Source organism: Terriglobia bacterium (assembly GCA_035712365.1).
Classification (GTDB): Bacteria; Acidobacteriota; Terriglobia; order UBA7540; family UBA7540; genus SCRD01.
Genome location: DASTAW010000048.1, coordinates 1 through 57,671 on the forward strand (window position 1 = coordinate 1; position 57,671 = coordinate 57,671).

Here is a 57,671-nt window from a genome sequence, read left to right on the forward strand (position 1 = left end):
GAAGGAAATTCACGGGCGGGTGGTGGCGCTGTGCGCGCAATCGCTCGAGTCGGTGCGAATTCTTTTCAATTCGGCCAACCGCCAATACCCCAATGGCCTGGCCAACTCCAGCAGCGTACTCGGCCATTACCTGATGGACCATCTATGGGTGACGGCCGGCGCCTCCGCCGAGTTTCCCGAGCTCGGCGACAAGCCCAGCCTGGATGGCCCGCACAGGCCTGACGGGATTTATGTGGTCCGTTTCCGAAACACGCAAAACGGTCCGCGCTCAAAGAAATTTCTGCGAGGGTACGGATATCAGGGACGAGGCGGAGCGGATTTCAACTTACAAGCGCCGGGCTTTGGAAAATCTTTCAAGAAGGCCGTGTCTGACCCGAGCATCACGGTGCACATCGACAGCTTTGGTGAATGCCTCGCACGCTGGGACAACTATGTCGAAATCGATCCGGGCGTAGTGGACACGTATGGAATTCCAGTATTACGAATTCATATGAGCTTTGGCGACAATGAACGCGCTATGATTCCCGATATGGCGGAAGCGGCCGTCGAGATGATGGAAGCCGCCGGAGGCCACAATATTCAGCCGTTCACGGTTCCTGACCGCCAGCCCGGTTACGGCATTCACGAGGTAGGAGTCGCGCGAATGGGGCACGATGCCAGGAAATCCGTCCTCAACCAGTTCCAGCAATGCCACGACATCCCGAACCTGCTGGTGCTGGACGGGGGCGCATTCGCGTCCAGCGCCTGCCAGAATCCCACCCTGACGATCATGGCGCTGTGCGTGCGTTCCTGCGACCATCTGATGCAGGAAATGAAAAGAGGAAACGTGTAACTTTTGGCGGCCGAGTCTCCGGGTTGGACGTATGGAGCCATGACCAGAGCCAAAATCACGCGTCTGGTCAGATCTCCGCAGCAGGCGGTTACCGCCGCAAAGCGGGAAGCGGCATCACGGGCCGGATAGTTTGTGCTCCTGAATCGCCCATCTGATACCCCGTGACGTGCTTGCTGGTGTTCTGATTGGTCATTTTGCCGCTCGTCTCCAGGTACGTAGTTGTGCAGCCCGCGGCGAAAAGGCCGGTCAGCAGCAGGGCCGCACCCATCAACAGGCAGTATTTTGTCTTCGCAAGATTCCGTATCATTCTTGTCTCCTCGTTTGTTATATGATGACGTATCATATTTCTGAAAAATCTATGGGCGGCGGAACTGCGCCCGCGCGCTTTGCAGCAACCTTTTATATTAGCCCGAACATCTCCATCGGCGCTAACGCCATGAACATATCCACGCGCGAAATCAGCCCCATCATAATCCCGGGCAGCGCCTCACAATCCACAGCAACCGGCACAGGAAGGCACATCCATGAAACAAGCTGTGATTCCAAGCACTGTTATCTTTCTTCTGTTATTGATCGGTATAGTCATGGTCCCACGCGGTGAAAGCCGAGCAGCGCCGGGAACATCCGGCTGGATTGACATTATGCCGGGGCCTTCCTTTAGTGATTGGACGCGCGTGGCGATTCCACCCGACCGAATGCTGGCGCAGTATTCCCAGTGGAGCGTGGACGCCGCAAACCACACGCTCGTTTGCGCGGGTGACGGCGGGCATGAGTGGCTCCGCTACGGGCGTGAACTGGGCGACTTTCTGTTCCACGTGGAGTGGCGGCTCACACGGCACGAAGGCGGCAAAGGTTACAACAGCGGAGTTTTTGTCCGCAACAACGACAACGGAGGCATCTGGTACCAGGCACAAGTGGGCACCGCCGGTAGCGGGTACTGGTTCGGTTACGATAACCCTGCTGAAAAGGGACCGATCGGCTTCAACCTGAAACCCGAGATGAAAGTGAACGCGGTGAAGCCCGCCGGGGAGTGGAACACGTTTGACATTCGCTGCCAGGGCGCAAGGCTGGTGCTGAAAGTGAATGGGACCGCCACCAGCGAATTCGACGCGTGCAGAAACCTGAAAGGCTATCTTGGCCTTGAGGCAGAAGGTTCCCGCATCGAGTTTCGCAAGATGAGAATCAAACTTCTGAAGTGACGGGAAGGCGCCGGGGCCGCCGAACGGGGTTCGTAGTTGCGCGCGTGGCACCAATGTGGCGTCCACGTAATTGTTCACGTCGTCATACGAGGGCCGGTGCTCTTCCGGCACGAGAAATCTGCTTCTCGGCCAGCCAAAAGCAGATTCCTCTCCCGCTTTGCGGTAACGGAATGACGGGCAGGCGCGGCGGGTTGTAAAAAGTTAGTGGGACACGACGCCAGCCATCACACCTTGCTGGCTTTCAACAGGAGGTGCTGGCGGAACTGTGCTTTCAGCCTGGGATTTGCGGCGTTGACGGTCCCCAGATCTTTTTCGTTCTCGTAATCGGTAACGCGGTACTGGCCGGGATCAAGGCCCCGCAATTCCAGTTCGCCTTCCCAGGCCGGCTGCGGACCAGGCGCATAAAAGGCATAGTAGATGTTCCCATCTTTGGCGATGGCATAGGCTTCGGGAGAGTCGTACCCGTAATTATAAAGATCGAGGAAAGTGCCTTCGGAAAGCATCTCGCGATTGTAAATGGCCGTCCACTTTTTCCAGATTTTCTCCTTTGCGGGCGTGAGGTAAACATTACCGAAATGCGCCCCAGGATCAGGCCACACAAACTTCGTTCCTACCACGCCGCCCGGCCCGACCGTTGAGGCGAAGTCTTCGCCCACGTCGAGTTCGTGTTCTGAATTGGCATGCCGGACCCTGGTGAGTTCAACGTGGTCTCCATAAACGGCAGCTTTCGGCCCCATCAGCGCCTTGTACATCTTGATGCGGCGCCGGACCTGGATGGAGCCTACGGGGTCTGCCGTCACGGCCTGGTTCATAAAAGGCAGCCAGGCAAAGTTGGGCGGCGCTCCGCACGGGCAGATTTGCGTAACGCTGTAAGACTTGAGGGCGCGCGAGGTTTCAAAAATCGCCTGGATAACCTTGGGCATGGCCATGACGGAATCCTGCGGCGATTTGTGATGGTGCGCCGGATTGTAGCAGGGGGGCGCGCTGAACACGCTGTCCATTTTGCTGCCATCATATCCCCAGTCCCGGATGAAGCGTTGCACCAGCCTGACAAAATACTGCCGCACCTCCGGCACCGCCGGGCAGAGCGAGGCCACATCACACACAGGGCTGATCAGCCGCGCATGCTTGCCTTCTTTGTCGAGGACCAGCCAATCCGGATGTTCCTGCGATACTTTGGAAGTGACGGCGTGCTTCCAGTCGAGGTGCTTACCCTGGCCGTCATCCACAGCCAGCGGCTGCCACCAGAGCTGGATGTAAAATCCCTGCTTGTGGAATTCATCGGCCAGTTGCTTGATGGTGTCACCGGGGAAGGTATCTTCACGCGGGTCCCAGTCGCCGAAATCATTGAACCAGCGATAATCAAGCGTGGCCCACTTGATGCCAAATTCCTTCAGCTTCGGGATGGTTCCGAGCATCTGCGCGCGAGTAACATCCTGCTCATAACCCCAGCCACACCAGTTGATGTCGTACGCGTCCTTGCCCGGGCTCGGAATGTTCCAGCCCTCGCGCTGCAGCACTCGCGAATAGGTCCGCAAGGGCTTGTAAAAGTCGCCCTCGTAAACCGAGATGAAACTCTGCGGCAGTGAATAAACCTCGCCGGGTTTGAGCGTGACTCGAGGCTCCATCTCCATGGCGGCTTCAACGCGGTTGTCCGTGGCCACTTCCACCGGAAGCGAAAGGACCAGCGGCAACAGTTCCAGATGGCCAATGCCGATTCCCACTTTGTCCGTCCAGAAGGCAACCACCGGGATGCCGCCACCCAGGCCTTGTGGCGTGGGGCCGCCCATCAGGTTAAGCTGCGAAAATTTTGCCGGAATTTCCTCAATGATGTTTTCGCCCCACTTGTAACTGGAGCCCTGGAACGACCACATTTTGTACGGCGGCGCCTTGTGATCGATCAGGTATGCGTTCAGCCGATGCCGGTTTGCGACCACGCGGTCAATCGCGAGATCCTTCCCGGTCATGTTCTTGTAGCTTTCCGTCACAACAGCCAGGCCGGGAAAGTCATCATACACTTCCACCGTGAGCGTCTTTTCGATCCCTTCCGGGCTGCTCGCTGGAATTTCAACGCGCTTGCCTACCGGCCCGATCTTTCCTTTGGCTTCTGCAATGATCGACTGGCCGAAGTCAAACTTGAAGCCGGAAATCTGCTTGCCGCCGCTCACAAGATAGCTGCCAGCGCCAGGACCGGACGCAGGCTCTTCAAGCGTCAGGCTGCCACTCTGCGTGCGGAGAAAAGCTTGAATATTTCCGGAAGGAAGAACGTGGAATTCGGCGGCGGATGTCTGGAGAATAATCGGGCCGTCCCGGTTGACGCCTACATCGACCGAGGAAACTTTGCCCGCTGGTTTGTCAGGTGAACCTCCGCTCCTGCAGGCCGCCATTCCGGCAACCAGCGCAATACCGGCCTTTTCCAGCCACTGCCGCCTGTTCATCATGTCCCCCTTCTTCACCTGCTGAAAAGCGAAGGAACATTATACTGCCACAAGTCTCAAATGGGGCGAACGCAAGGCTTCCGTTGTGTGACCAAAAGAGCGATCGCACGAGACCTTTAAAGGAAGGCCTCCGCAGTGTATACTCGGAACCAATCGGAGTCTGAAGCACCCAGACTGAGAGATCATCGGAGGTGGGCTATGAAGCCGGCTTTCGGGCTCCTCGCGTTGCTTGTTCTTCCGTGTCTTGCTTTCGGCCAGGACCTGCAGTTGCGGCAGCAAGCCGTCAGTCTGCTGGAAAGGGCAAACGCGGTAAGCGTCTCACCAAATTTCCCAAGTCTTGAGCGGGCCGTCAGCTTCCGCGTGCTGGACTCGGCAACGGGGCCGCAACAGGGCACGTTCACGCGCATGGTCATTCGGGGAGGCGGACGCCGTGACGAAATAACCTTCGGCAGTTTTCATATGCTCAACATCTACGCGCAAGGACAACTTGCCACCGTCCGTACGTCTGAGCTGCTACCGCCGGCACCCGCGGACGCTCTACGCCTCACCCCCATCAACCTGGTGCGTTTCGATGACGAAGACATAATCTACGCCATTAACGACAGCGTATCCGGCGGGCACCCGGCTCGCTGCATCGAGTTCAATACCATCGTGGGAGAAACCAACGAGAACAATGAGTTGTGCGTGGATTCCAATAATGGAACACTGGTTCGCGAAAAGATCGGGGACCAGATCATTGAGAACAGTGACTTCTTTTCTTTCGCCGGCGCGTTAATTCCAGGAAAAATAGAGTACTCGTTTGGAGGTGTTCCGAAAATCGAAATCACTCAGACGATGACCGCACTCGACCATCCCGCGCCGGATGTTCTGGTTGTACCACCGAACGCCGAAATCCGCCCGATATGCAAGACCTCGCGACGCGCGTTTGGACAGAACATGCCGCAACCTAAGCCAACCGGCGGTGGAGCAGCCGACATCCTTCTGCGCGGAATTATCGGGAAGGACGGAAGAGTTCGCGACCCGATGGTCCAGCGATCCGAACGTCCTGACCTCAACGCCCAGGCGCTGAGCATCGTCCAGCAATGGACCTTTTCCCCAGCCATGTGCGACGGAGAGCCAAACGAAACCACGGGAACGTTTGTGCTCCATTTCCGCTGAAGGGCAGTCGGATAATCTGGCTGCGAACCAGCCTATCGTTAACCAACCCCCTCCGAAGCACCAGCAACCTCAGGCGATGACAGCGGTTATTCGGCATGTAAAGTGTGCTACGCTATGCGGACATCCGGGTGCGGATGCGCGTGTTTTCCGGGTTCCGAAGCCAAAATGCCGCCGGGACGGCGGCGCTACGGGTGCGGGTGCAGACATTTTCCGGATCCCGCAAGTCTTCAGGAGCGACGATGGCAGAACAAGTTGGCATTCTGGTTCGGGTGGAATCGGGATTGGGTGTGCTGCACCAGTTGACAGGGGTGATTGCCGCCCAGCAGGGGGATATCTCGACGGTAGCAATTGTTGAGAGCAGCCCGCATGAAGCCCGCATCTATTTTGAAATCGAGCTTCCCGGGGCCGTCGAAAATTTGCTGGAAGGGCTACGGTTGCTGCCCATCGTGAAGGAAACGGAACCCGTTGGCACCCTGGACAAAATTTATGGCAAGCGCATCATCGTGATGGGAGGCGGCGCGCAGGTGGGACAGGTGGCCATCGGCGCCATATCTGAAGCCGACCGGCATAACATCCGGGGCGAACATATCTCCGTGGATACCATTCCGCTGGTGGGCGAGCAGCCGCTGGCGGAGGCCGTTCGCGCCGTAGGACGCCTGCCGCGCGCGCGCGTTCTGGTGCTGGCTGGATCGCTGATGGGCGGCGACATTGAGCGCGCCGTCCGCGAGGTGCGCGCACAAGGCCTGCTGGTCATCAGCCTCAACATGGCAGGGAGCGTTCCCGAGGTGGCCGACCTGGTGGTCACCGACCCGGTGCAGGCCGGCGTGATGGCCGTGATGGCCATTGCCGATACCGCCAAGTTCAGCATTGACCGGCTGAAGAAACGGGCGTTCTAGCGCGCGACCGCCTCCTTACCAGCAGAAGACCACCACTTATCAGAGTTTATCGTCTTCCAAGGGGTGGCGGTGCGTCATCCGGTAGAGTGTATTGCGGCTGATTCCCAGGATGTCAGCGGCCTGCGACTTGTTGTTGCCCGTCATTTTCAACACATAATTCAAGTAGCGCCGACCGAGTTCTTCAAGCGACGGCAGCTCCGCAAACAGCAGGTCTACGGCCCTGGCGTGCTCGCTGCCGGGGCACAGCTTGGCGGGAAGGTCCTGAAGAGTGATCACGCCGGAGCGGTTGAGCGCGGCCACAGATTCCAGCGTGTTCAACAGTTCTCTCACGTTGCCTGGCCAGGCATATACAACGAGGGCGGAGTGCGCTTCGGGAGATAGTGTGAGTGTTCGGCCGGATTCAGCGCTTAGCTTCTGAAGGAAGTGCGCCACCAGCAGCGGAATATCTTCCGCGCGCTGCCGAAGGGGCGGAAGATCGATCTCTATAACGCGAAGCCGGTAATAGAGGTCTTCACGGAAACTCCCTTCCGCCACCAGATCAGCCAAATGCTGGTTTGAAGCGGCAATCATGCGGACATCAACCCGAATCGACTGGTTCGACCCCACAGGCCGGACCTCCTGCGCTTCCAGCGTGCGCAGCAATTTGACCTGAAGGGCGGGACTCATCTCTGAGACTTCATCAAGGAAGACGGTGCCACCATTGGCATCCTCAAAGATTCCGACCTTGTTCACGCTGGCGCCTGTAAATGAACCCCGGACGTGGCCGAACAGTTCGGATTCCAGCAGTGACTCAGTAAAGGCCCCGCAGTTTACGGCCAGAAAGCGTTGCTGCGCCCGCGGTCCGTTGGTGTGGATGGCGCGCGCCACAAGCTCCTTGCCGGTGCCGCTCTCTCCGGTGATCAGGACCGTGGCCCGTGAATCGGCGACCATCCCGATCTTCTTGTAAACTTCCAGCATCGAGGAGCTCCGGCCCACCAGCGAGGACACCGGCGCCGAAGCAGCGGGTGGAGGCGCCTGCCTACGTGTTTCGCGGACGAGCTTGCGGCTTTCAAGGGCCCGCCGAACACGGTTCAAAACGTCGTCGATCTTAAAAGGTTTGGAAAGATAATCGAAGGCGCCCGCCTTCACCGCTTCAATGGCCGTTTCCATTGAACCGAAGGCTGTGATCAGGATGACTTCTGAATCGGGCTGAATCGACTTGAAGGCGCGCAGCACGTCCAGACCACTCAACTCCGGGCCCAGGCGAATGTCACTGAGAATCACCTCGAAGGGCGCTTGCTTGCCCGCCTCCAGGGCCTCCTCTGCTCCAGAGGCTGCGACTACCCGATAACCCTCCCCCTCCAAGACTTCGGAGAGCAGATGCCGCGTGTCGGCATCGTCGTCCACCACAAGGATTGTTGCGTTTCGGTTGACCATAAAATCCTGAGTTGTTAAAAGGGCGCCGGGTCCCTGCTATACGGGAGATTCGATTTTGGAACCACGAGGCGTGTCCGTCCTTACCTCAATCAGCTCGCGGCAATCCACCGGCAAGACGATAGTAAACCTGGTGCCACGACCGAGTTCACTGTCAGCCTGGATGCTTCCCTTATGCTGACGAATAATTTGCTCCGAGATGGCAAGACCCAGGCCGGCCCCCGTTCCCAGCCTTTTGGTTGTGAACATCGGTTCAAAGATGCGTTGTAAGGTGTCGTGTGCAATGCCGACACCCGTGTCTTCCACCTCGATAACCACGGCCTTGTCTTGATCCGAAGGAGAAAGACGAGTGCGGGTGGTCAAAGTTCCGCCAGAGGGCATCGCGTCCATGCTGTTGTTAATCAGATTCAGAAACACCTGCTGGAGGTAACCCGGGTCGGCGTAAACCGGCGGGACCTTCCGGGCCCAATCCATTACGACACGAATGTGCCGGTGTTCAAGAGCGGGAGAAGAAAGGGTCAAGGAGTCTTCCAGCAATCGGGCGACGTCAACCTGTTCCAGCCGAAGATCAAACTGGCGGGTCCAGGAAAGCAGTTGTTTAACGCTGCGCACGATGCTGTCAATCTGGCGCTCGATAATTTCAAGGCGCCGCGCGCCGGCCGCGCCTCCCACTCCCTGCCGTGCCAGCAGCTGCACATGGCCGGAAATTGAGTTGAGGGGTGTGCCGATCTCATGCGCGAGCCCGGCAGCCAGTTGGCCCGCAACCGCCAGCCGCTCAGATCGTGCCAGGGTCTTCTGGGTTTCGAACAATTCCTCGTTAATCCGCCTCAGGTCCTCATTGCGGCTGGCAAGTTCCGCCGTGGCATCCTGGATCTTTTGCCCAAGCTCCGCATTGAAGCTTTCGATCCGGGCCAGCATGCGATTCAATCGTTCGGCCAGTTGCCCAATTTCATCATGGCTCCTCACGCGAGCGCGCGCCTGCAATGATTTCCCTTCCGCCGAATCGATCACCCGAAGCATCTCCTTGACCGGTTTGCGGATGCTTCGGAGGAAAAACATGTGTATTACCAGGATCAGGAATGCCAGCCCGGCCAGAGTCACCAGGAGGTTGCGCAGCACCAGGCGCTCCGTAATCACGCTCAGGTGCAGTTTGGAAACCTTGAGGTTCAGACACGCGATGGGCTGATCGTCCTGGCGGATGGTGGTCCCCATGATCCAGTAATTCCCGTCCGGCGTATCAATGGTGATCTGGTCAGGTTCTGCCCGCTGGTAGTCGTTGTAGTTCTCAATGTCGCGGATGTAATCAAGTTCAAGGACCTGCCCGTCGGGATCCGTCGTGGCAATCAGTTCGTGCCGGGGCACATGGATGAAAACGTCGGCCTGGGTGATGCTGGGGAAGTCGTGCTCAAGCTGTCGAAGAGCGCGGACGAGAATGGAAGGATTTTCGATGGCATGCTCGTCTACCAACTGTTGCGCGATCGAACGGGCCTGAGCCAGCGCCTTGCGATAAGTATCCTCCTCCACCAACTGGCGGGTGAGGAGCATGGCGATGTAGGTTGAAACAGCAACGACGGAGATAACCGCCACCGCGATGATAAGGACGATCTTGCCCTGAAGCCCAAGCCGACGAAACATCATGTCTTTACGCTTGCCGATTCTAACACCGACCAGCCCCGCAAGGAAACATCCGCCATCAAGAACTGGTAACATAATGCAAGAGGACGAGTTACTGAGAACCCCCTGTGGGCGAAGCCAAACCCGAAACCTACGTGCAAAGCCCGCGGAGGGGTGTGCCCGGATTGTTCAGCAATAACGAGGCCGCAATGGAAAACCGCGAAATCGCTGCTGTTTTTGAAGAGATCTCGAATCTCATGAAAATCCTTCAGGAGGACCCTAAATGGTCCTTCAAAGCTGCAGCCTACGACCGCGCCTGTCGTTCGCTAGAAAGCTTTCACGAACGCGTCCAGGACGTGGCCAGCGATCCGGATCGAAAGCTCACTGAAATTCCAGGAATCGGGGAAGACCTTGCAGGGAAAATCAAGGAATTGCTGGAAACCGGCAAGTGCCAATATCACCAGGAGCTGCTGAAGAAAGTTCCGCGAAGCCTGTTGCGTCTTCTTGAATTGCAGGGAGTGGGCCCGCAGAAAGTCCGCTTGTTTCACAAGGAACTGGGCGTCAATACCATCGAAGACCTTGAACGGGCCGTGAAGGCCGGACGCCTGCATGGACTGCCGGGGATGAGCGCCAAGACGGAAGAGAATATTTTGAAGGCGATCGAGACGTTCCAGCGTTCTGCTGGAAGGTTCCGGCTGGACACTGCCTATGAGACGGCTGAAGAGTTGGTCGAATACCTAAAAAGGAAAAAAGAAGTGGAAGAGGTTACGCCGGCAGGTTCGCTGCGGCGTGGACGCGAAACAGTCGGTGATCTCGATTTGCTGGTCACAGGGACCAATCACGCAAAGATTGCCGACCACATCTCGCAATATCCCGGCATCGACCAGATTCTTGGCAAGGGCGAAGACAAAGTCAGCGTCCGGCTGAAAAACGGTATGCAAGTTGACGTCCGATTGCTGGAAAGCGATCAGTTCGGCGCGGCGCTGATGTACTTCACCGGATCGAAAGAGCACAATATCGCGCTGCGCGAGCGCGCCAGAAAGCGAGGCTGGAAACTGAGCGAATACGGACTGTTTGAAGACGACAAAGTCCTGGCCAGCCGGACGGAAGAGGAAATCTACAAGAAATTTGGTTTGCAGTGGATTCCGCCGGAATTGCGCGAAGATCATGGAGAAATCGAAGCGGCGGAAGAAGGCAAACTGCCGAAACTCGTCGAGTTGGAGGACATCAAAGGTGACCTTCAAATGCATACCACCGCCTCCGACGGCAAAGCCAGCGTGGAAGAGATGGCTGAAGCCGCCAGGAAGCTTGGCTATGAGTACATCCTGATCACCGACCACTCAAAAGCCGTGACCATCGCCAACGGCCTGGATGAGAAACGTGCCGTTGAAAACATCAAGCTCATTCAGGCTGCCCGCAAGAAGGTGAGAGGAATTGAGATCTGGGCGGGTGCAGAGGTGGACATCATGGGCGATGGCCGGCTCGACTATCCGGATGAATTGCTGAAGCAGTTTGATATTGTCCTGGCTAGTGTCCACTCGCGCATGACCATGCCCGCCGATGAGATGACCCCGCGCCTGCTGAAGGCCCTTGAAAATCCCTATGTGCGAATCCTGGGCCACCCGACCGGCCGGCAGATTCTGCGGCGTGACCCGTTTCAGTTTGACGTGGAGAAGGTCTTTGCCGCCGCGAAGAAGCACGGGGTCATCCTGGAACTGAACGCCAGCCCGGAGCGTCTCGATCTGTCCGACCGGCACGTGAAGCTGGCCAAGGAGCGTGGAATGAAGGTCATCATCTCTACCGACGCCCACCGTCCCGAGCATTTCAAATTGATGCGCTATGGCGTGATTACAGCGCGGCGTGGCTGGCTGGAAAAGAACGACGTTCTCAACACACTGCCAGCCGGACGGTTCATGGACTCGCTGCGGAAGCTTCCGACCTACTGAGGATTACAAAATATGATGACAAGATCGTTTGTAGCGCCGCCGTCCCGGCGGCAATTTTCAGGGGCTGGTCCCGCTTGGCGGGATCGTCGCTACGGAAGTCCGTCACTCTATTATGCAATCTTCATTAATTTTAGCGTGGGCTCTGGATATTGAGCGTCCTGGCAAGACCTAACCATTCGGTGGCACGAGCCCCCGTTCGGTGGTAAATTCCTCTTATCGGATTCAAAATCCTGCACGAAAGGGGGCAGCCATGAGCAGCAACGTGAGAGCCATTCCGGAGGGCTACCATTCGGTGACGCCTTACCTGATTGTGAAGGGCGCAGCGAAGGCTATCGAGTTCTACAAGCAGGCGTTTGGAGCAGTAGAAACCCTGCGCATGCCGCAGCCCGATGGAAGGATTGGTCATGCGGAATTGAAGATCGGCAATTCCACCATCATGCTGGCTGACGAATTTCCGGAAAGAAATATCCGCGGGCCGGAATCGCTGGGCGGCACACCCGTAATGATGCACCTTTATATCGAGGATGTGGACACGGTGGCGCAACGCGCTGTTGCCGCCGGCGCGAAAGAGATGCGGCCCGTTCAGAACCAGTTTTACGGCGACCGCTCCGGCATGTTTGCCGATCCCTTCGGCCACCAGTGGAACATCTCAACCCACGTGGAAGATTTATCACCAGAGGAAATCGGGAAACGCGCCGCAGCCGCCGCTCATTGAAGTTGACCAGGCAATCCCGGGCCGGTCTCCCGCACCCGAGGACGCGCCCGGCGCCATGCTATAATCACCGTATGGCTGGTGACATTGAATCCCGGATGCAGTTTATCATCGAGCAGCAGACGCAGTTCACGACTGATATCCAAGCGCTTAAGGAGCGACAGGAAGCTGGACAGCAGCAGATCGAGGAAAACCGAGAGAGAATCCGCCAACTCCTGGACGCGACTCTGTCGCTGGTGAGGCACGGCGAGGAGACGGACCGGCGCTTACGCGAACTGGGACAAGAGACTGATCGGCGCATTCAGGAGCTGCCCGAGTCCGGAGCCCACACAGACCGCCGCCTGGATGCGCTGATAGACGTAGCAGGCAAACTGACGCGGCGGAACGGCGGAGCCAATTAAGGACGGGCCCAGACAGCGCCTCACTTCCCGCGGAAGGCATCAGTGAAACCCCCATTGGTTTCGGTGATAACTCCCACCACCTGGATCTTTTTCCGTTCCTTCGTCATAACTATTAGGACCATTGATCAGTAACGGAGGCGAATGCACAAGCGCACAAAACTGCCCGCCGCAGTCATTTTTGACATGGATGGAGTTTTGGTGAACAGCAATCCTTACCATCTGGCGAAATGGATTGACTTCCTCAACCATCACCAGATCAGCTACAAGGAAGAGGAGCTCCCGGAACTGATTCTTGGCAAGCGAAATGACACAGCTTTCAGGCATTTTCTGGGCCCGGACCTGCCCCCCCAGGAGAGCAAGCGGCTGAGCGAAGAGATTGAGGAAACCTTTCGCAGGGTCTTTAAGCCGCACGCCAGGCCCTTGCCGGGTCTGGATAAGCTGATCAAGGAATGCCACACAGCAGGCATTCCCATGGCCGTGGCCTCCTCAGCGGTAAGGACGAATATCGAATTTGTGGTGGACGCATTAGGCTACCGCCCCTACTTCCGCACGATGGTCAGCGGTGACGAAGTGACGCATGCCAAGCCCGATCCAGAGATTTATCTGAAGGCGGCAAGGGACCTGGGGATAAATCCCACTGATGCCGTGGCGTTTGAAGATTCCTATGTAGGGATCGGCGCCGTAAAGAGCGCCGGGATGAAGTGCGTCGCCATCGCCTCGACTTTCCCCATTGAGAGGCTGGTTCCGCTGGCTGATCTCGCTATTCCGACATTTGAAGACGTTAACCTGGAAAAACTCCGCGCTCTCTTTGTCGCGAAGGACGAATCGTCCAAGGTGGCACGCTGAACCAGATGGAACTGCTGGTCGAATACCATTCGATCAGTGCTTGAAAGCCCCTGCACGGTGGAAAGCAACTCGTCTCCCCCGGCAGTCTGTCGTGCGTTTTTAATAAGTGGCGCGGCCGCCTGAAATGTCGTAGCACTGGCCGGTTGTAAAGGACGATTCGCGTGAGGCCAGGAAATGTACCAGCGCCGCAATCTCTTCAATCTTACCCGTACGCCCCATTGGGATCTTGCTGAGCATGTAATCCAACGTGGTCTTGGAGACGTCGTCCAGAATCTTTGTTTGAACGACGGCAGGGGAAATGCTGTTGACCGTGATGTCGCCCTTTCCAGCAACTTCCTTGGCCAGGGCCTTGGTCAGGCAAATCACTGCTGCTTTGGTCGCCGAGTAAGGAACCAGCGTCGGATTGCCTTCCTTCCCCGCGATGGAGGCAACGTTCACGATGCGCCCGTATTTCCTTTCGAGCATTTCGCCGATCACCGCCTTGCACGTCAGGAAAACTCCCTTAAGATTCACCGCATAAACGCGGTCGAGGTCCTGTTCGTCCAGTTCCGTAAGCGGCAGGGTCCTGCCGGCAATTCCGGCATTGTTCACCAGAATATCAATTGGCCCAATCTGACGGCGGACTTTGTCTATGGCATTCGTCACGGACAATGCCGATGAGACATCACATTCAATGCCGACGCCGTCAATCGATTTTGCGACGGCCCGGACAAGGTCTCGTTTCACATCCAGCACCGCGACACGCGCGCCTGCTGCGGCGAATCGGCGCGAGATGCCCTCTCCGATGCCCTGCCCTCCGCCGGTAACGATCGCGGCCTGATCTTTCAAACTAAAAAAGTCCCGTTTGCTCATAGCGACGTGGTCCTCTTGGCTGTGATGATATCCTTGAATCAACAACAAACCTGATTTTCTGAAGCCGGCCTACTCGATGATGTCGAACCGCTTGAGACCCTCTTCGTCAAGGGTCAGGCCAAGGCCGGGCAAATCCTCGTTGAGTTCGATGCAGCCGTTGACGGGCATCGGCTCGCCTTTGAAAATATACCAGAAGAGTTCATTGCCAACTTCCACGTCCACCGGAGGGAAGAATTCGGCCATCGGAGAGTTGTAGCTGGCCATCACGACATGGAAGTTATGCATCTGCCCGGCGTGGGGTATCACCGGAACCTCAAACGCCTCAGCCATGGCCTGAATTTTCCGCGCCTGGCTGATGCCGCCCACCCGATTGGTATCAAACTGGATGTAGTCGATGGCCCTGGCTTCAAGCAGTTGCCGGAAACCGTAGAGCGTAAACTCGTGCTCGCCTCCGGCGATCGGGACCACATTCAACGCCTTCAACGCAGCGTAGCCGGCAATGTCATCCGGAATCACTGGTTCTTCCAGCCAGCGCAGATTGTATTTCGCCGTCAGGGGAATCATTCGCCGGGCATAATCGAGCGTCCATCCCATATAGGCATCTGCCATCAGGTCAATTTCATCGCCGACTACTTCCCGCGCAGTCCTCAGGAGGTCAAGGTTTTTCCGCATTCCCGCGGCGCCGTCCACCGGTCCCCATCCGAACCGCAGCTTCATGGCCCGGTACCCCTGGTCCTTGTATTGCTTTGCCTCGCGGGCAAGATCGTCGAGCGGCTGGCTGTAAAGGCGGCTGGCATACACAGGAATCTTTTGCTTGGTTTTCCCGCCCAGCAGGCGGAAGACCGGCTGCTTGAGGACCTGGCCCAGCAGGTCCCACAGCGCGATATCCACTGCGCTGATAGCAACCATACCGATGCCTTTTCTTCCAAACGCGATAGTTCGGCGGTACATATGCTGCCAGAGAAATTCGATATCGAAAGGATCGGCCCCAAGCAGAATTGGCTTGAGATACAGATCGATCACGGATTTGGTTACCCGAGGAGCGAGCGCCGCTTCGCCGATCCCGACGTGTCCGCTGTCAGTAAATACTTCCACAATCAGCCAGCCGTGAAAGCGGAAAGAACCCATTGGGTCCGACTGCAGCTCGAGCAGGTCCATGGGATTCGTGCAAAAGTGCGGCTGCGACGGTACGGTTTTGCCTCTCCATTCGACAACCCGAGTCCGAACTTCAGTGATCTTCACGATGGCCTCTCTTTTGCAATGAGCCCGAACGATAACGGCCGCGGCGCTCACCGTCCCTGCCAATCTAAGCGCCGATGGCGGGTTCCCCGTTCAGTGTCATGGTGTCCGAACGCTAACCTACATCAAATTATCGATTTTTCGCAACGTCTTGCCTAATCTCTTCCCCACGATACTGGCGGGATGATGTGCTGAGCGGGCATCCGATCATCGGCGAATTGGCCCGCGGTGCTGGCGCTGGAAACCGGAATCGGGAGATAATACATGGTTTTCGGTTTACCCTGACACAGCAGGCGGATTACGCGTCCCACGGCGGCAATAACATTTGCGATTGGGGCCACGGTCGGCCAATGGCAGCGGATTTGTGGAGGAGCAGCGGTTGCACACAGTCATTTTGGGAGCGGGAATCAGCGGGCTGAGTGCCGCGTATGCCCTGCAGCAAATTGCTCCGCACGGCTACGGGATCTACGAGCAGGCGCCTTCAGTGGGTGGTCTGTGCCGAACGCAGAGCGTTGACGGATATCGTTTCGATATCGTCTCGCACGTGCTGCACTTCCGTTCCGAAGAAACAAAGAACCTGGTACAGAACATCGTCGGTGAAGAGCTTGTCCGTCAAGAGCGCAGCGCCTGGATCTACTTTCAGCGAACGTACGTGCCTTATCCTTTCCAGACACACCTGAATGCGCTGCCGTCCGCAGCGAAGATAGATTGCCTGAGCGGGTATTTCAAAGCGTGGACGAAGCGCAAATTCACCGGCGCCCGTGAACCGGACAACTTTGACGAATGGGTGGAACAATACTTCGGCGACGGCATCGCGCGGCACTTCATGCGTCCTTATAACCGGAAACTATGGGGCGTCGAACCGCAAAGCATGGGCCTGGACTGGATCAGGCCTTTCGTACCCCAAACCCAATTGCGGCAAGTCATCAGCAATGTGCTTTCGCGTCGGAACCATCACGAAGTCGGCTACAATCCGTGGTTCTTCTATCCGGCGCGCGGAGGAATCCAGACCATCTGCGAAGGTTTCCGTTCCAGGCTGACAGACTTGCACCTGAACCAGGAAGCGGTTGAGATTGACGTGGAGAATCGCAGGGTCCTGTTCCGAAGCGGAGAACGCGTGAGCTATGACCGGCTGATTTCGACCATTCCGCTGCCAGTTCTGGTCGAGCGGGCCAAAGCCGTCCCGGAAACCTTGAAGCAGGAGATTTCCGGGCTCCGGTGGACTTCGTTGCTCAACCTGACGTACTGCCTCAGACGACCTCTTCCGAAGCCCTTCCATTGGGCTTACTTTCCAGAGGCTGAGTTCCCATTTTTTCGCCTGGTTTTCCCTTCCAACATCTCCGCCGAACTGGCGCCCAAAGACACGGGATTGATTGCGGCCGAGATTTCAAATCCTGAACCGGGCAAAAAAGAGGAAGAACTGGAGCAGCAGGTTCGGGCCTGCCTGTTAAAACTGGGATGGATCGAGAAGCCAGAGGACGTGGTGCGCGTTGTTCGAAACTTTTTCCCTTATGCCTATCCGGTACACGATCTGGAGCGGGGCGGGCGCGTCCGGCGCCTCCTGCACTTTCTCCAAACGAGGGGCATCTGGTCGATTGGCCGCTTCGGGGCCTGGCACTACTCCAGCATGGACGACGCCATCACAGAAGCGCTCCACATAGCACCAGCAATCCTTGCTTCTGGTTCATAATCGGGAAGAGGAGGAAACACCATTCGCACCGTTTCAATCGCGCAAGTATCGCTTGACCAGCGTGAGATTCGGGCCGTCGAGCAGGTTCTGAAGAGTGGAAATCTCAGGGCGGGGAGGGTCACCGAAGAATTTGAAGCGGCTTTCGCGGCCAGCGTTGGGGCCCGCCACGCTATCACGGTCTCATCGGGGACCTCGGCGCTCTATCTCGCCTGCCACGCGCTGCTGCGCCCAGGGGATGAAGTCATTGTTCCAGATTTTACTTTTGTTGCGACGGCAGCCATGGTGGCGGCAGTGGGCGCCACGCCGGTGTTTGCCGACGTCAACCCAAAGACGTTTACGCTGGAGGCGGCGGAACTCGAGCGGCTTATTACTCCGAGAACGCGTGCGTTGATCCCGGTGCACCTCTACGGCCAGCCTGCTGACATCAGCGGCCTGGCACGCGTGGCCCGCCGCCATAAGCTGAAAATTATCTGGGATGCTGCGCAGGCGCACGGAGCACAATTCGGCGGGCAGGACGTCGGATCGTTTCCCGATGCGGTATGCTATTCGTTCTACCCAACAAAAAATATGACCACGGGCGAAGGCGGAATGATCACAACCTCCCATCGCTCCCTCGCTGCAGAATTGCGCCTGCTCCGTTCTCATGGAGAATCCGGCCGCTACCGGCATGTACGGCTCGGTTTCAATTTCCGCACTACCGACATCGCCTCCGCCATGGGCCTTCATCAACTGGCCAGGCTCCCGAAAGCGATTCGCGCGCGGCAGAGAAATGCCAGGACCCTTGCGAAGGGGCTCTCAGGAGTTCCAGGGCTGCAAACGCCGGAACTCATCCCTGGGACGAGTCATGCTTTCAGCTTATTTACGATTTGCGTCGATGCCAGGCGGGCAGGAATGTCACGAGACGAGTTAGCAAAGGCGCTTAGTCTTCGAGGTATTCAGTCAGCCGTTCACTACCCGCTCCCCCTGCACCGCCAGCCGGTTTTTCGCGACTCTGGACGGGACTTGGATTTTCGCGTTTCTTCCAGCCTGGCGAAAACGGTCCTATCGCTTCCGGTGCATCCGGGGGTGACCGAGGCAGACCTTCGTTACATCGTTCGGTCAGTCCGTGAAATCCTGAAAGCTTGAAGCAATTAGCGGCGGGGCTTCTTTTTTTGAGCCACACGCTTCGCGGCGCTGTTCACTTCGTCCGCTCTTCGGCAAACCTCATCATTGAAACGGTCAACGGCCTCCAGAAGCGGCGCACCGCCGGCCTGCCGGGAAAAATGGATGATGGAGGCCATGTCTTTGGGAAGGCAGCGTCCGCGGTAGCCACGCTCGGCAGTAACAATGGTGTGGGACCTTCCAATACGATCATCCGCAAGCCAGAGCTCACGCAGTTCGTTAAAATTCACCCCCAGCCCCTGCGCGATGTCGTAGAACTGGTTGACGAAGGCAACCTTGGTGGCGAGAAATGCGTTTTCCATATACTTGCAGAGCTCGGCGCTCTTCGCATCGGTAATGTAATAGTGCGGCAGCGGGCCCAGAAACTGCTGGTACGCCTGGATCACCATATTACAGGCGGAGCGTTCTCCTCCAACCATAATGAATCCGTGGCTCTCGATCCCTTTCAAAGTGTGCCATGTGGTTTCACCAACGTATTCAGGGCTGAAGCAGATCGTCTTGCCGTGCTGCGCCGCAAGCCGGTCAACCGTTCCAGGCGGAACAGTGGACTTGATGCACATGACCGGCCCCACCCAGGAAACCACTTCGTCGATCGCCGTTAGATCACATTTCCCATCCGGGCCCTCCGGAGTGGGAACGGCAATGAAAACGAGGTCACACTGCTGCAATGCAGCCCTCCGCCTGAGGTTGTTCATGCCTCTGACAAACTTGTCATAAATCACCAGGTCCGAATTCCCACTCTCATAGCGGAAAACTTTCGCCAAAGCTCTTCCTACCACTCCGTAACCAACAATTCCCAACTTCATCGCCATCTTTTCTCCGGGCTACTCTTCGTGTGGACGCGGACTCTCCGGGTCAATCGCGCATGCCATCGGCTTAGGGAGGCCAGAAGCACTTCCCGCATTTTGGTAAAAAGAAATATTGTGCTCCGGATACCGCTCACGACGCAACTGCATGATTGGCCAGGCCTCAGGCTTGTTGTTGATTGCGGTATAGCGGACAAGATCTGCTTCCGCCGATTGAACGACGGATGTACCGGCGAACGAGATGGGGACCTTCGAACCGGAGGGCAGGTTGCCACGACCTCTTGATCTTTGGACAAACCCCAGGTTGCGGCCCCGCGTGGAGAGCCTCTAAACACGAAGTGGGCGGCAGCCCGTCCCGGCCGCCGCCCACTTTCTCATCCTTTTTCTGCTCTCTGATCGACTCTCGCCTACGGGCAGCTAAATCCTGCCGGTGGTGTGTACGGACTCGGCGTCCCAGGATTCTCCGCGGCCTCCTCGTTGTTCTCCGCGCAGCCCGCCGCATTCGTCGCCGCCGCTGCCGCATTCGCCGCGTCCGCCGCAGCATTCGCCGCTGCCGTCGCGTTGTTCGCCGCCGTCGTCGCGTCCGTCGCACCATTCGAGCGCGTTGTTAATCCCCACCCTGCCAGCGCCGCCGCCGCCGCCCCACCTGCCACGGCCACCACTCCCAGCGTGGTCGCCGTCGTGATGTGCGGGTTCCCGTTCGGAGGCGCCGCAGGACTCGGCGCCGGCGCCGCCGCCGTCATTGGCAGGGTCACCGTCTTCCCTTGCATGACCTGCTTCGTACGCCCCTGTCTCTCCACCTGCAATGTCCCTTCCTTTGCCGTGACCACCAGTGAGCCGTCCAGCATAGCCACTTCACCCCGCGCAGCGTATCCCGCCGCCGGCCTCACCGTCACGCCCCCGGCTTTCACCTCAACCCCCACGCTCGATCCCGGGTGGTACATCGACACATTCCCCCGGTTCAACAACACCGTCACATCCTTTGCTTCCCGCATAAATGAGGCTTCCGTCTCTCGACCGAACACCATGCTGTTCCCCTCGTCGAGCGCCACCACAGCGACACCGTCTCTCACCTGCAACTTGTCTCCACTGAACACCGTCGTGTTCGGCACCAGCGCCTCTCCGCTAAGCGTCGCGTTTCGGCTCCCGGCTATCGATCCTACCGCGGCCGATCCCGCCAGCGCCGGCATCACTCCCATCCCGATCACCGTCATTACGGCTAGCACAAGTTGCACTAACTTCTGTCGATTCAGCATCCTGCCCCCTCTCGACGTACTTATCCAACTGTGAACGTCTGGGCTTCTGTACCTCTAAGCCCCACGAAACATTAAGAATTTATAATCCTTCTCGTTTGCTGTCAAGCTTTAAGTGGTGGAGTTAACAGAGCTTCTTGAGCAACACGGCATCGTAGAGAAATGGAGTAACCGTCCGAAGGGAGTCTTTGCTGAGGACTGGCCTCGATAGTTCATTTCAATGACCGAGGAATGCCAAACCAATCCAACCAAGGATGGTCCTCCACCGTCCCGCACGGTATGAGGGATTTGACGCAGGGCGATTTGCAAGAACCGCTTTTATCTGGAACGTAACAAATTCTGATTGGAGGTGGTTAAGGACTTCCAGTGCCGAATAATAGCGGTCATCCTTATCTCGCACCAAGCACCTTTGAACAATGGCCCTCAAACCTGCAGGGATTTCCATGGGCAACTGCTTGACCGACCCTGTCATAATGTCCATACCCAGCTCGAACGGTGATCGCCCGGAGAACGGTAAGCGGCCGGTCAGCATCTCGAACAAGATCGCCCCTAGGGACCAGACACCAGACTGCGTGGTAGCTGGCTCCCCATGCAGAAGCTCGGGAGCCATATAGGGAAGCGTTCCGACAAGCCAGCCTATCTCTTGGGCGGAGGAATCAGAACGCTCGTCCGGTTTTGTCCTCTCCTCTTCAATCAACCTAGCGAGACCGAAGTCGACGACCTTGACCCGGCCTGTGGGAGTCACCACAATATTCGAGCTGCTGAAGTCTCGGTGCAGGATTCCGGCACCGTGTGTATAGGTCATTGCCTCGGCAATCTGCATGCCAAAATTAAAGGCGTGTTGGATCGGAAGAGGGCCGAAGTCAAGGATTGCCCGCAGCGTCTTGCCTTCAACGAACTCCAAGACGATGTAGTTGGTGCCTTGCTCTTCCCCGATATCATAAAGAGTGCAGACATTAGGGTGGTTCAAGGCTGAAGCGATCTGGGCCTCCCGCAGCAGCCGAGGCCAAGCCGTGTCTGCCTGAAGACAGTCTTCTCTGAGGACCTTCACCGCAACGGTTCGATTTAGGCGAATATCGCGGCCTTTATACACGACCGCGAACTTCCCCTCAGCGACCTTTGCGATGATATGGTAATGACCCAAAACCTCGCCAACCATATCCTCCCCCTCCTGAAGGTTGGTTACGAGAGCAAGACCGGGGTTAAGAACATATAATATCCATGACAGGGTTGTCAACGAAGTTAAGTTGATTAAATGATCTTTTCAAGGAGACCTTGGTTGGGCAAGCGCGGCAGAAGCAGCCTGCTCCCCATCAGCCTTGAACCACAGGCCAGCGGGCTTTCTTTGTTGAACGTGAACGTCTATGTCAACCTCCGGCTGAGTTTGCCGGAATGGCGCTGGTCATGCGTCAGCCCCACCAGGTCAACGACGACTTTACCTTTCTTGAGCCCCTTGATGCCGGCTTGGAATTCAGGATGGCTCCCCGCCAGGACGATGAGGTCACTGGACTCGATAAGTTCTGAGCAGGATGCCGTCATCAACCGCGGAAGCGAAGGAAGTTCCTTGCGGATAAAAGTCTGGTTAGCACCCAGCAGTCGGTCAAGCCTGACCCGGGGATCATAAACCCTCACCGTCTTCCTCGCGGCGATCAACCTTTTCACCAGTTCGCAGGCAGGGCTCTCACGGAGGTCATCCGTGTCCGATTTGAATACCAGACCAAGAACTCCAATCCTTTGCTTCTTTACGGAAAGGACGAGGTCCACGGCCCTGTCCAGATGGCGCGCGTTGCTAGGCAGAATATTTTGAATCAGTGGAAGATCCAACCCGTTCTCGCGGGCGAGCCTTCCAAGCGACCTGACGTCTTTTGGCAGACAGGGACCGCCGAATGCAAAGCCGGGTTTCAGGTACAACGGCGAAATGTTGAGCTTGGTATCCTGTACGAACATTCGCATAACTTCCTCGCTTGAGACGTCAAACCGGCGGCAGAGAGAACCCATCTCATTTGCAAAAGACACCTTGAGCGCGTGAAAACTGTTGTCGGCGTATTTCAAAATTTCAGCAGCTTTGAATGAGGTCACAAACACGGGCGCCTTGACTGGCCTCCACATCCGGCTTAATCGCCGGGCGGTCCTGGCGTCGCTCGTGCCGAGCACCGTTCTGGGCGGATTGAAAAAGTCGTGAATCGAGGAACCTTCACGAAGAAATTCGGGATGAAAGCAAACGCCGAAATCACGCCCCGCACGCCTGCTGCTTATCTGCTCAAGTGTGGGCATCACCAGACTTTCTGTGGTCCCGGGCGGCACCGTGCTCCGAATTGCGACCACATGAAATTTTTTCGCGGTCCGCAGGGAGTGTCCGATGCCTCCAAGCGCAGATGCAACATGGTCCAGGTCGGCGGAGCCATCCCGACGCGACGGCGTACCCACTGTCACCAGTGAAAGATCAGCCCCGTCAAGCGCCTCTGCCGGATCGAGAGTGGCCCGAAGTCTGCCTTCCGCGACCATTTGCCGAACCAGGCTATCCAGTCCTTGCTCCAGCACGGGCGACTGGCCGAAATTCACCAAATGCACTTTTGTCGCAGAAACATCTACTCCCGTTACCGTGTGCCCCATCTGGGCCAGGCACGCACCGGTCACGCTGCCTACGTATCCAAGTCCGAGTACCGCAATTTTCATAATGAGGTCTTAGTTCTCCGGGAAGGCCGCCGGGAAATCAGCGCTTACAGGGAGCGCGAAACGAATGAGTGAATATAATTGAGGCTGCCAATCAAAGTCAAAATTCCCTGCCCAGGGCCGACACTCCAGGGGCCGTTCCGCCACCCGCAGAGAGGGACTGAATCAGGCAAAGCAAATTGATGATGTTTCGGATGTCACCGAGGAACGCTCGACAACAAGGATTGTATTGCCGCTGCCACGCCCTCATTGCTCCCAAATACAGACGATCCGGCAACGAGAACATCAGCCCCGGCTTCAACCACCAGCGGCGCGGTATCGAGGTTAATCCCACCGTCCACTTCAACCTCACACGCAAGTTCCATTTGCTGGATCTGACGACGGACTTCCCGGATCTTCGGCAGCGTCTCCATTATGAATTCCTGCCCGCCAAAGCCCGGATTGACCGTCATCACGAGAACGAGGTCAAGGCTTCCGATGACCTCTGAAAGAAGAATGGCCGGCGTGGAAGGGTTGATGGCCACGCCAGCTTTCTTGCCAAGGGCATGAATGTGCTGTATCGCGCGGTGCAGGTGCGGTGTGGCTTCCTGATGGACGATGATGGTGTCCGCGCCCGCCTCCGCAAACGGCTCGATAAAGTCTTCCGGCGGCTGAACCATCAGGTGGACTTCCAAGGTCAGATGGGTAATCGGCCGAAGTGAAGCGACAGCCTCCGTTCCAAAGGTAATATTCGGAACAAACCGTCCGTCCATCACATCGATCTGAATGCGATCCACTCCAGCCGCCTGTGCTTCCAGAACCTGTTCTCCAAGGCGTGTAAAGTCCGCGGACAGAATCGAAGGCGCAATCTTGATCAAGAGATTTTCCTCTGAACTGGGGGCTTGCGGAGAAATTGCGCCGCCGCACGGTCCAGATACCAGTTCAAGCTCCCCGCACCCGGCTGGATTCCCTGGGCTGGAAACTGCTTCGGATCGCGAGGTCCCTCGAGCACCCGGCGCAGAATTTCCGCCTTTTTGGCTCCCGAGACCAGAAACACAAGCTCACTGGCCGCGTTGAGGACAGGGTAAGTCAGCGTCATTCGGTACATCTGGAGCTTTTCGACGTAGTTCGGGCAAACCCATCGCCGGCTTTCATCGAGGGCCGCCGTCCCAGGAAAAAGCGAGGCTGTGTGCCCGTCCGGTCCCAATCCCATCAGCGCCAGATCGAAGCGGGGCAGCGCTCCTTCAGGCGGCTTCAGAACGCTGCGGACCTCCGCCTCGTATTCCGCGCTCGCCGCGTCGCGATCGTCCGATTCGGCTACCATGCGATGGAAGTTGTGGGCCGCGCCGGGCACCGGCCGCAGCAGCGTCTCGCGGATCATGCGGTAGTTACTTTGGATGTCATCCGGCGGGACACATCGCTCGTCAACCTGGAACAGATGAACGCTGTCCCACTGGATGCGCTGGGAAAACTCCGGGTTCGCCAGCATCTCCAGAAGTGCGCGTCCCATTTCACCGCCGGAAAGCGCAATCGTGAACGCTCTTCCCTGCTGGACACGTTCCCGTGCGAGATCAGTGAAGTGCGCGGCCGCCGCCCGGCTCAGATCCTCCAGTCCCGGAAATATCTCGAGCTTCGCTTGGCTCATCTGCGCACCCCTGTCGTCAAGCGCCGAAGCTTACAAGTCGACCATCTGAACGATCAGGCTCAGGATTTCCTCATAAATTTTGTCCCGCGCCGGGAACTTGAGTTCTTCGTTGACCAATTCAACTTCGCCCATTGCCATCATCCGCAAGGTTCTTTCGAGCGGAGCGCGGCCCGGAATTTCCGCCCGGGTGTGAGCAATGCCTTCCGCCGTAGATTCGGACACCGAAAAGATTGCGGGAGGGTCGGAACGTGTCTTCAATGTCACCTTGAAGGGGGTTGGTGGCTGGCTTGTCTCGTGGCGAACAATCCACTCCACGCGAACAGGGTTGTCTCCGCGCCGGAATTCAACCACGCGGTTTGGACCGGCGCCTGGCGCAAGCCGTGTAACTGGCCGCCAGTCAAGACGGCTGGCCAGCCACGCCGTAAGAAGCAGCGCGTGGGCGATGGGGCTGCCTCTCTCACCGGGACCTGTTTCCCACTCGAATGATATGTCCGAAAGGTCCTGCAGACAGGAACCGGCCTCATCAGAATCAAAATTCTGAGCTACCAGTTCGCGGCACGGCGTAAGCCGGGCCCAGTTAAGATCGCTGAAGGCTATGCCGCCGGTGGCGTGGGACCGCTCTACCAGCCGCCCCAGTGTGGCCAGATCGGTTTCCGGTTCCTCAAACCGGCCCGAGTCAACCAGCACCCGGTTCGTACGGCGGAGCACCTGATCAAGAAACGAAGGTGGCGCGAAGCGTCCCACCCGCCACCAGAGATACACGGGAAGTTCGGGGACAATCAGCGGGAGGACCACATTGTCCAGCCCATTCACCGCCCCACCCCGGGCCCGAACGTAAATCTGCTCGCAGCAAACCTGCCGCGCGCCCCAAGGGGGAAGATGACACTGGGCGGAAATCCACGCCGCCATGCCATCCGGGCGTTCCCTTGGTTCGGCCAGCAGCAGGATCGCTCGGCACGGGTTCTGGGCGATGATGTGGCTGATCAGATCGACCGACTCGCGGGCTTCCTCCTCGTTCTCAACGAACGCAATAAGGGTCAACACGGATGCCCGCATCACCGGGTGTTCTGTACCGGGATCATCTGCCGCAGCCCGCCATAGGGCAGATAATTCCTCTTCCAGCGTGGCCACGTTGGCCGGCTGGAGTTCGCCCGCCGTGAGCGACTTGAACTTTTTAGCTAACGGCAACGAATCCTCCTCCCGATGGGTCTCCGAAGGACAGGAAGGGCGACGCGCCACAGGCCTGCGGGCCAATTAAAGCCGATGCCAGCGACGACCATCCCGATCGAGCAATCTGTCGGCGGCTTCTGGACCCCAACTTCCCGCCTCATACCTCTGCAAGCCCTTCTCGCCGTCCTCCCGCCAGCGCTCCAGCAGCGGGGACAATAGTTGCCAGGCCAATTCTACTGCGTCTTCACGATTGAAAAGGGTCTGGTCACCCAACATGCTGTCGAGCAGCAGCGTCTCGTAGGCACTGGGGGGTTCGCCCCCAAACGACTCGGCGTAGCGGAACTCCATTTTGACCGGGCGGATTTCCATCATCGGCGCCGGAAATTTGGCATTGAAATTAATGGAAATACCTTCGTTCGGCTGGATCCGCATGGCAAGCACGTTCTGGCCAACAGGATTGCTGGTTTTCCGCCCGAAAACCATGTGCGGGACCCGCCTGAACTGGACCACAATTTCCGAGACCCGCTTGGTTAGACGTTTGCCGGAGCGCACATAGAAGGGAACGTCGGCCCATCGCCAATTGTCGATAAACAATTTGAGCGCGGCAAAGGTTTCCGTCGTTGATTCTGGTGAGACCTTCGGCTCCTCGCGGTAGGCAGGAACCTTCTCGCCCCGGATCCAGCCCTCGCCATATTGGCCGCGCACCACAAAATCGTCCAGGCGATCAAGATCAATGGGTCGCATCGAACGCATCACCTTGGCTTTTTCATCACGAACTTCCACGGCGTCGAAAGACGACGGCGGTTCCATCGCCACAAGGCTCAAAACCGACATCACGTGGTTCTGGATCATGTCTCGCAACAAGCCGGCTTCCTCGTAATAGCGGCCCCGCCCCTCCACTCCGAGGTCCTCGGCAACTGTGATTTCAATGTGGTCGATGTAGCGCCGGTTCCAGATGGGCTCAAAGATGCCATTGGCAAAGCGGAAGACCAGCAGGTTCTGGACGGTTTCTTTGCCCAGGTAGTGATCGATGCGATAGACCTGCTGTTCCTTGAAAGCCGAATTCACAACGGTGGTGAGTTCGCGCGCGCTTTCAAGATCGTGGCCAAAAGGCTTTTCAATTACCACACGAGTCCAACTTTTTTCCGCATCTTCCGGGGCAGCCAGGCCGGTGGATCCGAGATGGCCGATGATGACGGGGAAGGAACTGGGCGGGGTCGCCAGGTAGTACACGCGGTTCCCTCCGGTGCCCCTCTCATTGTCTAATTTCTCAAGCAGATCGCGGAGCGGGTTGTAGGCCTTGCTTTCACCAAAATTGTCCGTCAGGTAATAGATTGACTCCGTAAAGCTTCTGAGCGAGGCGTCATCCACAGACGACGGCTGTTCGGAAAATTTGCGGACCGCGTCCGCCATGGTCTCCCGGAATTTTGCGTTGTCATAAGGCGTTTTCGCACACCCGATCACCGAAAAACCCTGCGGCAACAACCGCTCGCGGTGCAGATAGTAGAGCGCAGGAATCAGTTTACGGGCTGTGAGGTCGCCGGAAGCTCCGAAAATCACCATCGAGCAGGGGCTGGGAGTTTTTCGGATCCGCATGCCCACCCGCAACGGGTTTGCGGCAACAGATATGTCCGCCATAAAACGCTTCGTCCTTTCCGGACCGTGTGTGGTCCTTCAGGGCATAACGACAGCAATGTCTATGGTCTTCAGGTCTTCAGATTCGAAAATCCGCCACCCGGCATCTTTGCGCCAGGGCCATTGGACAAACTCCTGGCTGTCGAGCCTGCCCAGAGTACTCTGGGCGGGCTAATCGAGCCCCGGCGAAACTATCAACCGGCTACGCGCGCGCTCCCGGTAAAAGTTTTTTTCTTTTGCTCGATGCTGGCCAGCAGTTTCCCGTAATCATTCGCAAATGCTTCGACGCCATTGTCCTCAAGCTGCTGGGTCACCGCATCCAGGTCGATGCCGACGTCCGGCAGCATCGAAATGACTTTGCGGGCGTCGTCAAGCCCCCGCTCGATGGTATCCGCCTCGGGCTTGCCGTGGTCGCGGTAGGCATCGATGGTCTGGCTGGGCATAGTGTTCACAGTATCCCGGCCAATCAGTTCCTGGACGTAAAGGATGTCGCTGTATTTGGGATTCTTGGTGCTCGTCGAACCCCACAGCGCTCGCTGCACGCGCGCGCCCTTTTGAGCCAGCGCCTCGAAGCGGGGTGTTAAGAAGATTTCCTTGTATTTCTGGTAGATCAGCTTGGTATTGGCCACCGCAACCTTGCCGAAAAGCCCTTCCAACTTCTGGCGCTCTTCCGGCGCTTTGGCAGCCGCCAGCTTTGCCTCCAACTGCTTGTCCAACAGCGAATCAATGCGGCTCACGAATACGCTGGCCACGGATGCCAACCGGTCGATTGGTTGCCCCTGAGCCACGCGCTTCTCGAGCGCCTTCAGGTAGATTTTGGCAACCTCCGCGTAGCGGTCCATGCCAAAGAGCAAAGTGATGTTGATGTTGATCCCTTCACCGATGGTCTGTTCGATGGCAGCCAGCCCTTCTTTCGTCCCCGGTATTTTGATCATCACGTTCGGACGGTTCACAGCACGGAACAGCCGCCGCGCCTCTTCAATGCTTCCCTGCGTATCGTGCGCAAGAAGGGGAGAAACTTCCAGGCTCACGTAACCGTCCATTCCGTTGGTGCGTTCATAAACATCCCGAAACACGTCGGTGGCCTTCTGAATGTCTTCTATCGCCAGCCTCTGGAAAATCTGCGGCGCTCCAAGCCGCTCGCTGGCATACTGGCTGATGCTCTCGTCATAATCATCGCTGCCGGCAATGGCCTTTTCAAAAATGCTCGGGTTCGACGTAACTCCCAGCAACCCATCGTCGTCGATTCGTCTTTTCAATTCGCCGGAAAGGATTTCCTTACGGCTAATGTAATCATGCCAGACGCTCTGGCCGTACTTTTGCAGTTCCTTCAAAGGATTCTCGCTCATCGATTGGTTCCTCCTCTTGATGATTCCATCCGGCAATGCCGCACACGCGACATCTGCTGCTCCCAGCGTAACCCACCTTCACGCCCACGGGCCAACAGGGGCTAATCCAGTAAGTCCGAGACACGCTGCCAGCCCCCCGGAAGCGGCAACAGAAAATAAGATGGGGCCGTTATGAAACCGCTCTCGCTAGCCACTCAACGGCCCAGGAGCTCGTGGGCCCGCCGAACGATGTTGTCCGCCGTAAAACCAAACTTTTCCGCCAACACCTTGTAGGGCGCGGAAGCGCCGAAGCGCGACATGCCAATCACACCGCCGTTGAGACCGATGTATCTCTCCCAACCAAACGGGGCCGCCGCCTCGACAGCCAGCCGGGCCGTGACAAGAGGCGGCAGGACCTCATCTTTGTAAGACTGGCTCTGCTTTTCAAACAGGTCCCATGACGGCATGCTGACCACGCGGGCGCCAATGCCTTCGGCGATCAGTTTCTCGTATGCCTCCAGCGCCACTGAAACTTCCGACCCCGAGGCGATCAGGATCACATCCGCCCGCTTGCCCTGGGAATCCGCAAGGATGTAAGCTCCCGCGGCCACCCCTTCGGCGCTAGCGTACTTTTCGCGGTCGATCACCGGAAGTTTTTGCCGGGTCAGCACCAGGGCCACGGGGCCGCCCTTCCGTTCAATCGCCAATCGCCACGCTACCGCAGTCTCATTCGCATCCGCAGGCCGGATCAGCGACAGGTTCGGAATGGCGCGCAGCGATGGGATCTGCTCGATGGGTTGGTGGGTGGGCCCATCCTCGCCCAGGAAAATACTGTCATGGGTGTAAACAAAAATTGAATGAATTCCCATCAATGCTGCCAGCCGGAGCGTAGGCCGCATATAGTCCGAGAAAATCAGGAACGTCGCCCCATACGGAATCAGCCCGCTCAGTGCCATTCCATTGAGCGCGGAACCCATGGCATGCTCTCGTACCCCGAAAGTAAAATTGCGTGCGCCGTAGTCGCCTTTCTTGAAATATCCGGCATTCTTGATCAGCGTGTCGGTGGAGGGAGAAAGGTCCGCCGAGCCGCCGATTAGCATAGGCAGCTCCGCAGCAATTGCATTCAGCACGGCCCCGGAGGCCTGCCGCGTGGCGAGCGGCCCGTTGGAGGGTTTGAAAGCCGGAAGCTTTGATTTCCATGTCTCCGACCGTTCCCCGCGCACATAGCGGTCCCACTCGGCGGCAAGATCAGGGAAAGCCTTCCGAAAGGCGTTCAGGCGTTCCTGCCATTCGGTCTCGGCTTTCTCGCCCCGCTCAATGGCGTTACGGAAATGAGCAAGGACATCATCGGGAATATAAAATTTCGGCTCCAACGGTATCCCGAGGAACTCCTTGGAAAGCTTGACTTCTTCTTCGCCCAACGGCGACCCATGAGCCCCTGCCGTGTCGTGCTTGTTCGGACTTCCGTAAGCAATGTGGGTCCGCACCATGATGATCGACGGCCGCTCCGTTTCGGCCTCCGCAGCCTTGAGCGCCGCGTCAATCGCTTCCAGGTCGTTGCCGTCATCGATTGTCTGTACGAACCATCCATAGGCTTCAAAGCGTTCTGCGCGGTTTTCGGTAAAGGCCAGCTCCGTAGACCCTTCGATGGAGATGTGGTTGTCGTCGTACAGGTAGATGAGGTTGCTCAACCCCAGGTGACCAGCCAGGGAAGCTGCTTCGGATGCCACCCCTTCCATCAGATCACCATCGCTGACGATGGCATAAATCTTGTAATTGATCAGTTCGTGTCCCGGGCGGTTAAAATGCGCTGCAAGGTATTTTTGAGCAATTGCCATACCGACGCCGTTTCCGAATCCCTGTCCCAACGGCCCGGTGGTGGTTTCAATTCCCCTGTCCAGGTTGTACTCCGGGTGCCCCGGCGTCTCGCTGCCCCACTGCCGGAACTGCTTGAGTTCGTCCAGCGGCATGTCATACCCGGTCAAATGGAGAAGGCTGTAAAGCAGTATGCATCCATGCCCCGCTGAAAGGATGAAGCGGTCACGGTTGGGCCAACGAGGTTTCAGCGGATCGTACCGCAGGTAACGTGTCCACAGCACATACGCCATCGGCGCCGCGCCCATGGGCATCCCAGGATGGCCGGAATTCGCCTTCTGGACGGCATCCATGGCCAGACCGCGAATAGTGTTGATGCAAAGCAGGTCAAGCTCTGCTTCGCTCCGGCTGTCCTTTGAAGTTTGAGCTGCTGATGAATGTCCGTCCAAAGCAATTCGCTCCTGTTCTGGATTTGCGCACTGGCGAACTGGAGATCCTTGACGAGCGGAGCGCGCATGCCACTCGAACAATCCCATTTAACTTAGATGCGCGAGGGACCGGGTTGTAACGTCCGAGAGGTGTATTATATTCCTTTTGCGGGACGAAAGCGCAGATCACAATGAAAACAGCGGCCTGGATCCGCCGATACCCTGAAAACTGCTCTGCATGGAGGGGATTCGAACGAAGGAGGCGACGATGGTCAAGAGGCACCTTGGAGTGATGGGAATGGGAGTGATGGGCAAGAATCTTGCCCTCAACGCGGAGAGCAAAGGCTTCTCGGCAGCCGGTTTCGATATCGATCAGGGAAAAGTCCAGAAAGTTGCCGAAGCTGTGGCGGGCAAGCAGATCACGGTGACGAGTTCCCTCAAGGATTTTGTGGCGGCGCTCGAAAAGCCGCGGCGCATTTTGATGATGGTCCCGGCTGGCAAGGCAGTAGACGCCGCTCTCAATGATCTGAAGCCCAATCTCGAGAAGGAAGACATCGTCATCGATGGCGGCAACTCCTACTTTAAAGACACCGAGCGCCGCGGGCAGGAGTTGGAGCAATCGGGATTGCGATTCTTTGGAATGGGCGTGAGCGGCGGCGAGGAAGGCGCGCTCCATGGGCCGTCTCTGATGCCGGGCGGACACGAAGATTCCTACCGGCACCTTGAGCCTATGCTCACCCAAATGGCGGCGCAGACTAAGGACGGCCCATGCGTCACATACCTTGGGCCCCGCGGCGCCGGCCATTACGTCAAGATGGTCCACAATGGCATTGAGTACGGCATCCTGCAGATCATCTGTGAAACGTATGACATCTTCAAGAATGTGCTTCGGTTTACAACCCCGGAAATTCACGACATCTTTGACGAATGGAACGCCTCCGATCTCAATTCCTACCTGCTGGAAATCACCACGCTGGTTCTGGGCAAAAAAGATGACGAAACCGGCCAGCCGCTCGTCGACCTGATCGTCGATGAGGCCCAGCAGAAAGGCACCGGGAAGTGGACAGCTCAGGATGCCATGGACCTGGGCGTGGCGGTGCCGACACTGACTTACGCCGTGGAGGCGCGCATCCTCTCCGGACAGAAAAAAGAACGCGTCGCCGCGTCGAACATCCTGAGCGGGCCGAAAGAAGTCTTCTCAGGCGACCTCACGGTATTCTTGAACCACATGCGGGAAGCCTATCGGGTAGCGGTGATGGTCTGCTACGCCCAGGGTTTTGAGCAGCTTCGGGTGGCCTCTCAGGAATATCAGTACAACCTCAACTATGCGGAAATCGCCCGCATCTGGAAAGGCGGCTGCATTATCCGCGCCAAGATGCTCGACCACATCCAGCAGTCCTTTGCCATGGATTCGGCTCTGCCAAACCTGATGCTGGCACCGACCTTCAGCTCAACCATCAACAAATCCTCGGTGGCGCTGCGGGACGTCGTGAAGGAGTCAACTCATGTCGGTACGCCGTGCGTGGCCTTTTCAACGTCTCTCGGTTACATCGACAGCTATCGGCAGGAACGCCTTCCGGCAAACCTGCTGCAGGCACTGCGTGATTGCTTTGGCGCACACACTTATCATCGCACGGATAAAGAAGGTGTGTTCCACACGGAGTGGACAAAGTAAGCGTCAATGCCAAGCGGTTTCCAGTGCCTTGGGCATTCCGAAGACCAGCTTTTTGGAAGTTCGCATCACCCGGAAAAGGCAGGGAAAAGAACAAAGAAGATGAGCACCTCGGGAGTCACAGGCGGCATGGCAACCCGTGAACTGCAACTCTACATCAATGGCGAGTGGCAGCGGTCAAAAACCGTTGACTATCAGGACGTGACAAATCCGGCAACGGGCGACGTGCTCGGACGGGTGCCGCTCGCCACCCGCGAAGACATCAATTGCGCCGTGCGCGCCGCCAGCCAGGCATTCCCTGATTGGCGCCGGACCCCGCCCGAAAACCGCATCCAGTATCTCTTCAAACTTAAGCAGATTCTTGAGGACCACTTTGAAGAGATCGCCCGGACCATCACCATCGAAAACGGAAAGACTCTGGCGGAATCGCGCGGCGAACTTCGGCGCGCCGTCGAAAACGTTGAAGTGGCATGCGGAATCCCTTCGCTGATGCAGGGCTACAACCTGGAAGACGTGGCGCAAGGAATTGATGAAACCATGATCCGCCAGCCGCTGGGCGTGGTGGCTGCGATCACGCCCTTCAATTTTCCGGCAATGATTCCCTTCTGGTTCCTGCCTTATGCCCTGGCATGCGGCAACACTTTTATCCTGAAGCCGTCCGAACGGGTGCCGCTATCAAGCGCCTTTCTGTTCGAGCTGATGGACCAATTGAAGCTTCCCCCCGGCGTCCTCAATCTGGTTCACGGCGCCAAAATCGCGGTTGACGCCCTGCTCGAACATCCCGACGTCCGCGCCATCAGCTTTGTGGGCTCAACGCCAGTGGCCAAGTATGTCTACGCCCAGGCGGCGGCCCACGGCAAGCGTGTGCAATGCCAGGGCGGAGCCAAGAACCCCGTGCTGGTTCTGCCGGACGCCGACATGGACGCCGCAACTCGGATTACCTGTGACAGCGCGTTCGGGTGCGCCGGCCAGCGATGCCTGGCGGTTTCTGTTGCGGTCACGGTGGGCGAAGCGCGGGAAAGGTTTACGCAAAGCATCACGGACGCCGCGAGCTCAATTCGCGTTGGCAACGGTCTGCAGGAAGATGTGCAAATGGGGCCGGTGATCACGCCGGAGAGCAAGGCGCGAATCCAAAGCTTCATTTCCAAAGGCGTGGACGACGGCGCCAAAGTGCTGCTGGACGGCCGCAACGACTCCATTGCGAATGGTAAAGGCAATTTCCTCAGGCCCACTCTGCTGGAGGATGTGCCGCCCGCAAGTGTGGTAGCCCAGAACGAAATTTTTGGACCCGTGCTCAGCGTAAACCACGTCAAGACCCTGGACGAGGGGATTGAATTCCTCGGCCGCAATCCTTATGGCAACCAGGCTTCGATTTTCACCACCAGTGGGGCCGCCGCGCGCCGGTTCCGGTATGAGGTCCCGGTCGGCAACCTCGGGATAAACATCGGCGTGGCCGCGCCCATGGCCTATTTCCCTTTCAGCGGTTGGAAAGACAGCTTCTTCGGCGTGCTGCACGCTCAGGGCCGTGACGCCGTCCAGTTCTATACACAAGAGAAGGTCGTCATCGAACGCTGGCCGAAGGAGTGGTCGCGCAAATTCTAATCTCGCCCGCAGCAGCTCTGCCGCCTTTGCGCCTTGGCGTCTTTGCGAGAGTTGCTTTTGATATTTTGTTCTATGGATACATGCGGCGTCTCTGGGTGGGACGACAATGCCAAATTTAGTCGCGGCTCCGGCGCGGCTGCGCTCGCCCCTTCCAACTTTCAGCTTTCGCTTGTAAACTCTTTTTTCAATCCATTCCGAGAAGGACTGACCTATGACCAGAGATGAAATCATTCGCAAGCATAAAGAGTATCTCTTCAACTGCGTCGCAACCTATTACAAAGACCCGCTGGTCCTCGACTATGGCAAGGGACAGTATCTTTGCGATGTGGATGGGAACAGGTATCTTGACTTCCTGGGCGGCATCGTAACCATCAGCGTGGGGCACGCCAATGAAAGAGTGAACTCAAAAGTCAAGGCCCAGATCGACCGTCTGCAACACGCCTCGACGCTTTTCCCCTCCGAACCTATCGTGGCGTTGGCCGAAAAGATGGCCCAGATCGCGCCCGGCAAACTGCAGAAAAGTTACTTCACCAACAGCGGCTCTGAGGCCAATGAGGTGGCCGTGCTGACGGCGCGCATGCATACCGGCAATTACGACATCCTTGCGCTGCGCCACGGTTACAGCGGGCATACGCAACTGGCGAAATCCCTCACCGGGCTTAGCACCTGGCGAAAGGCCGGCATCGTCCCGTTCGGTGTCATTCAAGCGCCCGGGCCCTACTGCTACCGCTGCCCCTACGGTCTCACCTACCCAAGCTGCGAGCTGCACTGCGCGAAGGACGTTGAAGAGGTCATCAAGACTTCCACCGGCGGCGCAGTGGCCGGCATGCTGGCGGAGACCATCCAGGGTCTGGGTGGCGTGGTGGTGCCTCCCCCTGGATATTTCAAGATTGTGGCCAACATCGTGCGCAATTACGGCGGGCTTTTCATTGCCGACGAAGTCCAGGCGGGTTTCGGGCGCACCGGCAAGCGCTGGTTCGGCATCGAGCACTGGGAGGTTGAGCCGGACATGATGACTTGCGCCAAAGGCATGGCCAACGGCGTTCCCGTCGGCTGCACGATCACTCGGCCGGAAATCGCAGACAGCTTCAAGGGCCTGACCATCTCAACCTTCGGCGGCAATCCCGTCACCTGCGTTGCGGCCAAGGCAACCATCGACCTGATTGAAGAAGACCGTCTGATGGACAACGCCGAGACGGCGGGAAGGCGTTTCCGAGAAGGCCTTGAAGCCCTGAAGGAAAAGCATGCCTCCATTGGCGATGTCCGCGGAATGGGTTTGATGGTGGGTGTCGAACTGGTGAAAGACCGGAAAACCAAGGAGCCTGCTGGGGACCTCGCCAACAAAGCCCTGGAGCGGACTCGGGCCAATGGCCTGGTGATTGGCAAAGGCGGCCTCTACGCCAACGTCCTGCGAATGTCGCCACCGCTCAACATCCCAGCGGCTGATATCGACCAGGCGGTTGCCATTCTGGATAAGAGTCTGGAAGAGGCGGCGAAGGCATAAAGGGACCCCTGGTTAACCGGGCATCGGTCAGATCCATGCTCGAAGTGTCGCACTACACGAAAACACAATCGCAGAGAGCAGAAGAATGAAATACCGGGAATTGGGCAGGACAGGATGGAAGGTTTCAGAAATCAGTTTTGGCGCGTGGGCCATCGGCTCGATGTGGGGAAGCGTCGATGAGAAGGAATCGATGGCGGCTCTCCACAAAGCTCTCGATGTCGGCATCAACTTTTTCGATACCGCCGACGTTTACGGTGACGGCCGCAGCGAGCGGCTACTGGGACGGCTCCGCAAAGAGCGCAAGGAAACTTTTTACATCGCCACCAAAGCCGGCCGCCGCCTGACCCCCCATACCCCTGAAGGCTATAACCGCGAAAACCTGAGCCGCTTTGTGGAAGACAGCCTGCGCAATCTGCAGACGGATTGCGTCGATCTCATTCAGCTCCACTGCCCGCCCAACAAGGTCTATTACACTCCGGAAACCTTTGAGGCGCTTGAAGGGCTGGTGAAGGCCGGGAAAATCCGCCACTACGGTGTCAGCGTCCGCACCTGCGAAGAGGGCCTGAAGGCGCTGGAATATCCGGGCATCCAGAGCGTTCAGATCATCTTCAACATGTTCCGCCATCGCCCGGCGGAGCTCTTTTTTCCTGAAGCCAAACGCCGCCGCGTGGGCATCCTGGCGCGAGTGCCGCTGGCCAGCGGCATGCTGACCGGCCGCATGTCCCGCGAAACCACTTTCGCCCAGGACGACCACCGCAGTTTCAACCGCGAGGGGGCGAAATTTGACAAGGGCGAAACCTTCTCCGGCGTCGAATATAATCTGGGCCTCGATATCGTCGATCAGTTGCGCCCGCTGGTCCCCGGGGGAGCTACCATGGCGCAATTTGCTCTGCGCTGGATTCTCATGTTTGACGCCGTCATCTGCGCCATTCCCGGCGGCAAGCGGCCTTCACAGGTGGAAGACAACGCGCGCGCGTCCGGCCTGCCGCCCCTCGGCGATGAGGTGATGCGTAAAGTGCGCGAGATCTATGACATGCGGCTGCGGGCTGAGGTGCATCAGCGCTGGTAACCCAACGCCCGCCGAATGTTGTCGAAAATCAAACAACTTTGGGGATTGTCTGAAATAACCAGGCCTGACCTGCCACGGTGTGGGGATGTCCGTCGTGCCAAATCGCGCTGGGCGATGTTTCCTGAAATTTTTGGAATGGAATCGGACCATTTACATCATTCTGGCGGTTGGCCTGGCCCTCCGGATCCTCGCATTAAGCCTCGTAGCCCATATCCCCTTGCGAAACGAAGCTCCTGGTTACATGGGGATGGCGGCTCAGCTCCTGCACCACCAGAATTTTGAACCCTATTGGCCGCCTGGCGTTCCTTACTATCTTTACCTCGTTCAAAAGCTCTTCGGGGAGAGCATTCTGGTGGCTAGAGCTTCGATCCTTCCAATTTACCTGGTATTTACCGTGTTTCTATTTTTCCTCGTAAGACAGGTAGTGACCCTTAGGGCAGCGAATCTGGCGGCTCTCATTTTTGTTTTCTACCCGCCCTATGTTCGAGATTCCTTCAACCCTTCGACGGAATATCCCGCCGCGGCTTGCGTGATGGGGATCGTGCTCTTCATGACCCTGGCTGAGAGGAAGCCCTCCTTCGCCTTCATTGCTCTGACGGGCGTTACTTTGGGCGGACTCGTCTTAATCAGGCCAAGCAGTCTGCTGGTAGCCGCGTTCGTGTGTTATTACCTCTTCAGACGGTTGAGGAATGTGAAGATCGCGGTCGCCCCACTCGTGATTGCAGCCATTCTCGTGTCGGCATGGCTGTGGAAAGCCTATACGCTAACGGGGCGATTCGTAGCCATCAATGACTCGAATTCGCAAAACCTCTTTTGGGGAAATAACCCCTATACACCGCTCTATGCGACCTGGGGAGAGGCTCAAGGGGAAATCGGCATCTCCGCGGGCTATCGTTCGTTGCTGGCCAGAATCGATCGCGAAAGTCCGCAGGCTCGAGATCGCCTTTACACAGAGCTTGCTTTAAACCACATCAAATCCAGGCCCGGCCTGTTTGTGTTGAGGACCTTAAATCGGGCTCGAGCCTATTTCGGTTTTCCGGTTCACTACGCGGAACCGCTGAAGGGCGTCCTGGGGAAGCGATCAAGAATGTGGGCGGCCATTTTACTGACCGTGGCAGACGTGCTTTTTTACTGGGCGCTGATGGCCCAGGCGATCATTTTCTTGTTCAATGCCAAAGAGGCGTCACTCGTCTCCGACCGCCGCCTTTGCCTTCTTGGGACAGCGCTGGCGTATGCTCTTCCGTACTGGCTATCCGTGTCGCAGCCACGTTACAATTTCCCTGTCGTTCCGCTTTTGGCGGTTTTTGCAGTAGCTTTTTTGGATTTACTTCTTCAGGGGCGCGCATCCGAGGTGTTGCTCCCCATCAGGGAATCCGCGCGCCGAAGATACGCCATGCTGCTGGTTCTTGCAGCTTTTGCTTATATTCAAATCGAGTGGATATACGTGAACTACTTCCGGCTTGGAGGCTGATCACTGCACTGGCTCCCCTGTGAACTCGTTCGACGGATTTGGAGGGAGGCCGCATGATTGACATCCGCGCCAAGCTCCGCGCTTGGTCAATTGACCGAGGTCTGGCGCGGAACATGGCCTCGTTATACGGCGTGCAGTTCGCCAATTACCTGCTGCCGCTCGTCACCATTCCCTACCTGACGCGCGTGCTGGGGCCGTTAACCTGGGGGCTGGTGGCCTTTGCGCAGGCCTTCGGCGCATATGCCAGCATCGGAATCGAATACGGCTTCCATCTGTCGGCTACTCGTGCGGTGGCAAAAAATCGTGCTTCCATAGGCGAACTCGCCAACCTGGTGGCTGGCGTGATGGGCGTCAAGCTGGTGCTGGCGACGGCTGCCGGGGTCATCGCGCTGAGTCTGGGAACGTGGATTCCGCTGTTCCGCGCGCATCCCGCTTTCCTCCGGGCGGCAATGTTCTGGGCCGTGGCGCAATCGTTCAGCATGCTTTGGTATTACCAGGGTCTTGAGAGAATGCGGCTGGTCGCTGTGCTCGATGTCGCGGGAAAAGCAGCGGCGACGGCGGGAATCTTCATCATCGTTCATCATCCCGCCGACGGCTGGAAGGTGCTGGCGTTGCAGGGCGGCGGCTCTTTATTATCCGTCGTTGTGGCCGCGGCAATGGTTTACAGGGAAGTTCCCCTTAAGCTTCCCGACTGGCGGATGGTCCGCGACACGCTGCGTATGGGATGGAGCATGTTTCTCTTCCGCAGCTCGATGGGTCTTTATGGCGCCGGCAATGCTTTTATCCTCGGGTTATTTGCCTCGCCTGAAGCCGTGGGTTTTTACGCGGGCGCCGAAAAGCTTGCGCGGGCGCTTATGGGTTTGCTGGTTCCTATCCACCAGTCTCTGTACCCCCGGCTCAGCAACCTCGTGCAGCACAACCTGCCCGCGGCAAAGCGGCTGGGTCGTTCAAGCATGTTTCTCATGAGTTCGACGGGGGCGGCGTTAAGCCTCGCCGCATTTCTTGGTGCTCCGTGGGCCGTGCCGTTGGTCCTCGGAAAAGGTTTCGCGGCCTCGATCCCAGTGCTCCAGGTGATGGCGGCACTGCCGTTGCTCGATGCTCTTGGCACAACCTTCGGCGTGCTGTGGATGGTGCCGCTGGGACTGGACCGGCAATTCAATCGTGCTGTCATGGCAGGCGGCGTGCTCAACCTGATTCTTGCGGTGGTGTTCGCGCCACGATTTGCGCAGCTTGGAATGGCGGCGGTCGTGGTTGCAACGGAAGTTTTCGTCGTGCTCGCGCTGTACATCGTGCTGCGCCGCAGAGGGCTGGGACTCCTGGTGCCGGTGCAAATTGAACGGGAATGAGGGGGCTGCCGTCCCCGACGGACAGCTCGATGCATGGCACGAATCGAAGCGCACGGCTCAACTGGCCTCAGCCTGTACCGGAAATGCCGTCCCAAGCCTGACCGGGGGGTCAGTAGAATCCCTGAGACTGGCCTCCTAATGGATTTTATCGCCATTTTTTATATAAACCGTCCAGACTGTCTTTGTATTAAGCCGCTACGATAACGTAGTAAGCTGCTTAGCTTTATTAACTTATCTAAGATATACTACATTCCAACGAACCTTCGTTGTGTGGAAATTTTTAATATTTATAGCTTGACTCTTGCACGTTCATTTGCCAGAATGTCCACCTTGTAGTTGGGATTCAGGGTGAGGATTGGATGATTGGGTAGGGGAGGCCCATTAGGCCAGTCAGGTTTCCACTTAAGGCATTTCCCGATGCGCCTTCAAGTGGGTGAATCGCCCGGATTCACGCTCGAAGCCCTGGCAAATAAATGACGAAACTCAAGTAAGCAAGGAGAAGCGCAAGATGATCGAGCAAACACTCGTTGGCTTCTCTCGTAGGTTGCGAAAACACGGCAAGCCGTGTTTCAAAGTTTGCCTCTTATCTCCCCATCCATTGGTTTTAAGTGAGTTCACGAGGATACTGGCCAACTTCTCCTATCGGGTGAAAGCCAAGCATGTCGATTCCCGTTTAACAACCGATTTCCACCGATTAGCAATTCCGAAGTGCCCCCTCTATGTAGTTGACGCCTGTATGCCAGCCGCTGCGGCCCTCCTGGTATCGGAGGTTATGGATCGTTACCCGGCGTCGAAGGTCGTCGCGGTCTCTGAAAGGTTTGACGAGGCCAACGCCTTCCCGTTGCTGCGGCTGGGAACCAAAGGGCTGCTAACCTATTCTGAGTCGCCCAGGGACCTGGGGGCTGCTCTCGAAGCCCTGCTCGAAGGCAGCTACGCGGTGCCTCGTGTTCTGCTTTCCCGGTTTGTCGAATCAATTCTGCCGAGTTCGCGCAACCGTACCATGATCAGCAGTTCTGTGGGATTGAGCCGGCGCGAACGCGAGGTCCTTCAGGCAGTGCTGGATAACCTTTCCAACAAAGAAATCGCGGGCCAGTTGAACATTTCCGAACGCACCGCAAAGTTCCACGTCTCGAACCTTCTGGCGAAGTTCGGTGTTCAACGGCGCGCAGACCTGATTCTGATGTCCTTCAATGGGACTGCACTGGGTGCGGTATCTCAGCAACAGAGCACCTTGCAGGCCTGATTTTGATCCGGCTGTACCATCAGCCAGCCATCAAAACAAATCATCCGTTTTCATCCAGGGATGTCGTGTCGGTATGCATCGGCTGATTGTTCGCATCGTGCTGCCGCAACACTGTTGCGGCGGCTTCTACGGTTGACTTCGATGAGCAGTTCAGGGATGATGGCCCGGGACCGCGCTCTACATACTATAATCGCGGACCGCTCTCGGGCATGGAATCTCCACTGAAAAGGGCTACGAATCCGTCACGCCGGGCTTTCCTGCGAACCGCGCTCGGGGCGCTGGCGGCCGAACAGGCGCTGCCCGCGCTGGGTGAAGCTGCGGGAAGTCCAGCCAGCCCGCGGAACCCTGAGATACGCCTTTTCGCGCTGCCGCAGTTTCTCCGCCCCGGTCCCTTTGGCGGCATCGTCAGCGCGGACAGGAACGCCGCGCCCGCCACCGTCGGCTTCGAGAAAAACGACGGTCTTTCGCTCGAGTGCGCGAGGGGCAGCTACGCCTCATTTCATGTCATTGTTCAAACCGCCCGGCCCTGTGATTACAAGCTCGATCTTCAGCTCGGCGACCGCGCCGGCAAAATCCAGATTGACCTCTACCGCGAGTGGTTCCATCCGCTTCGCTCGGGCGAGTATTACCCGGATGCTCTGGTTCCGGCGCCGCTCCCTTCTCGTTCTCAGATTCCCGACCCGTACAACAAAATCGCCGGCCAGACGGCGCAGGCCTTCTGGGTAGACATCTGGGTTCCGCTGGACGCGACTCCGGGTGAATATTCGGGGCGCGCCACGCTTCAAGCGGCTGGCAAAATCCGGACGCTCGTGCTCCGGCTGCGGGTGCATCCTGCGGCGGTATCCGCGGAAGATGTGGTGGTGATGGACCACAATTCTTACGATGCCTCCTGGATCGCTGCACAGTTTCCAGCCCGTGTCCGAGCAGTCACCGAAAATTTTTTTGAGAGCGACGAACTTTTCCGCCTCATCCACTCCTACCACCGGATCTTTTATGAGCACCATGGTGTGTTCCACCAGCTCGGTTACGGGCATGCAGGCCGCGTCACTCCCGAATTCGCCCCCGCGCTCGAAGGCGAGGGCAGAAGGAAGCGCATCGCCAACTGGAACTTGTATGACCGCCACTACGGTCCCCTGCTGGACGGCTCCGCTTTTGCGCAGACGCGCCGCGGCCCCCGGCCCATTCCGTTTGCCTATCTGCCCATCAACCCTGAATGGCCTGCTTCCTGGCTGTGGTGGGGCGAGCCGGGTTATGAAGCCGAATTCGTCAATGTGGTCGGCGAAATGGAAAGGCATTTCCGCGAGAAGGGTTGGGCAAGAACCAATTTTGAAATGTTCTTCAATCACAAGAAGCGCTATATGGGATTCTCATGGGACGGCGACGAGGTGCGCTTTCCCAGAGACCTCAGCTATTTCAAGGAATACGGCCGGCTGCTGAAGAGATCGCTGCCCGCCGATACGCCCGTCCATTTTGTGTTCCGCGCCGATGTCAGTTGGGACATGGAGCAGCAATTCCGCGAGCTCAACGGCGTGGTCAACATGTGGACCTGCGCCGGCGACCTTTTGAGTTGGTACAAGGGCGCGCCAAAGATGCTGCACGAGCGGGGTGATATTGTTTGGTACTACGGCGGACCGCCTGAAGTGAGCCAGCCGTCATCAGCCATCGCGGAGCTGGCCCTGCGCGCCTGGCTGTGGGATGCGATGGGCTTTGTCCACTGGCTCGCCGTGAGCCCAGGCAAGGACCCCTGGTTCAATTTTACCGGCGGCGGCACCACGCTGGTTTACTCAGGCGAACGCTTCGGTCTGCGGGATCCCATTCCGAGCGTCCGGCTCAAAATCCAGCGCAACACCGTGCAGGAACTGACGCTGCTTGATAGTTACAAATCGCGCCACGGTCTGGAAAAGCTGAAGTCGGAAGCAACGCAGCGGTTCAACAGCTCAACACCTGACGAATGGTGGAACCCGCGCCCCGCGCTCGCCGGCAAGCCGCCTTATGAGTGGACGAATTCGGAGATGGAGGCCGCGGGCGAACCCACGCACAAACTTTCCGCCAGCCTGGATGCCGCCGCCTGGGACCGCGTCCGGCAATACATCATGCAGCTTGCGCAGGAAAGCTCATGACGGAAAAGCCCAGCAACAGCCCTGAGCAAATCGAGCAGGAGCTCGACCGCATCGCGCGCGTCGCCGCAGTAATGCTTGACGGAGACGCCTGCCGGCGGATTGTCACCCCGCGCGCGCTCGAGTACATGTTCAAGACCGACCCGCAGGATCGCTTTCTGGCCGGCGATAACTATGACGTCAACGACGCCGAATTTAACGCCGTCAAGAAAATTCTCATCCGCCTGTCGCGCCTGGCGCCGTTCGCCTGCGACGTCAACCTCTGGATGCCCATCCCGGGCCACCCGGAAAAAATCCAGGTTGTCATCCGCAACGCCCACGAGATGAGCCAGTTCTGGGTTTTCGGAGCTATTTATCAGGACCTGTTTCCGCCCATGAAAACAGTGCTCGAAAGCGGACAGCGCGTTACGGTGAAGCAAAGACCGGGCATGATTTCCGTTCTGGCGCCCGTGTACGACAGCCTGGGCGAGGTTGCGGGCCTCGTCGAAGTGGTCAGCCATTCCTCACCCCCCGCCCACGAAGACGAAATGTAATTCCCGATCATCCTCGGGCGCGGTCATTTCAGTTGCGCCGCGCGATAGAGGCTTCCCTTTGTCGCATTCCGGCTCTAAAATCAAAAAATCTCAGAACATTTACTGCTGCTGGCGCGTATTGGTCTGATGAAAGCTCATTCACGCGGAGGAAATCATGAAAACGAAAAGAACAGGCTTACTGATGGTCGCCCTGATGGCAATCAGCGTTGCGGCATTCGCCGATTCGCGGATTGAAAAAACGCTGTCACTCGAGCCGGGCGGGAAATTTGTGCTCCAAACGGACGCGGGTAGCGTTACGGTAACAGGCTCGAGCGCCTCGGGCGCCAGAGTCGTCATCACCTCGAACCGTGACGATTTAGAGTCGTTGTTCAACTTCGATTTCAATTCAAGCGCTGGGCTGGCTCAAGTCACCGCGCGAAAGAAGACCTTGCAATGGTTCTCGAACGTCAATCTGCACTTTGATGTTACGGTGCCGTCCCAGACGGGCCTCAGCATCAAAACCAGCGGCGGGTCGGTTAAGGTTACTTCACTCCAGGGCGAACAGGACCTGCGCACTTCGGGAGGGTCGATTGACGCTTCCGAGGTTCGCGGAAATCTCATGGCCCGCACGTCGGGAGGTTCGATCAGTGTCCGGGATGTAACGGGCAACGCCGACCTGGGAACTTCGGGAGGCGGCATCACGGTGAATTCATTGAACGGGTCACTGCAGGCGGGAACCAGCGGGGGGCCCATTCACATTGACGGCGTGACGGGCCGCGCGGTCGCCCACACTTCGGGTGGCTCGATCCAGGCAGCTTTCGCGCGCGGCAACAACCAGGGAGGCGAGCTCACAACTTCCGGCGGCTCGATCCGGGCAAGTCTCGATCCAACGGCGAATCTCGATATCGACGCTTCCACTTCTGGAGGCTCTGTCTCGACCGATATGCCCTTGCGCGTTCAGGGCACGATATCGCAATCAAAGGTGCACGGCACGCTCGGCTCGGGCGGGCAAACGCTCCAACTGCACACGAGCGGTGGCTCCATCCGCATTGCGTCGCTGTGAAAGGCAGTGGCTAGTGGTTGGTGACAAATGACGAGCAAAACCAAGGCACGGCCGCGCCTGGTTCTGTTCATAATTCAGAATTCATAATCTTGAATTCATGATTCTATCTCTGGACTCGTTACTTCTGCGCTCTTGAACAGCGGAGGTTTCATGCTCCCCGGAAATCCAGCCCACACCGCAGAATCCAGCCGCAATCTTGGGACGTTTCCCCTCCTCGAGACGCTCGGGCAGGACCTCCGCTACGGCCTTCGCCAGCTTCGCCGCAATCCCGGCTTCACGATTGTCGCGGTTCTCACCCTCGCCCTCGGGATTGGTACGAGCACTGCGATTTTCAGCGTGCTCGATGGGGTTTTACTGAAACCTTTGCCGTATCCGCATCCGGAGCAACTGGTGGGCGTCTGGCATTCGGCCCCCGGAATCAATGTTGCTCTCCTGAACGTATCACCCTCATCCTACTTCATCTATCGCGAGCAGAACCGCACGTTTCAGGATATTGGCATCTACCAGGGCGATTCGGTGAACATCACCGGCGTGGCCCAACCGGAACAAGTGGGGGCCGTGGACGTGACGGACGGCCTGCTTCCCGTTCTCGGCGTAACGCCCATGCTCGGACGGCTATTCACCACTGCGGACGACTCCCCCGGCAGCGCGGAGACGGTAATGTTGACCTACGGCTACTGGGCCCGTAAATTCGGCGGTGACCGCTCGGTGATCGGAAAAACGATGACTTTGGATGGAAAGTTGCACCAAATCATCGGAGTGCTGCCGCGGGAATTCGATTTTATGGGTCGGCCCGGCATCGCGCTCTTCCTGCCCTTGAAGTTCGACCGCGCCAAATTGTTCCTTGGCCAGTTTAGTTACGAAGCCATCGCCAGGCTCAGGCCGGGTGTCACGCTGGCGCAGGCCAACGCGGACGTGGCGCGTATGGTCCCCATTATGCTGAGAAGTTTTCCGGCGCCGCCGGGCTTCAGCCTGAAGATGTTCCAAGACGCCCGCATTGGGCCCAATGTCCGGCCGCTGAAGCAGGACGTGGTGGGTGACGTTGGCAAGGTCTTGTGGGTGCTGATGGGCGGCATCGGCCTGGTGCTGCTCATCGCATGCGCCAACGTGGCAAACCTGCTTCTTGTCCGCGCCGAAGGCCGCCAGCAGGAGTTCGGCATCCGCGCCGCGCTGGGCGCAAGCCGGGGCCGCATTGCTGCCGAACTGCTGTTTGAGAGCCTGATTCTGGCCCTGGCCGGCAGTTTGCTGGGCCTCGGGCTTGCCTATGGGGCGCTGCGGATACTGGTTGCCGTGGCGCCGGCCGGCCTGCCCCGCCTGAATGAAATCGCCATTGATGGCACCGTCGTGCTCTTCGCGCTGGCGATGTCCATGGTGGCCAGTCTTCTTTTCGGTTCCGTTCCGGTCGTGAAATATACGGGCGCGCGCCTTGGGACTGACCTCCATGAGTCCAGACGTTCGATGAGCGCGAGTCGCGAGCGGCACCGCGCGCGAAGCACGCTTGTGATTGCCCAGGTGGCGCTGGCGCTCGTCCTTCTGATCAGCTCAGGTCTCATGATTCGCACCTTCCTTGCCTTGACCCGTGTGGACCCTGGATTCGTTGGGCCTTCCACGCTCCAGACACTTCGCATCAGCATCTCCGAAAATGAGGTAAAGGATCCGCAGCGGGTCGTTCACATGCAGGAGGAAATCCTGCATAAGATCGAAGCCATTCCGGGTGTCTCCTCGGCCGCCATTTCCAGGAGCGTCCCCATGGATGGAAATCATTGGAGCGATCCCGTCTTCGCAAAAGACCGCACCTACTCGCCCGGCAAGCTTCCGCTCCGTATTTTTGAGTTCGTCGCGCCGGGCTATTTTAAGACTTCAGGCACGCCGTTTGTCGCCGGACGCGATTTCACCTGGAGCGACCTCTACAACAAGCATCCGGTGGCCATCGTTTCTGAAAAACTGGCGCGCGAATACTGGCAGGACCCATCGAGCGCCCTGGGCAAGCAAATCCGCGTTAGCACGAAGGACGATTGGCGCGAAGTCGTTGGCGTGGTAGGTGACGTTCGCGACGAGGGCATGGATAAGGAAGCGCCTGCATTGGTGTACTGGCCTTTGCTCATGAATCACTTCGAGGGCGATGAGGTCAATGTGCGCCGTGGCGTGGCCTTCTCGATTCGCAGCCCCCGCGCCGGCTCGCGGAGCCTGATGAACGAGGTCCAAAGGGCCGTCTGGTCTGTGGACTCGAACCTTCCCCTGGCGGAGGTCCATACGCTCGAGTACTACTGCCGAAGGTCGATAGCGCGCACTTCCTTTACGCTGGTGATGCTCGGCCTCGCGGGCAGCATGGCCTTGCTGCTCGGCATTATAGGCCTTTACGCGGTGATGTCCTACTCGGTGTCGCAGCGCACACACGAAGTTGGCATCCGCATGGCGTTGGGGGCGGAGAAAAGGGATGTTCTAAACATGGTCGTTGGCCAGGGGCTCAGGCTGGCGCTGATGGGTGTTGCACTCGGCGTCGCCGGAGCGTTTGCCCTCACGCGGTTCCTCACCAGCCTGCTGTATGGCGTCAAGCCGAGTGACCCGCTCACCTTCATCGTAGTCTCGCTCATCCTGATCGCCGTGGCCCTCGCAGCCTGCTACATCCCCGCCCGCCGCGCGGCCAAAGTTGATCCCATGGTGGCGCTGCGATACGAATGAAGTATGAAGTGTGAAGGCCGAAGGATGAAAGAAAGCGGAAAACGCAATGACAATTACGAGTTACGAATGAGGCAGTAGATAGTGGTTAGTGGCAAGTGACAAGCGCAAGCCGAAACGGGGCGCACGTGGGGTTTGTTTCATCCTTCATCCTTCATCCTTCATCCTTCATCCTTCATCCTTCATCCTTCATAATTCGTCCTTCAGAATTCATAATTAATTTTTCCCCTTGTACTTCGACATAAGAACGTGTAATACTGTTCTTGTAGAAGTACAAGGGGGCAAGGCATGGCAAACGCAACCATCGATCTGCCGCAAGGCACTCTCGACTTGTTGATCCTCAAGACGCTGGCTTTGGGGCCCCAGCACGGCTGGGCCATTTCTGACCGCATCGAGCAGGTTTCACGAGAGGTCCTCAGCATCAAGCAGGGATCGCTCTACCCGGCGCTCCACCGGCTCGAGCGGCGCGGCTGGATCAGGGCAAAGTGGGGGGCATCGAAGAACAATCGGCGCGCCAAATATTACGAGTTGACCAGGGCCGGTAGAAAGCAGCTTGAGGCCGAAGAAAGCGCCTGGCGCCAACTCACCACCGCCGTCGGCCAGGTTTTGGAAACAGCGTGATGAAGTGTGAAGTGTGAAGGATGAACCCTTTCATAATTCAGAATTCGTAATTTTTTGCATCGTAGCTGCGGTCAACGTATGTAGGATGCGTCATGATTCATGATCTTTTGTATCGCATGCGGGCCGTGTTGTGGCGAAGGGCGATGGAAGCGGAGTTGGACGAGGAGCTTCGCTCCCACCTGGAACACCAGGCGGAGAAGCACTTGCGGTCGGGCCTGTCTCGTGAAGAAGCGGAGCGGCGGGCGCGATTTGATTTCGGCGATCTCGACCAGGTGAAAAATGAGTGCCGTATTAGCTGGGGCGTGCGGCTCATCGACGAACTGGCTGCCGAAGTTCGCGCGGGATTACACCAGGCGCGGCGCAAGCCGGTTTTTTCGACGGTTTCCGCACTCACCCTGGTTCTCGGCCTTCTGGCCAACACGATGATGTTTAATGGCCTCACTTCCGTAGTCGAGCGGCTTTCACCCCATCAGCAACAGGCGAGCCCCGTGCTGGCTGCTCAAAATTCTGCGCCGCCGCCCGTGAACCGAAGTGATATTTATTCAGGCCTGGCTGTGCGGAAAGGTCCGAGCAAAAAGGCGTCGCGTGTCAGGCCCTCTCCGAGGCTTCGCGAAAACCATCCTGAAAATGTCGCCTCGGCGGCTTGCCGGGAGAGGGCGTTTGTGACAGCCGCCTTCTTCCTCACGCCCGGCGTGGATCGAATTTCGGCCGCCAGATGGATGCTCCGCGAAGCGGAAGATAACCGGAACCATTTTGTGCTGATCAGTAGGACCTGGCAGCAGGCCCGGCCTGGAGCCGGACTGGAGGGGTTGGAAATGACCCTGCATTCCGGCGGCGCCACCTACACAGTTGTGGAGGTCATTTCAGGCAATCCCGAATATCCGCAACAGGAGGGTTGGACACCCTTAGTCCTTAACGCTCGAGCAGCGATGTCAAATTCAGCGCAATGGGGCGTGCTGGCCGTGATGGAGCAGCCCGGCCAATGCGTCTCAATTTCTGAAAGCTTGTCAAGCCTCTAGCGCGCCACCGCACTCGCGGACCTGCAAACAGGAGCATGGCATGCGCGGGGAGAAGTGTACGCAAACGCGCTCGACGCCGCGCAAGAGAACTTAACGAGAGGAGAAATGATTTCATGCAACATCTTTCAAAGCAGTTTCTTCGCGACAATTTCATGGGACTGAGCCTGGCCATCATCAGCATCGTGTGCCTGGCCCTGACTTCGGCGGTGTACCTTGGCCAGCGTCATTCTCCCGACTTTGTTCTTGCCGCCGGCCAGGCGGTGGACGGGCCCGGCATCGATCACCTCGAGCAGTTGAATAAAGCCTACGAGCAGGTTGCCGACGCCGTTTTGCCCGCGGTGGTTAACATTCGAACCACGCAGGTGGTCCATGCCAGCCAGTCTCCATTTTCTGCAAATCCCATGTGGCGCCAGTTCTTCGGCAACGGTCCCGGCCTGGTAGTCCCACAGGAGCAAAAAGAACACGACCTGGGAACGGGCGTCATCGTTTCACCGGACGGCTATATTGTTACCAATGACCACGTAGTCTTCTGGGGAAAGGCCAAGGACATCGAGGTGATGCTCTCAAACCGGAAGACCTTCAAGGCCACGATTGTGGGATCCGACAAATCAAGCGACCTTGCGGTACTCAAGATCGACGCCCGCAACCTGCCCGTGGCCAGGTGGGGAAATTCCGCCGACCTTCGCGTGGGTGACATTGTGATGGCCTTTGGCAATCCCTTCGGCCTGAATTTCACTCTGACCCGCGGCGCGGTCAGCGCGCTCGGCCGCTCCAGTGTTACGCAGGACAATTTCGACCATTACATCCAGACCGATGCCGCCATCAACCCGGGCAATTCTGGCGGGCCGCTGGTGAACGTCAAAGGGCAGGTTGTGGGAATCAACACTGCAATCCTGAGCGGCGACACGGGTCCGGAAGGCGAAGGCAGCTTCCTGGGCATCGGCTTCGCAATTCCCTCGAACACCGTCAAACACGTAATGGAAGACCTGATCGGGACTGGCAAAGTGTCGAGAGGCTATCTGGGCGCCCAAGTCCAGGACCTCGATCCTGGATTGGCGAAGGAGTTTGATGTCCCGGATGTGTCTGGAGCACTGATTCAAAATGTTGAATCCGGCGGGCCGGCGGCGAAGGCGGGAATCACGAACGGCGACGTGGTCCGCCAATTCAACGGGCAGCCCGTCTCCGACGCAGGAAGCCTTGTCTCGATGGTGACGGAAACCAGTCCCGGCACGGAGGTTACACTCGACGTGCTCCGCAACGGAAAACCAGCGAGCGTGAAAGTCACGCTGGGCGAGCGTCCCGCCAATGGCAGCGAGGCCTCGGGAGAGCGCCCTGAAACGTCAGAGGGACTACTCGGCGGCATCTCTATCCAAAATCTGACCCCTGCCCTTCGCAATCAATTGGGAGTGCCCGGCAACGTTGCCGGAGTCGCGGTGACTGAAGTGGCGCCGGACAGCCCGGCGGCCGAGTATCTTGAGCAGGGCGACGTCATTGAAAGCATCAACCGGCAGCCGGCGCGCAATGTCGAGGATTTCAATCGACTGGCGGCCGGCGTCAAAGGCCAGGTCCTGTTGCGCGTCAACCGCCAGGGCGTGGGAATGTTCATCGTCATCTCTTCCGAAGGCGAGGGCGAGCAGTGAGGTCAGTAGCGTCGTCGCGAGGCGGCATGGTTCGTGGCAGGAGGGCTAGAGGCCGTCAGGATTCCCGATGTCCCACCGCTCCCGCGGCGAGGGCCTTCCGATGGTCGAGGAATTTCTCAAATCGTCGCGGCAGCCCTTCGCGTCTGGTAACCTCTCCCCGCTCGTACTTGAAGTCGAGGGCGCGCGCGCTTTCGAGACCCATCGTCACCAGCGCCTGGACATCGAGACCTTGTTCGGCGCGATCGAGTTGTTCGGGGCTGGCAAAAATGGCCGGCGAGCGCGGCATAAAGCGCGGGCAGCAATCCTCGAACGGCTCGCAGGAAATCTCATAGGTGCCGAGGCGCCGCGCCATGCGCAGGATCTCCTCTTTGTCGTCTCCGGCGAGCGGCCGGTAGACCGGCACGTCGATGCCGCGATCGACGGCGGCCAGGTTGTGAAGCGTCTGCGAGGCCACCTGCGAAACGCTGTCGCCGGTCACCAGACCGAGCCCGCGTTCAACGCGGCAGATTTCACGGCTGATGCGGGCCATCATGCGTCGGTAGAGCAGCACCCGCAGGTTCTCCGGGGCGCCGGCCACGATCTGCCGCTGCACGGCGTCGAAGTGAACAAGATAAAGCCGGGAGGTGAATTGATAGGGCGTCAGCACGCGCACCATGCGCTCGGCGATCGGGCTCGACGGCCCGCTGGCCGGCGAGGCGCTGCCAAAAAAGTGGACGAAGACAAGGTGGGCGCCGCGCCGCATCATCTTGTAGGCCGCCACGCCGGAGTCGAACCCGCCGGAAAGCAGCATCACCAGGCGGCCACCCGTAGCGGCGGGAAGGCCGCCCGGGCCCTCGGCGCGTTCTGCATAGAGCAGCATGCGGCCCGGAATCACTTCCACCTGGCAGGTGACTTCCGGCTCAGAAAGGTTCACCCGAACAGCGCTCCCCTTTGCGCGCAAGGCGTTCAGAATTTCAGCCCCGATCTCGCGCTCCACTTCCATCGAGCTGGCTCCCAGAGCGGTGTCGGCAATTTTGGCGCGCACCGCGAAGCTGCGGGGACCGGCGCGCTCCATCACCTGGCGGGCACAGCGGGCCAGTTCCGGCATTCCCCCGGAAACTTCCCATGCCAGGCCGATATAGGCGAGGCCGAAAACCCTTTGCAGGCGCTCTACCATCAGGGGCAACAGGTTTTCGTCCGGCACCTGAACCAGCAGGCGGTCGAGCACAACTTCCAAAGGGCGCGGCGACAAGTCCTCCAGACTGCGCTTCACCGCCGCCACCAGCCGGCTCTGGAAGAATCGCTTGTTGCCTCCCTTCAGCCAGATCTCATGGTAATGCAGGACCAGCAGGCGTTTTGCCGCAACCTCGGCGGTGGGAATTCCTTTTTCAAGCGAAACTTGTTCGGGCAAACTCCAATTCCTCTCTCCGGCAATCAACACGCAGATTCGTACGCTTCAACTCATGATGGGCAGCGGCTTGAAGTGACGGACCTCGCGGGTTACCGGCTCAATCTAGAATATCCGCTATCCCAGGCCAGAGCAAGGTTGGCCCGAGGTTCTTCACAGATTGCGGAATGCTTTCTGGCCAGGGTTAAAATCCGGCTTGGAGTTCCGCGGCATTGCGAAATTGCTTTGCGCCGTCGCCCACGCCTGACGGATAATCGCCTGGGTTTCTCCAGCGGAAAACCACTAAGGCGCACGGCCGCCGCTCTTAGCAGCAGCTAAAAATCGCTCGTCATGCTGTGCAATGCGAAGCACCCTCGTAGTTGCGTGAAAATAAATGCAGAGATCCTTCGCTTTGCTCAGGATGACAGCGGGAGGAAAGAACTTTGTCAGCGACCGGCTGGGGGATCACGGCTCGCGGCGCAAGGAGAAAACATTGTGAGCAAACCAGCCAATCGGCGAAATTTCATCAAGCACTCACTGGCCGCAGCCGGAGCCGCCTGGGTCGCGTCGGCGGGTCCTGGCGCCTCGGAGGCGTCGGATATTCGCGAGGATCCGGACATCTCAAGGCTCGAAAAGCTGAAGGACCAGCTTGCGGCGCGGCAAACCACCGGACTGCTTGTGCGCCGCCACAACCGCACTGTTTACGAATGGTACGCGGACGGATGGGGGCCGGAGAAGCCGCACTACGCGGCCTCGATGTCAAAATCCCTGGTGGGCGGAATGTCGCTGCTGCTGGCGCTCGACGAGGGCCGCACCTCTGTGGATGGTCCTGCCTGGAAGTATATTCCCGACTGGAAACGGGATCCCTTGAAGTCGCGGATCACCATCCGTCAACTGGTCACGCACACTTCCGGCCTGGAGGACGCCGAAGAAGGCGGGAAACCGCACGCGGAATTGACGGGGTGGAAGGGAGATTTCTGGAAGCGAAAGCCGAATCCCTTCTGGATTGCGATCCACCAAACTCCGGTGATCTACCCGCCCGGAACAAAATTTGCATACAGCAATCCGGGCTTTGCAGCGCTCGCTTACGCCATCACGGCCAGCCTTCGCGGCGGACCGCAACCGGATATTTACACTTTGCTGAAAGATCGCGTCATGGACCCGATCGGAGTGCTCGATCGGGAGTGGTCAATCGGCTACGACGGGCCCACGGAACTGGACGGCCTGAAGATCTATGCCACCTGGGGCGGCGCATCTTATACGGCGCGGGCCACGGCAACACTCGGACAATTCATGTTACAGCGCGGCGAATGGAATGGCCGCCAGTTGATTAGCCGCAAGTTGGCTGAAAACGTGGTGAAGTATGCCGGCATGCCGCTGCCGGACCGCCAGAAGGAGGGCCCGTTCCTGGCGAGCGGCCTGGGCTGGTACACCAACTTCGACGGCATCTGGCCGCAGGTCCCGCGCGACGCGTTTGTCGGGGCTGGCGCCGGGCACCAGGTGCTGCTGGTGGTTCCAAGCCTTGAGCTGGTGGTCGTGCGCAACGGGGGCGTGCTCGAACCGAAGGCGCCAACATACTGGGGAGCCATGTTCGATTACCTGATCACGCCGCTGATGAAGGCCCTGGGGCCTGAAGCGACCGTTCCCAGTGCGCCCCTGAAGCCGCCGTACCCTCCGAGTCCTGTCATCCGCAAAGTCACCTTCGCTCCCTCGGCGTCTATTGTCCGAAAAGCATTGGGCAGTGACATCTGGCCTCTCACCTGGGCCGACGACGATGCGCAATACACGGCCTACGGCGATGGCTGGGGATTTGGGCCGCGTACGGAAAGGAAATTGAGCCTCGGCTTCGCGCGGGTGGCCGGCAATCCGGAGGATTTTGAGGGAACCAACATCCGCTCCCCGAGCGGCGAGCGCGTGGGAGATGGCCCCTCGGGTGCGAAGGCCAGCGGCATGCTGATGGTGGAAGGAACGCTCTACATGTGGGCGCGAAACTGCGGCAATGCCCAGCTCGCGTGGTCGGACGATCGCGCAGTGACGTGGCGCTGGGAGTTTCGAATCGAAGAGAGCTTTGGCTCTCCCGCCTTCCTCCAATTCGGGAGAAATTACGAGAGCGCCCGCGATGGATTTGTGTACATCTATTCTCAGGATGGGCCCAGCGCATACCAACCCTCGGACGGACTGGTCCTGGCGAGAGTCGCGGAAGCTCGGATTCGTCAGCGCGGGGCTTATGAATTCTTCTCCCACATGGACCCAGCCGGTGCGCCGGTGTGGACGGGCGACATTCGCCGCCGCGGCAACGTTTTCACCTTTCCCGGCCGTTGTCAACGCGTGGGCGCCGTTTACAATCCGTTCTGCAGGCGGTACCTGCTGTCACTTGGCTTTGACCAATCGGGAGGCTGGGGAATTTTTGACGCGCCGGAACCCTGGGGGCCATGGACCACGGCATATCTCACACGCGACTGGGGGCTTGGGCAGACGCACGACTATCGGCTGCCCTCCAAATGGATCAGCGATGGCGGGAAAACCCTGGCGCTGGTCTTCTCCGGCCGAGAGCATGACGGAGTGGAGTACGATGCCCTCTGCGTGCGTCGCCTCCGTCTGGAGTTCGTTACCGGTGGTCGGAACGTTGCAACCGCAAAAGCTGTGCCCGGCAGAAAAGTCAATTATCCCGCGCTCGACTTGGGAGTTTGAGCTTGCAGGCTGCTGTAGTATGCTTCTTGGCGAATTCGCGAGGCGGGGCAGACTTCAACCTCGAAAGTGAGTCGAAGAAGGTGACAAGGTTACACGCATTGTCGATCGCGGTTCTCGGCGTGTGGGTCGGGTGGACCCTCTTCATGTGGTTCGCGGCCACGCGGAGTTTTCGGACGGTTGAGGAAGTGCTGAACTCGCCCCCAGCTCAATTCAGCACCGACGTCCACGGATTGGAGCCTCGGCAGACGCGAGAAATCCTGCGCTACCTCGCCTCGGAAATCAATCGCACCTATTTCAGCGCCTATGGCTGGGGCCAACTGGCGTTGGGCGCGGTCCTGCTTTTCCTGCTGGCATGGAAAACGCCGCGGAATGGCCTGAATGTGGCCGTCGCCGCCGTCATGCTCTTTATCGTTGTCTTACTCGCGCTGGGAGTGATGCCGCAGATCATCGCGCTTGGGAGGAACATCGATTTCCTTCCCCGCACACCGCCGCCACCCGGCTATCAGCGGTTCTGGAAACTGCACATGATGTTTACGGGGCTGGACGGGGCAAAACTGCTGGGCGGAATCTTGCTACTGGTGCGATTGATTGCGTTTCCGTGATCCGGGTACTCGACAGAGCGGGTGCTGCTTGACACGATTGGAGGCCGATGGCAACATGAAAACTGCCGTCAACATCAATGCCGCCTCCGCTGGAGGTTGTTGATCGGTGGCGGCTCCCGCTAAAGTTTGCGCCGAAGTGGCGGAATTGGCAGACGCGCTACATTCAGGGTGTAGTGCCCGTCAGGGCGTGGAGGTTCGAGTCCTCTCTTCGGCACCAGGTTCATGGTTCCCCAAATTTTTTGCACTCCGGCAGACTGCCGTTGAGATATCTGCCGCCGGCCGGTTTGCGGCGACGGCAAAAGATTCTGTTTTCTCGGGATCACTGGTAGCAGTTCAATACTGTGGAAAAGGATGGAGGTAATCCCCGAATGAAAGCCACTCAAAGCAATGGGCGTCACCAGCAGTGGCCATACATTTTGTTTGGCGCATTTGTCGGCACAGGCCTCGTCCTGTTCGGACTCGGCTACTCAGCCAACACGCTTGCAGCTTTGCAGAAGCTGAGCTTCCACTGCAACTTCAGCCCGAAGGACCTCAGCGAGTGGACGTTTCCCCATGCCCAGGACTGGGCGAGCAAGACCGAAAGCGGCCAGACGTATCTGCACATGCTGCGCCCGCGTGATCCTGGCGTGCCCCGCCGGCCGCTGCAATTCGCCCGGCTCAAGAACGTAAACGTAGGCAGCTTTAACCTCAGCGTCAAGACGCGGCGTGAAGGCAAATCCATGATCGTCGTCTTTAATTACGTCGATACCCTGCACTTCTATTACACGCACATCTCCCACGACCGTGGCACGGTCCAGCCGGTCCACAACGGCATCTTCCTGGTGGACGGAGCTCCGCGCAGGCGGATTGCCGGTACGGAAGCGCAGGCGGCCCTGCCGGACACGAAGTGGCACACCATCCGAGTGGTCCGGAATGTCGAATCGGGCCTGATCCAGGTTTACTCGGATGTTCAACAGAAGCCGTTGTTCTCCGTGGTGGACCACCATTTCCCCTGCGGACAAATCGGGCTGGGATCGTTTGATGAGCTGGGCGATTTTGCTGACCTGAAGATAACGTCAAGCGATGCAGGCTGCACGCCTCGAGCGCCAGCCTCGCCGCAGGCGCTGCTGCAACAGCCGGAAATCCAACGCTAACAACCCGGCGAAGGGACCCGGCAGGCCCGTCCGAGAACGCGAAAACTTCCTTAAAAGCAGTTCGGCGTGAGAAGCAGAGTGTTCACTCCACCCTCACGCCGAATCAACTTTCTGCAGAGCAGGTCGTGGACCGTTCGAGCATCTGACGGCAAGCCCCTTGAACGAACTGGGGAGCTTGCCGTCGAGGGCCGATGTTACGGGGCTGTGCAGCCCGTCAAAGCAAGGGTGAGAGAGCTTTGGGTGGTCTGGTCCACGCTGCTCCCAGGGGTAACGTTGATCGCACTGCTGATTGCGGGCGATGACGTGCAGGTCAACAACGTGGTATTCAGGGAAGTATTCATTGACCCGTCGGCAAGCCCCTCGATCATGTAGGTTGCTGAATTCGTCGAACTGGGCGCCACCACGTTGTTGCCGGTGTTGCTGTCCCACGTTCCGACCGCCGCAGCGCTGGCAGGCACCGTCAGCGAATATGCTACGCAATCGAGCGATGCTGTGGCGCAGGCGCTGGTCGGGGTGGCCACGGTGGTGTACACAGGCGGCTGGGAGTCCGTGACATTACCGCCTGGCGTAGACGTCTTCCCGAGCAACGGGATCGACAGGAACACCGTGCTGCTGCCGTTAGTCACCGATTGAGTGGCAGTAACCTGCACGTCGCCGGCAACAGCAGTGCTGCCGGTTCCCTGGCTTGTGATCTGGCCAGAAATAACAGCCGGATCCGCCGGGCCGCCGCTGTTGGTTTCCGCAAATAGCGGGATGCTGCCCGGGCTGCCGCCGACGGGGACCCCGAACACCACGCTGGGATTGTAGGTCGTAGTGGTTGCGCCCTCGGTCGTAGTGCCGGCAACAACGATGTCGAAGTTCCCCGAGGCATTCGACGCGATAGGGCAGAACGCAAACGATCCATCGGAAGCCGTCAGTCCCGACAAGATCACGCGGTCGGTGGGCGTGGGCGATCCGCTATCGGGCTGCTCCAGCAAGACGACGGCGTTCGGGACGCCCATCCCGGGATTGGGTGAACCTGCGCCTTCCACAACCTTGCCGGTAATGCTGTTGGTGTTTGTGCTGACCTCGCCCGCGTGCAGAACGGGTTTGAAGCGATATTGGCCGTTCCCTTCTCTGACGATCGAGGAGCAAGTCTTAAAGTCGATGTTCAAATCCGTGCTCTGGCCCGCCGTGACAGTCAGCCCTCCAT

At 58.2% G+C, this 57,671-nt stretch carries 45 protein-coding genes and 1 tRNA gene (1 of these 46 running past the window's edge); 28 read left to right on the forward strand and 18 right to left on the reverse strand.

Annotation, left to right across the window (positions count from 1 at the left end; genetic code table 11):
* Nucleotides 1–832: GMC oxidoreductase (locus VFQ24_14170; GenBank protein HET9179499.1), on the forward strand; the 832-nt coding region annotated here is incomplete at its 5' end.
* 88 nt (nucleotides 833–920) lie between these two features.
* On the opposite strand, the gene VFQ24_14175 is transcribed toward VFQ24_14170, so the two are convergent.
* A complete protein-coding gene (locus tag VFQ24_14175; protein ID HET9179500.1) occupies nucleotides 921–1,139 on the reverse strand; it encodes a hypothetical protein in 219 nt (72 codons plus the stop codon).
* A gap of 217 nt (nucleotides 1,140–1,356) precedes the next feature.
* Here VFQ24_14175 and VFQ24_14180 point away from each other — a divergent pair, with 217 nt between their 5' ends.
* Nucleotides 1,357–2,031 carry a DUF1080 domain-containing protein gene (locus VFQ24_14180; protein HET9179501.1) on the forward strand — a complete coding sequence of 225 codons (675 nt, stop codon included), beginning with the start codon at nucleotides 1,357–1,359 and terminating at the stop codon, nucleotides 2,029–2,031.
* Between the two features lie 224 nt (nucleotides 2,032–2,255).
* Here the strand turns inward: VFQ24_14180 and VFQ24_14185 are convergent, their stop codons facing one another.
* Complete coding sequence (locus VFQ24_14185) at nucleotides 2,256–4,472, reverse strand: alpha-galactosidase (protein HET9179502.1); 2,217 nt, start codon at nucleotides 4,470–4,472, stop codon at nucleotides 2,256–2,258.
* 195 nt (nucleotides 4,473–4,667) lie between these two features.
* On the opposite strand from VFQ24_14185, the gene VFQ24_14190 reads away from it, so the two are divergent.
* Both VFQ24_14190 and VFQ24_14195 read left to right on the forward strand, forming a co-directional pair.
* Nucleotides 4,668–5,627, forward strand: a complete 960-nt coding sequence (locus VFQ24_14190; protein ID HET9179503.1) for an energy transducer TonB — start codon at nucleotides 4,668–4,670, stop codon at nucleotides 5,625–5,627.
* Nucleotides 5,628–5,866: 239 nt separating this feature from the next.
* Nucleotides 5,867–6,523, forward strand: coding sequence for a DUF5612 domain-containing protein (locus tag VFQ24_14195; GenBank protein HET9179504.1), 657 nt, complete (start codon nucleotides 5,867–5,869; stop codon nucleotides 6,521–6,523).
* A gap of 39 nt (nucleotides 6,524–6,562) precedes the next feature.
* Here VFQ24_14195 and VFQ24_14200 read toward each other — a convergent pair whose 3' ends face one another.
* Both VFQ24_14200 and VFQ24_14205 read right to left on the reverse strand, forming a co-directional pair.
* Nucleotides 6,563–7,939, reverse strand: coding sequence for a sigma-54 dependent transcriptional regulator (locus VFQ24_14200; GenBank protein HET9179505.1), 1,377 nt, complete (start codon nucleotides 7,937–7,939; stop codon nucleotides 6,563–6,565).
* Nucleotides 7,940–7,975: 36 nt separating this feature from the next.
* The gene (locus VFQ24_14205; protein ID HET9179506.1) at nucleotides 7,976–9,574 is read right to left on the reverse strand and encodes an ATP-binding protein; all 1,599 of its coding nucleotides are present in this window, start codon (nucleotides 9,572–9,574) and stop codon (nucleotides 7,976–7,978) included.
* A gap of 185 nt (nucleotides 9,575–9,759) precedes the next feature.
* Between VFQ24_14205 and polX the strand changes: the two genes are divergently transcribed.
* The 4 genes from polX (at nucleotide 9,760) to VFQ24_14225 (ending at nucleotide 13,455) form a co-directional block, all read left to right on the forward strand.
* Entirely contained in the window at nucleotides 9,760–11,496 is a 1,737-nt protein-coding gene (polX, locus tag VFQ24_14210; protein ID HET9179507.1) for a DNA polymerase/3'-5' exonuclease PolX, read from the forward strand.
* Nucleotides 11,497–11,746: 250 nt separating this feature from the next.
* Nucleotides 11,747–12,211: a VOC family protein gene (locus VFQ24_14215; GenBank protein HET9179508.1), complete on the forward strand. Its 465-nt coding sequence runs from the start codon at nucleotides 11,747–11,749 to the stop codon at nucleotides 12,209–12,211.
* 71 nt (nucleotides 12,212–12,282) lie between these two features.
* The gene (locus VFQ24_14220; protein ID HET9179509.1) at nucleotides 12,283–12,609 is read left to right on the forward strand and encodes a hypothetical protein; all 327 of its coding nucleotides are present in this window, start codon (nucleotides 12,283–12,285) and stop codon (nucleotides 12,607–12,609) included.
* Nucleotides 12,610–12,750: 141 nt separating this feature from the next.
* Nucleotides 12,751–13,455: an HAD family phosphatase gene (locus VFQ24_14225; GenBank protein HET9179510.1), complete on the forward strand. Its 705-nt coding sequence runs from the start codon at nucleotides 12,751–12,753 to the stop codon at nucleotides 13,453–13,455.
* A gap of 99 nt (nucleotides 13,456–13,554) precedes the next feature.
* Here the strand turns inward: VFQ24_14225 and VFQ24_14230 are convergent, their stop codons facing one another.
* Both VFQ24_14230 and VFQ24_14235 read right to left on the reverse strand, forming a co-directional pair.
* Nucleotides 13,555–14,307, reverse strand: a complete 753-nt coding sequence (locus VFQ24_14230; GenBank protein HET9179511.1) for an SDR family NAD(P)-dependent oxidoreductase — start codon at nucleotides 14,305–14,307, stop codon at nucleotides 13,555–13,557.
* Between the two features lie 69 nt (nucleotides 14,308–14,376).
* Nucleotides 14,377–15,549 carry an L-rhamnonate dehydratase gene (locus VFQ24_14235; protein ID HET9179512.1) on the reverse strand — a complete coding sequence of 391 codons (1,173 nt, stop codon included), beginning with the start codon at nucleotides 15,547–15,549 and terminating at the stop codon, nucleotides 14,377–14,379.
* Nucleotides 15,550–15,925: 376 nt separating this feature from the next.
* Between VFQ24_14235 and VFQ24_14240 the strand changes: the two genes are divergently transcribed.
* Nucleotides 15,926–17,236, forward strand: a complete 1,311-nt coding sequence (locus VFQ24_14240; GenBank protein ID HET9179513.1) for an FAD-dependent oxidoreductase — start codon at nucleotides 15,926–15,928, stop codon at nucleotides 17,234–17,236.
* Nucleotides 17,237–17,323: 87 nt separating this feature from the next.
* Complete coding sequence (locus VFQ24_14245; protein ID HET9179514.1) at nucleotides 17,324–18,361, forward strand: DegT/DnrJ/EryC1/StrS family aminotransferase; 1,038 nt, start codon at nucleotides 17,324–17,326, stop codon at nucleotides 18,359–18,361.
* 5 nt (nucleotides 18,362–18,366) lie between these two features.
* Here VFQ24_14245 and VFQ24_14250 read toward each other — a convergent pair whose 3' ends face one another.
* The 10 genes from VFQ24_14250 to tkt form a co-directional block, all read right to left on the reverse strand.
* Nucleotides 18,367–19,209 carry a hypothetical protein gene (locus tag VFQ24_14250; GenBank protein HET9179515.1) on the reverse strand — a complete coding sequence of 281 codons (843 nt, stop codon included), beginning with the start codon at nucleotides 19,207–19,209 and terminating at the stop codon, nucleotides 18,367–18,369.
* Between the two features lie 401 nt (nucleotides 19,210–19,610).
* Nucleotides 19,611–20,459, reverse strand: a complete 849-nt coding sequence (locus VFQ24_14255; GenBank protein ID HET9179516.1) for a hypothetical protein — start codon at nucleotides 20,457–20,459, stop codon at nucleotides 19,611–19,613.
* A gap of 214 nt (nucleotides 20,460–20,673) precedes the next feature.
* Entirely contained in the window at nucleotides 20,674–21,615 is a 942-nt protein-coding gene (locus tag VFQ24_14260) for a serine/threonine-protein kinase (GenBank protein HET9179517.1), read from the reverse strand.
* Between the two features lie 203 nt (nucleotides 21,616–21,818).
* Nucleotides 21,819–23,132 (reverse strand): UDP-glucose/GDP-mannose dehydrogenase family protein, encoded by a 1,314-nt coding sequence (locus VFQ24_14265; protein ID HET9179518.1) that lies wholly within the window; start codon nucleotides 23,130–23,132, stop codon nucleotides 21,819–21,821.
* A 194-nt stretch (nucleotides 23,133–23,326) separates the two neighbouring features.
* The gene (rpe, locus tag VFQ24_14270) at nucleotides 23,327–23,986 is read right to left on the reverse strand and encodes a ribulose-phosphate 3-epimerase (GenBank protein ID HET9179519.1); all 660 of its coding nucleotides are present in this window, start codon (nucleotides 23,984–23,986) and stop codon (nucleotides 23,327–23,329) included.
* Nucleotides 23,983–24,753: a 6-phosphogluconolactonase gene (gene pgl / locus VFQ24_14275; protein HET9179520.1), complete on the reverse strand. Its 771-nt coding sequence runs from the start codon at nucleotides 24,751–24,753 to the stop codon at nucleotides 23,983–23,985. Before pgl ends, rpe begins: the two co-directional genes overlap by 4 nt.
* A 30-nt stretch (nucleotides 24,754–24,783) precedes the next feature.
* Nucleotides 24,784–25,941: a glucose-6-phosphate dehydrogenase assembly protein OpcA gene (locus VFQ24_14280; GenBank protein ID HET9179521.1), complete on the reverse strand. Its 1,158-nt coding sequence runs from the start codon at nucleotides 25,939–25,941 to the stop codon at nucleotides 24,784–24,786.
* 66 nt (nucleotides 25,942–26,007) lie between these two features.
* On the reverse strand, nucleotides 26,008–27,561 hold the full coding sequence (gene zwf / locus VFQ24_14285; GenBank protein HET9179522.1) for a glucose-6-phosphate dehydrogenase: 1,554 nt from the start codon (nucleotides 27,559–27,561) through the stop codon (nucleotides 26,008–26,010).
* A 191-nt stretch (nucleotides 27,562–27,752) separates the two neighbouring features.
* On the reverse strand, nucleotides 27,753–28,907 hold the full coding sequence (tal, locus tag VFQ24_14290; GenBank protein HET9179523.1) for a transaldolase: 1,155 nt from the start codon (nucleotides 28,905–28,907) through the stop codon (nucleotides 27,753–27,755).
* 194 nt (nucleotides 28,908–29,101) lie between these two features.
* Nucleotides 29,102–31,150 (reverse strand): transketolase, encoded by a 2,049-nt coding sequence (gene tkt, locus VFQ24_14295; protein ID HET9179524.1) that lies wholly within the window; start codon nucleotides 31,148–31,150, stop codon nucleotides 29,102–29,104.
* A gap of 247 nt (nucleotides 31,151–31,397) precedes the next feature.
* Between tkt and gndA the strand changes: the two genes are divergently transcribed.
* The 14 genes from gndA to VFQ24_14365 all read left to right on the forward strand — a co-directional run bounded on the left by gndA (nucleotide 31,398) and on the right by VFQ24_14365 (nucleotide 50,687).
* The gene (gene gndA, locus VFQ24_14300) at nucleotides 31,398–32,804 is read left to right on the forward strand and encodes an NADP-dependent phosphogluconate dehydrogenase (GenBank protein HET9179525.1); all 1,407 of its coding nucleotides are present in this window, start codon (nucleotides 31,398–31,400) and stop codon (nucleotides 32,802–32,804) included.
* Nucleotides 32,805–32,930: 126 nt separating this feature from the next.
* Nucleotides 32,931–34,403, forward strand: a complete 1,473-nt coding sequence (locus tag VFQ24_14305; GenBank protein ID HET9179526.1) for a CoA-acylating methylmalonate-semialdehyde dehydrogenase — start codon at nucleotides 32,931–32,933, stop codon at nucleotides 34,401–34,403.
* 211 nt (nucleotides 34,404–34,614) lie between these two features.
* Complete coding sequence (locus VFQ24_14310; protein HET9179527.1) at nucleotides 34,615–35,907, forward strand: aspartate aminotransferase family protein; 1,293 nt, start codon at nucleotides 34,615–34,617, stop codon at nucleotides 35,905–35,907.
* An 85-nt stretch (nucleotides 35,908–35,992) separates the two neighbouring features.
* Nucleotides 35,993–36,976 (forward strand): aldo/keto reductase, encoded by a 984-nt coding sequence (locus VFQ24_14315; protein HET9179528.1) that lies wholly within the window; start codon nucleotides 35,993–35,995, stop codon nucleotides 36,974–36,976.
* 94 nt (nucleotides 36,977–37,070) lie between these two features.
* Nucleotides 37,071–38,447: a glycosyltransferase family 39 protein gene (locus tag VFQ24_14320; GenBank protein ID HET9179529.1), complete on the forward strand. Its 1,377-nt coding sequence runs from the start codon at nucleotides 37,071–37,073 to the stop codon at nucleotides 38,445–38,447.
* Nucleotides 38,448–38,500: 53 nt separating this feature from the next.
* Nucleotides 38,501–39,793 (forward strand): oligosaccharide flippase family protein, encoded by a 1,293-nt coding sequence (locus VFQ24_14325; protein ID HET9179530.1) that lies wholly within the window; start codon nucleotides 38,501–38,503, stop codon nucleotides 39,791–39,793.
* Nucleotides 39,794–40,529: 736 nt separating this feature from the next.
* Nucleotides 40,530–41,036 carry a response regulator transcription factor gene (locus VFQ24_14330; GenBank protein HET9179531.1) on the forward strand — a complete coding sequence of 169 codons (507 nt, stop codon included), beginning with the start codon at nucleotides 40,530–40,532 and terminating at the stop codon, nucleotides 41,034–41,036.
* A gap of 209 nt (nucleotides 41,037–41,245) precedes the next feature.
* Complete coding sequence (locus VFQ24_14335) at nucleotides 41,246–43,156, forward strand: hypothetical protein (GenBank protein HET9179532.1); 1,911 nt, start codon at nucleotides 41,246–41,248, stop codon at nucleotides 43,154–43,156.
* On the forward strand, nucleotides 43,153–43,686 hold the full coding sequence (locus VFQ24_14340) for a hypothetical protein (GenBank protein HET9179533.1): 534 nt from the start codon (nucleotides 43,153–43,155) through the stop codon (nucleotides 43,684–43,686). Before VFQ24_14335 ends, VFQ24_14340 begins: the two co-directional genes overlap by 4 nt.
* A gap of 154 nt (nucleotides 43,687–43,840) precedes the next feature.
* Complete coding sequence (locus tag VFQ24_14345) at nucleotides 43,841–44,728, forward strand: DUF4097 family beta strand repeat-containing protein (GenBank protein ID HET9179534.1); 888 nt, start codon at nucleotides 43,841–43,843, stop codon at nucleotides 44,726–44,728.
* A gap of 150 nt (nucleotides 44,729–44,878) precedes the next feature.
* Nucleotides 44,879–47,410, forward strand: a complete 2,532-nt coding sequence (locus VFQ24_14350; GenBank protein HET9179535.1) for an ABC transporter permease — start codon at nucleotides 44,879–44,881, stop codon at nucleotides 47,408–47,410.
* A gap of 285 nt (nucleotides 47,411–47,695) precedes the next feature.
* Nucleotides 47,696–48,028, forward strand: a complete 333-nt coding sequence (locus VFQ24_14355) for a PadR family transcriptional regulator (protein HET9179536.1) — start codon at nucleotides 47,696–47,698, stop codon at nucleotides 48,026–48,028.
* Between the two features lie 92 nt (nucleotides 48,029–48,120).
* Nucleotides 48,121–49,047 (forward strand): permease prefix domain 1-containing protein, encoded by a 927-nt coding sequence (locus VFQ24_14360; GenBank protein ID HET9179537.1) that lies wholly within the window; start codon nucleotides 48,121–48,123, stop codon nucleotides 49,045–49,047.
* A gap of 113 nt (nucleotides 49,048–49,160) precedes the next feature.
* Nucleotides 49,161–50,687 carry a Do family serine endopeptidase gene (locus VFQ24_14365; protein HET9179538.1) on the forward strand — a complete coding sequence of 509 codons (1,527 nt, stop codon included), beginning with the start codon at nucleotides 49,161–49,163 and terminating at the stop codon, nucleotides 50,685–50,687.
* Between the two features lie 55 nt (nucleotides 50,688–50,742).
* On the opposite strand, the gene thiI is transcribed toward VFQ24_14365, so the two are convergent.
* Nucleotides 50,743–52,077, reverse strand: a complete 1,335-nt coding sequence (gene thiI, locus VFQ24_14370; protein HET9179539.1) for a tRNA uracil 4-sulfurtransferase ThiI — start codon at nucleotides 52,075–52,077, stop codon at nucleotides 50,743–50,745.
* A gap of 471 nt (nucleotides 52,078–52,548) precedes the next feature.
* On the opposite strand from thiI, the gene VFQ24_14375 reads away from it, so the two are divergent.
* The 4 genes from VFQ24_14375 (at nucleotide 52,549) to VFQ24_14390 (ending at nucleotide 56,479) form a co-directional block, all read left to right on the forward strand.
* Nucleotides 52,549–54,744 carry a serine hydrolase gene (locus VFQ24_14375; GenBank protein ID HET9179540.1) on the forward strand — a complete coding sequence of 732 codons (2,196 nt, stop codon included), beginning with the start codon at nucleotides 52,549–52,551 and terminating at the stop codon, nucleotides 54,742–54,744.
* A gap of 98 nt (nucleotides 54,745–54,842) precedes the next feature.
* Nucleotides 54,843–55,346 (forward strand): hypothetical protein, encoded by a 504-nt coding sequence (locus VFQ24_14380; protein ID HET9179541.1) that lies wholly within the window; start codon nucleotides 54,843–54,845, stop codon nucleotides 55,344–55,346.
* Between the two features lie 130 nt (nucleotides 55,347–55,476).
* Nucleotides 55,477–55,563 (forward strand) — tRNA-Leu (locus VFQ24_14385).
* 151 nt (nucleotides 55,564–55,714) lie between these two features.
* The gene (locus VFQ24_14390) at nucleotides 55,715–56,479 is read left to right on the forward strand and encodes a hypothetical protein (GenBank protein HET9179542.1); all 765 of its coding nucleotides are present in this window, start codon (nucleotides 55,715–55,717) and stop codon (nucleotides 56,477–56,479) included.
* Nucleotides 56,480–56,673: 194 nt separating this feature from the next.
* Here the strand turns inward: VFQ24_14390 and VFQ24_14395 are convergent, their stop codons facing one another.
* Nucleotides 56,674–57,671, reverse strand: the 3' portion of a protein-coding gene (locus VFQ24_14395) for a DUF4382 domain-containing protein (GenBank protein HET9179543.1). 457 nt of this gene lie beyond the right edge of the window; 998 of the gene's 1,455 nt are visible here — the last part of the coding sequence; its start codon lies beyond the right edge, outside the window; its stop codon occupies nucleotides 56,674–56,676.

Bases quoted from the DNA above. Each gene is read 5' to 3' on its own strand.
- VFQ24_14255 (HET9179516.1), bottom strand. From the start codon at position 20,459: ATGCTGAATCGACAGAAGTTAGTGCAACTTGTGCTAGCCGTAATGACG.
- VFQ24_14250 (HET9179515.1), bottom strand. From the start codon at position 19,209: ATGGCGATGAAGTTGGGAATTGTTGGTTACGGAGTGGTAGGAAGAGCT.
- VFQ24_14345 (HET9179534.1), top strand. From the start codon at position 43,841: ATGAAAACGAAAAGAACAGGCTTACTGATGGTCGCCCTGATGGCAATC.
- VFQ24_14260 (HET9179517.1), bottom strand. From the start codon at position 21,615: ATGGTTGGCGAGGTTTTGGGTCATTACCATATCATCGCAAAGGTCGCT.
- VFQ24_14310 (HET9179527.1), top strand. From the start codon at position 34,615: ATGACCAGAGATGAAATCATTCGCAAGCATAAAGAGTATCTCTTCAAC.
- VFQ24_14215 (HET9179508.1), top strand. From the start codon at position 11,747: ATGAGCAGCAACGTGAGAGCCATTCCGGAGGGCTACCATTCGGTGACG.
- VFQ24_14335 (HET9179532.1), top strand. From the start codon at position 41,246: ATGGAATCTCCACTGAAAAGGGCTACGAATCCGTCACGCCGGGCTTTC.
- VFQ24_14175 (HET9179500.1), bottom strand. From the start codon at position 1,139: ATGATACGGAATCTTGCGAAGACAAAATACTGCCTGTTGATGGGTGCG.
- polX (HET9179507.1), top strand. From the start codon at position 9,760: ATGGAAAACCGCGAAATCGCTGCTGTTTTTGAAGAGATCTCGAATCTC.
- zwf (HET9179522.1), bottom strand. From the start codon at position 27,561: ATGGCGGACATATCTGTTGCCGCAAACCCGTTGCGGGTGGGCATGCGG.
- VFQ24_14180 (HET9179501.1), top strand. From the start codon at position 1,357: ATGAAACAAGCTGTGATTCCAAGCACTGTTATCTTTCTTCTGTTATTG.
- pgl (HET9179520.1), bottom strand. From the start codon at position 24,753: ATGAGCCAAGCGAAGCTCGAGATATTTCCGGGACTGGAGGATCTGAGC.
- VFQ24_14195 (HET9179504.1), top strand. From the start codon at position 5,867: ATGGCAGAACAAGTTGGCATTCTGGTTCGGGTGGAATCGGGATTGGGT.
- VFQ24_14365 (HET9179538.1), top strand. From the start codon at position 49,161: ATGCAACATCTTTCAAAGCAGTTTCTTCGCGACAATTTCATGGGACTG.
- VFQ24_14340 (HET9179533.1), top strand. From the start codon at position 43,153: ATGACGGAAAAGCCCAGCAACAGCCCTGAGCAAATCGAGCAGGAGCTC.
- VFQ24_14325 (HET9179530.1), top strand. From the start codon at position 38,501: ATGATTGACATCCGCGCCAAGCTCCGCGCTTGGTCAATTGACCGAGGT.
- VFQ24_14330 (HET9179531.1), top strand. From the start codon at position 40,530: ATGCCAGCCGCTGCGGCCCTCCTGGTATCGGAGGTTATGGATCGTTAC.
- VFQ24_14390 (HET9179542.1), top strand. From the start codon at position 55,715: ATGAAAGCCACTCAAAGCAATGGGCGTCACCAGCAGTGGCCATACATT.
- VFQ24_14305 (HET9179526.1), top strand. From the start codon at position 32,931: ATGGCAACCCGTGAACTGCAACTCTACATCAATGGCGAGTGGCAGCGG.
- VFQ24_14225 (HET9179510.1), top strand. From the start codon at position 12,751: ATGCACAAGCGCACAAAACTGCCCGCCGCAGTCATTTTTGACATGGAT.
- tal (HET9179523.1), bottom strand. From the start codon at position 28,907: ATGAGCGAGAATCCTTTGAAGGAACTGCAAAAGTACGGCCAGAGCGTC.
- VFQ24_14205 (HET9179506.1), bottom strand. From the start codon at position 9,574: ATGATGTTTCGTCGGCTTGGGCTTCAGGGCAAGATCGTCCTTATCATC.
- VFQ24_14230 (HET9179511.1), bottom strand. From the start codon at position 14,307: ATGAGCAAACGGGACTTTTTTAGTTTGAAAGATCAGGCCGCGATCGTT.
- VFQ24_14220 (HET9179509.1), top strand. From the start codon at position 12,283: ATGGCTGGTGACATTGAATCCCGGATGCAGTTTATCATCGAGCAGCAG.
- VFQ24_14185 (HET9179502.1), bottom strand. From the start codon at position 4,472: ATGATGAACAGGCGGCAGTGGCTGGAAAAGGCCGGTATTGCGCTGGTT.
- VFQ24_14265 (HET9179518.1), bottom strand. From the start codon at position 23,132: ATGAAAATTGCGGTACTCGGACTTGGATACGTAGGCAGCGTGACCGGT.
- gndA (HET9179525.1), top strand. From the start codon at position 31,398: ATGGTCAAGAGGCACCTTGGAGTGATGGGAATGGGAGTGATGGGCAAG.
- VFQ24_14350 (HET9179535.1), top strand. From the start codon at position 44,879: ATGCTCCCCGGAAATCCAGCCCACACCGCAGAATCCAGCCGCAATCTT.
- VFQ24_14315 (HET9179528.1), top strand. From the start codon at position 35,993: ATGAAATACCGGGAATTGGGCAGGACAGGATGGAAGGTTTCAGAAATC.
- VFQ24_14190 (HET9179503.1), top strand. From the start codon at position 4,668: ATGAAGCCGGCTTTCGGGCTCCTCGCGTTGCTTGTTCTTCCGTGTCTT.
- VFQ24_14200 (HET9179505.1), bottom strand. From the start codon at position 7,939: ATGGTCAACCGAAACGCAACAATCCTTGTGGTGGACGACGATGCCGAC.
- VFQ24_14360 (HET9179537.1), top strand. From the start codon at position 48,121: ATGATTCATGATCTTTTGTATCGCATGCGGGCCGTGTTGTGGCGAAGG.
- VFQ24_14355 (HET9179536.1), top strand. From the start codon at position 47,696: ATGGCAAACGCAACCATCGATCTGCCGCAAGGCACTCTCGACTTGTTG.